62 protein-coding genes (1 of these 62 cut by a window edge) are annotated in these 54,452 nt (G+C 70.9%); 21 read left to right on the top strand and 41 right to left on the bottom strand.

Features of this window, described 5'->3' with window-relative positions; genetic code table 11:
* The first annotated feature begins 2,229 nt into the window (after positions 1-2,229).
* The 3 genes from ACH4PU_RS30800 (at position 2,230) to ACH4PU_RS30790 (ending at position 6,502) form a co-directional block, all read left to right on the top strand.
* Positions 2,230-4,671, top strand: a complete 2,442-nt coding sequence (locus tag ACH4PU_RS30800) for a Helicase associated domain protein (RefSeq protein WP_398279329.1) — start codon at positions 2,230-2,232, stop codon at positions 4,669-4,671.
* A gap of 136 nt (positions 4,672-4,807) precedes the next feature.
* Positions 4,808-5,230 (top strand): hypothetical protein, encoded by a 423-nt coding sequence (locus ACH4PU_RS30795; protein ID WP_398279326.1) that lies wholly within the window; start codon positions 4,808-4,810, stop codon positions 5,228-5,230.
* Between the two features lie 228 nt (positions 5,231-5,458).
* Positions 5,459-6,502: a hypothetical protein gene (locus ACH4PU_RS30790; protein ID WP_398279323.1), complete on the top strand. Its 1,044-nt coding sequence runs from the start codon at positions 5,459-5,461 to the stop codon at positions 6,500-6,502.
* On the opposite strand, the gene ACH4PU_RS30785 is transcribed toward ACH4PU_RS30790, so the two are convergent.
* The 4 genes from ACH4PU_RS30785 to ACH4PU_RS30770 all read right to left on the bottom strand — a co-directional run bounded on the left by ACH4PU_RS30785 (position 6,499) and on the right by ACH4PU_RS30770 (position 10,228).
* Complete coding sequence (locus ACH4PU_RS30785) at positions 6,499-7,488, bottom strand: hypothetical protein (protein ID WP_398279319.1); 990 nt, start codon at positions 7,486-7,488, stop codon at positions 6,499-6,501. The genes ACH4PU_RS30790 and ACH4PU_RS30785 overlap by 4 nt on opposite strands.
* Before the next feature lie 256 nt (positions 7,489-7,744).
* On the bottom strand, positions 7,745-8,671 hold the full coding sequence (locus ACH4PU_RS30780; protein ID WP_398279316.1) for a hypothetical protein: 927 nt from the start codon (positions 8,669-8,671) through the stop codon (positions 7,745-7,747).
* Positions 8,672-8,874: 203 nt separating this feature from the next.
* Complete coding sequence (locus ACH4PU_RS30775; RefSeq protein WP_398279313.1) at positions 8,875-9,774, bottom strand: hypothetical protein; 900 nt, start codon at positions 9,772-9,774, stop codon at positions 8,875-8,877.
* Positions 9,775-10,024: 250 nt separating this feature from the next.
* A complete protein-coding gene (locus ACH4PU_RS30770; RefSeq protein ID WP_398279310.1) occupies positions 10,025-10,228 on the bottom strand; it encodes a hypothetical protein in 204 nt (67 codons plus the stop codon).
* Between the two features lie 203 nt (positions 10,229-10,431).
* On the opposite strand from ACH4PU_RS30770, the gene ACH4PU_RS30765 reads away from it, so the two are divergent.
* Positions 10,432-10,830, top strand: a complete 399-nt coding sequence (locus ACH4PU_RS30765) for a hypothetical protein (protein ID WP_398279307.1) — start codon at positions 10,432-10,434, stop codon at positions 10,828-10,830.
* Here ACH4PU_RS30765 and ACH4PU_RS30760 read toward each other — a convergent pair.
* Positions 10,825-11,550, bottom strand: coding sequence for a prepilin peptidase (locus ACH4PU_RS30760; RefSeq protein WP_398279304.1), 726 nt, complete (start codon positions 11,548-11,550; stop codon positions 10,825-10,827). The genes ACH4PU_RS30765 and ACH4PU_RS30760 overlap by 6 nt on opposite strands.
* Before the next feature lie 43 nt (positions 11,551-11,593).
* The gene (locus ACH4PU_RS30755) at positions 11,594-12,370 is read right to left on the bottom strand and encodes a Ku protein (protein WP_398279301.1); all 777 of its coding nucleotides are present in this window, start codon (positions 12,368-12,370) and stop codon (positions 11,594-11,596) included.
* 226 nt (positions 12,371-12,596) lie between these two features.
* On the opposite strand from ACH4PU_RS30755, the gene ACH4PU_RS30750 reads away from it, so the two are divergent.
* The gene (locus tag ACH4PU_RS30750) at positions 12,597-12,839 is read left to right on the top strand and encodes a hypothetical protein (RefSeq protein WP_398279298.1); all 243 of its coding nucleotides are present in this window, start codon (positions 12,597-12,599) and stop codon (positions 12,837-12,839) included.
* Entirely contained in the window at positions 12,836-13,054 is a 219-nt protein-coding gene (locus tag ACH4PU_RS30745) for a LexA family protein (protein WP_398279295.1), read from the top strand. Before ACH4PU_RS30750 ends, ACH4PU_RS30745 begins: the two co-directional genes overlap by 4 nt.
* Before the next feature lie 43 nt (positions 13,055-13,097).
* On the opposite strand, the gene ACH4PU_RS30740 is transcribed toward ACH4PU_RS30745, so the two are convergent.
* From ACH4PU_RS30740 to ACH4PU_RS30700, 9 genes are all read right to left on the bottom strand, one after another.
* Positions 13,098-14,090, bottom strand: coding sequence for a hypothetical protein (locus ACH4PU_RS30740; RefSeq protein ID WP_398279292.1), 993 nt, complete (start codon positions 14,088-14,090; stop codon positions 13,098-13,100).
* 304 nt (positions 14,091-14,394) lie between these two features.
* Positions 14,395-15,009: a hypothetical protein gene (locus ACH4PU_RS30735; protein WP_398279289.1), complete on the bottom strand. Its 615-nt coding sequence runs from the start codon at positions 15,007-15,009 to the stop codon at positions 14,395-14,397.
* Complete coding sequence (locus ACH4PU_RS30730) at positions 15,006-15,845, bottom strand: HIT domain-containing protein (protein WP_398279286.1); 840 nt, start codon at positions 15,843-15,845, stop codon at positions 15,006-15,008. Before ACH4PU_RS30730 ends, ACH4PU_RS30735 begins: the two co-directional genes overlap by 4 nt.
* Positions 15,846-15,945: 100 nt before the next feature.
* Positions 15,946-16,362 (bottom strand): hypothetical protein, encoded by a 417-nt coding sequence (locus tag ACH4PU_RS30725; RefSeq protein WP_398279283.1) that lies wholly within the window; start codon positions 16,360-16,362, stop codon positions 15,946-15,948.
* A 107-nt stretch (positions 16,363-16,469) separates the two neighbouring features.
* Positions 16,470-16,952, bottom strand: coding sequence for a hypothetical protein (locus ACH4PU_RS30720; protein ID WP_398279280.1), 483 nt, complete (start codon positions 16,950-16,952; stop codon positions 16,470-16,472).
* A gap of 25 nt (positions 16,953-16,977) precedes the next feature.
* Positions 16,978-17,454 (bottom strand): DUF3307 domain-containing protein, encoded by a 477-nt coding sequence (locus ACH4PU_RS30715; RefSeq protein WP_398279277.1) that lies wholly within the window; start codon positions 17,452-17,454, stop codon positions 16,978-16,980.
* A 92-nt stretch (positions 17,455-17,546) separates the two neighbouring features.
* Positions 17,547-17,795, bottom strand: a complete 249-nt coding sequence (locus tag ACH4PU_RS30710; RefSeq protein ID WP_398279274.1) for a hypothetical protein — start codon at positions 17,793-17,795, stop codon at positions 17,547-17,549.
* 44 nt (positions 17,796-17,839) lie between these two features.
* Entirely contained in the window at positions 17,840-18,472 is a 633-nt protein-coding gene (locus tag ACH4PU_RS30705; RefSeq protein WP_398279271.1) for a hypothetical protein, read from the bottom strand.
* A gap of 369 nt (positions 18,473-18,841) precedes the next feature.
* Positions 18,842-20,182, bottom strand: coding sequence for a hypothetical protein (locus tag ACH4PU_RS30700; RefSeq protein ID WP_398279268.1), 1,341 nt, complete (start codon positions 20,180-20,182; stop codon positions 18,842-18,844).
* Between the two features lie 366 nt (positions 20,183-20,548).
* Here ACH4PU_RS30700 and ACH4PU_RS30695 point away from each other — a divergent pair, with 366 nt between their 5' ends.
* Entirely contained in the window at positions 20,549-21,763 is a 1,215-nt protein-coding gene (locus ACH4PU_RS30695) for a hypothetical protein (RefSeq protein WP_398279266.1), read from the top strand.
* Between the two features lie 55 nt (positions 21,764-21,818).
* Here the strand turns inward: ACH4PU_RS30695 and ACH4PU_RS30690 are convergent, their stop codons facing one another.
* The 25 genes from ACH4PU_RS30690 to ACH4PU_RS30570 form a co-directional block, all read right to left on the bottom strand.
* Positions 21,819-22,424, bottom strand: coding sequence for a hypothetical protein (locus ACH4PU_RS30690; protein ID WP_398279263.1), 606 nt, complete (start codon positions 22,422-22,424; stop codon positions 21,819-21,821).
* A 41-nt stretch (positions 22,425-22,465) separates the two neighbouring features.
* Positions 22,466-23,119 carry a hypothetical protein gene (locus ACH4PU_RS30685; RefSeq protein ID WP_398279260.1) on the bottom strand — a complete coding sequence of 218 codons (654 nt, stop codon included), beginning with the start codon at positions 23,117-23,119 and terminating at the stop codon, positions 22,466-22,468.
* Between the two features lie 150 nt (positions 23,120-23,269).
* The gene (locus tag ACH4PU_RS30680) at positions 23,270-23,671 is read right to left on the bottom strand and encodes a hypothetical protein (RefSeq protein WP_398279257.1); all 402 of its coding nucleotides are present in this window, start codon (positions 23,669-23,671) and stop codon (positions 23,270-23,272) included.
* 252 nt (positions 23,672-23,923) lie between these two features.
* Positions 23,924-24,268 (bottom strand): hypothetical protein, encoded by a 345-nt coding sequence (locus tag ACH4PU_RS30675; RefSeq protein WP_398279255.1) that lies wholly within the window; start codon positions 24,266-24,268, stop codon positions 23,924-23,926.
* A 57-nt stretch (positions 24,269-24,325) separates the two neighbouring features.
* Entirely contained in the window at positions 24,326-24,838 is a 513-nt protein-coding gene (locus ACH4PU_RS30670; protein ID WP_398279253.1) for a hypothetical protein, read from the bottom strand.
* 47 nt (positions 24,839-24,885) lie between these two features.
* Positions 24,886-25,311 carry an NUDIX domain-containing protein gene (locus tag ACH4PU_RS30665; protein ID WP_398279250.1) on the bottom strand — a complete coding sequence of 142 codons (426 nt, stop codon included), beginning with the start codon at positions 25,309-25,311 and terminating at the stop codon, positions 24,886-24,888.
* Between the two features lie 366 nt (positions 25,312-25,677).
* Entirely contained in the window at positions 25,678-26,355 is a 678-nt protein-coding gene (locus tag ACH4PU_RS30660; protein ID WP_398279247.1) for a hypothetical protein, read from the bottom strand.
* Positions 26,356-26,440: 85 nt separating this feature from the next.
* Positions 26,441-26,686 carry a hypothetical protein gene (locus tag ACH4PU_RS30655; protein WP_398279244.1) on the bottom strand — a complete coding sequence of 82 codons (246 nt, stop codon included), beginning with the start codon at positions 26,684-26,686 and terminating at the stop codon, positions 26,441-26,443.
* Complete coding sequence (locus tag ACH4PU_RS30650) at positions 26,686-27,300, bottom strand: histone-like nucleoid-structuring protein Lsr2 (RefSeq protein WP_398279241.1); 615 nt, start codon at positions 27,298-27,300, stop codon at positions 26,686-26,688. The genes ACH4PU_RS30655 and ACH4PU_RS30650 overlap by 1 nt, the downstream gene beginning before the upstream one ends.
* Positions 27,297-27,575 (bottom strand): WhiB family transcriptional regulator, encoded by a 279-nt coding sequence (locus ACH4PU_RS30645; RefSeq protein WP_398279238.1) that lies wholly within the window; start codon positions 27,573-27,575, stop codon positions 27,297-27,299. The genes ACH4PU_RS30650 and ACH4PU_RS30645 overlap by 4 nt, the downstream gene beginning before the upstream one ends.
* A complete protein-coding gene (locus ACH4PU_RS30640; RefSeq protein WP_398279235.1) occupies positions 27,572-28,042 on the bottom strand; it encodes a hypothetical protein in 471 nt (156 codons plus the stop codon). Before ACH4PU_RS30640 ends, ACH4PU_RS30645 begins: the two co-directional genes overlap by 4 nt.
* Positions 28,039-28,296, bottom strand: a complete 258-nt coding sequence (locus tag ACH4PU_RS30635) for a hypothetical protein (protein WP_398279232.1) — start codon at positions 28,294-28,296, stop codon at positions 28,039-28,041. Before ACH4PU_RS30635 ends, ACH4PU_RS30640 begins: the two co-directional genes overlap by 4 nt.
* Positions 28,297-28,388: 92 nt before the next feature.
* Positions 28,389-28,658, bottom strand: coding sequence for a hypothetical protein (locus ACH4PU_RS30630; RefSeq protein ID WP_398279229.1), 270 nt, complete (start codon positions 28,656-28,658; stop codon positions 28,389-28,391).
* On the bottom strand, positions 28,655-29,641 hold the full coding sequence (locus tag ACH4PU_RS30625) for a DUF6919 domain-containing protein (RefSeq protein ID WP_398279226.1): 987 nt from the start codon (positions 29,639-29,641) through the stop codon (positions 28,655-28,657). The genes ACH4PU_RS30630 and ACH4PU_RS30625 overlap by 4 nt, the downstream gene beginning before the upstream one ends.
* Before the next feature lie 21 nt (positions 29,642-29,662).
* Positions 29,663-30,202 carry a hypothetical protein gene (locus ACH4PU_RS30620; protein ID WP_398279223.1) on the bottom strand — a complete coding sequence of 180 codons (540 nt, stop codon included), beginning with the start codon at positions 30,200-30,202 and terminating at the stop codon, positions 29,663-29,665.
* A 39-nt stretch (positions 30,203-30,241) separates the two neighbouring features.
* Entirely contained in the window at positions 30,242-30,937 is a 696-nt protein-coding gene (locus ACH4PU_RS30615; RefSeq protein WP_398279220.1) for a hypothetical protein, read from the bottom strand.
* 104 nt (positions 30,938-31,041) lie between these two features.
* A complete protein-coding gene (locus ACH4PU_RS30610; protein ID WP_398279217.1) occupies positions 31,042-31,290 on the bottom strand; it encodes a hypothetical protein in 249 nt (82 codons plus the stop codon).
* On the bottom strand, positions 31,287-31,661 hold the full coding sequence (locus tag ACH4PU_RS30605) for a hypothetical protein (protein WP_398279214.1): 375 nt from the start codon (positions 31,659-31,661) through the stop codon (positions 31,287-31,289). The genes ACH4PU_RS30610 and ACH4PU_RS30605 overlap by 4 nt, the downstream gene beginning before the upstream one ends.
* A 124-nt stretch (positions 31,662-31,785) precedes the next feature.
* Positions 31,786-32,379: a hypothetical protein gene (locus tag ACH4PU_RS30600; protein ID WP_398279211.1), complete on the bottom strand. Its 594-nt coding sequence runs from the start codon at positions 32,377-32,379 to the stop codon at positions 31,786-31,788.
* 201 nt (positions 32,380-32,580) lie between these two features.
* Positions 32,581-33,390 (bottom strand): hypothetical protein, encoded by an 810-nt coding sequence (locus tag ACH4PU_RS30595; RefSeq protein WP_398279208.1) that lies wholly within the window; start codon positions 33,388-33,390, stop codon positions 32,581-32,583.
* Between the two features lie 192 nt (positions 33,391-33,582).
* Entirely contained in the window at positions 33,583-36,168 is a 2,586-nt protein-coding gene (locus ACH4PU_RS30590; RefSeq protein ID WP_398279205.1) for a DNA translocase FtsK, read from the bottom strand.
* A 112-nt stretch (positions 36,169-36,280) separates the two neighbouring features.
* Positions 36,281-36,658, bottom strand: a complete 378-nt coding sequence (locus ACH4PU_RS30585; protein WP_398279202.1) for an RRQRL motif-containing zinc-binding protein — start codon at positions 36,656-36,658, stop codon at positions 36,281-36,283.
* Positions 36,658-38,268 carry a hypothetical protein gene (locus ACH4PU_RS30580; protein ID WP_398279199.1) on the bottom strand — a complete coding sequence of 537 codons (1,611 nt, stop codon included), beginning with the start codon at positions 38,266-38,268 and terminating at the stop codon, positions 36,658-36,660. The genes ACH4PU_RS30585 and ACH4PU_RS30580 overlap by 1 nt, the downstream gene beginning before the upstream one ends.
* Positions 38,265-38,669, bottom strand: coding sequence for a hypothetical protein (locus tag ACH4PU_RS30575; RefSeq protein ID WP_398279196.1), 405 nt, complete (start codon positions 38,667-38,669; stop codon positions 38,265-38,267). The genes ACH4PU_RS30580 and ACH4PU_RS30575 overlap by 4 nt, the downstream gene beginning before the upstream one ends.
* Complete coding sequence (locus ACH4PU_RS30570; RefSeq protein WP_398279193.1) at positions 38,666-39,064, bottom strand: hypothetical protein; 399 nt, start codon at positions 39,062-39,064, stop codon at positions 38,666-38,668. The genes ACH4PU_RS30575 and ACH4PU_RS30570 overlap by 4 nt, the downstream gene beginning before the upstream one ends.
* 238 nt (positions 39,065-39,302) lie before the next feature.
* Between ACH4PU_RS30570 and ACH4PU_RS30565 the strand changes: the two genes are divergently transcribed.
* The 8 genes from ACH4PU_RS30565 to ACH4PU_RS30530 all read left to right on the top strand — a co-directional run bounded on the left by ACH4PU_RS30565 (position 39,303) and on the right by ACH4PU_RS30530 (position 47,527).
* Positions 39,303-40,073 (top strand): GntR family transcriptional regulator, encoded by a 771-nt coding sequence (locus ACH4PU_RS30565; RefSeq protein ID WP_398279190.1) that lies wholly within the window; start codon positions 39,303-39,305, stop codon positions 40,071-40,073.
* 482 nt (positions 40,074-40,555) lie between these two features.
* Positions 40,556-41,914, top strand: coding sequence for a hypothetical protein (locus ACH4PU_RS30560; protein WP_398279187.1), 1,359 nt, complete (start codon positions 40,556-40,558; stop codon positions 41,912-41,914).
* Positions 41,915-41,994: 80 nt separating this feature from the next.
* Complete coding sequence (dnaB, locus tag ACH4PU_RS30555; protein WP_398279184.1) at positions 41,995-43,377, top strand: replicative DNA helicase; 1,383 nt, start codon at positions 41,995-41,997, stop codon at positions 43,375-43,377.
* A 35-nt stretch (positions 43,378-43,412) separates the two neighbouring features.
* On the top strand, positions 43,413-45,704 hold the full coding sequence (locus tag ACH4PU_RS30550; protein ID WP_398279181.1) for a Mucin-19: 2,292 nt from the start codon (positions 43,413-43,415) through the stop codon (positions 45,702-45,704).
* Entirely contained in the window at positions 45,704-45,955 is a 252-nt protein-coding gene (locus ACH4PU_RS30545) for a DUF6213 family protein (protein ID WP_398279178.1), read from the top strand. Before ACH4PU_RS30550 ends, ACH4PU_RS30545 begins: the two co-directional genes overlap by 1 nt.
* On the top strand, positions 45,955-46,725 hold the full coding sequence (locus ACH4PU_RS30540) for a hypothetical protein (protein ID WP_398279175.1): 771 nt from the start codon (positions 45,955-45,957) through the stop codon (positions 46,723-46,725). Before ACH4PU_RS30545 ends, ACH4PU_RS30540 begins: the two co-directional genes overlap by 1 nt.
* A 140-nt stretch (positions 46,726-46,865) precedes the next feature.
* The gene (locus ACH4PU_RS30535; protein ID WP_398279172.1) at positions 46,866-47,153 is read left to right on the top strand and encodes a hypothetical protein; all 288 of its coding nucleotides are present in this window, start codon (positions 46,866-46,868) and stop codon (positions 47,151-47,153) included.
* The gene (locus ACH4PU_RS30530) at positions 47,150-47,527 is read left to right on the top strand and encodes a fic family toxin-antitoxin system, toxin component (protein WP_398279169.1); all 378 of its coding nucleotides are present in this window, start codon (positions 47,150-47,152) and stop codon (positions 47,525-47,527) included. The genes ACH4PU_RS30535 and ACH4PU_RS30530 overlap by 4 nt, the downstream gene beginning before the upstream one ends.
* 81 nt (positions 47,528-47,608) lie before the next feature.
* On the opposite strand, the gene ACH4PU_RS30525 is transcribed toward ACH4PU_RS30530, so the two are convergent.
* Positions 47,609-48,016: a hypothetical protein gene (locus ACH4PU_RS30525; RefSeq protein WP_398279166.1), complete on the bottom strand. Its 408-nt coding sequence runs from the start codon at positions 48,014-48,016 to the stop codon at positions 47,609-47,611.
* Between the two features lie 262 nt (positions 48,017-48,278).
* Here ACH4PU_RS30525 and ACH4PU_RS30520 point away from each other — a divergent pair, with 262 nt between their 5' ends.
* The 6 genes from ACH4PU_RS30520 to ACH4PU_RS30495 form a co-directional block, all read left to right on the top strand.
* Positions 48,279-49,430: a ParB/RepB/Spo0J family partition protein gene (locus ACH4PU_RS30520; RefSeq protein ID WP_398279163.1), complete on the top strand. Its 1,152-nt coding sequence runs from the start codon at positions 48,279-48,281 to the stop codon at positions 49,428-49,430.
* A gap of 14 nt (positions 49,431-49,444) precedes the next feature.
* Positions 49,445-50,305 carry a ParA family protein gene (locus ACH4PU_RS30515; protein WP_398279160.1) on the top strand — a complete coding sequence of 287 codons (861 nt, stop codon included), beginning with the start codon at positions 49,445-49,447 and terminating at the stop codon, positions 50,303-50,305.
* Positions 50,306-50,536: 231 nt separating this feature from the next.
* Entirely contained in the window at positions 50,537-52,045 is a 1,509-nt protein-coding gene (locus ACH4PU_RS30510) for a DUF2637 domain-containing protein (protein WP_398279157.1), read from the top strand.
* Positions 52,046-52,604: 559 nt separating this feature from the next.
* Positions 52,605-53,498: a hypothetical protein gene (locus tag ACH4PU_RS30505; protein WP_398279154.1), complete on the top strand. Its 894-nt coding sequence runs from the start codon at positions 52,605-52,607 to the stop codon at positions 53,496-53,498.
* Between the two features lie 57 nt (positions 53,499-53,555).
* Positions 53,556-53,828, top strand: coding sequence for a hypothetical protein (locus ACH4PU_RS30500; protein WP_398279151.1), 273 nt, complete (start codon positions 53,556-53,558; stop codon positions 53,826-53,828).
* Positions 53,825-54,452, top strand: partial view of a conjugal transfer protein gene (locus ACH4PU_RS30495; protein WP_398279148.1) — the 5' portion only. It continues 461 nt past the right edge of the window; 628 of the gene's 1,089 nt are visible here — the first part of the coding sequence; the start codon lies at positions 53,825-53,827; its stop codon lies off the right edge, out of view. The genes ACH4PU_RS30500 and ACH4PU_RS30495 overlap by 4 nt, the downstream gene beginning before the upstream one ends.

Raw genomic sequence — 54,452 nt, 5'->3', positions numbered from 1 at the left:
TTTTTTTGGGGGGGGTTTTGTTTTTGGTGGGGGGGGGGGGGGGTTTGCGGGGGGGGGGGGGGGGGTGTTGTGGGGGGGGGGGGGGGGGGTTGGGGGTTTTGGGGGGGGGGGTTTTTTTGGGGGGGGGGGGGGGCGGCCGGCCGCCCCCCCCCCCCCCCGGCGGTCTACAGCAGCGCCTATGTCGGCGTGCAGTGGGGCGGCAGGGTTCGTGGGGTCCGGCGAGGCATCCGTCGCAGCCTTCGGCGGCGGCCTCGAGCAGGGGCTGCAGGTGGGCGAGGACCGCTCCGGCGTGGGTGAGAGGCTCCGCCTTGGCAGCGGTGATGACGATCAGGGCGTGCGGGGCGAGCCCGCTGGTACGGATGCGGACGCCCGAGGCGTCCCCGGGGTAGGCGGCCAGGTCCGGCAGGTCGACGGCACAGCCGTCGCGCTCCACTCTCGCGCCGGCCTTTGCCAGCATGTCGGCGAGGATGTCGAGTTCGTGTACGGCGGCCGCGGGCGTGGCCGGCCAGTCCAGGCGAGCGCGGTGCCTGTCGGCGCGGGCGAGAGCGTCGGCGATGGTGGGCGCGGTGATCTCCCGGGTGCGGTCGGGGTCGAGTCGGAGGCGGTAGACGGGCATGCGGCCCTCCTGCTGTTCGTGCGTGCTTTCGGGTGTCGGCGCGCTGCCACCGCACACCGACGTAAAAAAGCTACCGCCCTTTCGTCACGACCGGCAAGAAGATGCACACTTCTCGGCGCGTCGGGCGGCTACACTCTGCCGCGTAGACCGCACGGCGGGCCTCTCGGCCGGGCGTGTGTGTTTTCGGTGGCCGGCGCCCTTGCCACCCGCTTCGGCGGATTGGGCGCCGGCCGTTTTGCTGCGCGGGCCGCGCCCAGCCCTGCACCGTCACGACAGCCGGGCACGCGGGATCCTTGCGGCCACCGCGCCGACCGCGCGGCCAAGACCGCTGGAGTTCGCACCGCTCGAACCCGGGGCGCTCCGGAGCAGGCCGGCGGGCGAAGGCCTGGGCGGGAAGCAGGACATGACGGGCTGAGCGAACCAGGCCGCGTCTGGCCGTAGATATCCCGGCCTCTTCTCTGGCTATCGCAGAGAAGAGGTGTCGCCTGGCTGCTCCGGCTTGCCCGAGGGGGCTGACCAGGGGTGATGAGGCGAGAGCTGCGGAGGGTCGACCAACTCTCGGTCCACCCTCCATCCACCGGTGGAGCACAGGGTCCGGCAAACGGTGCAGCCAAGGGTGGGGCCAACCAGCCGGGCAGTTCTCAAGAAGCCCAGCGGGGCAGGGCCCCGCGGTCGCGCGCGTCATCCTTTGCCACGCGGAGCTGAGCGGCGGCCCACTGGTCAGCTCCGCGCTCAACGTCACGCAGGTAGGTGGCGCGGGCCCCGGAGGCCGCAGGACCAGGCGAGTTGAGGCCGCAGCCCCAGCAGATGACCCGGTCGGCGCATGCGGGGCAGGCGGTGACGTGCCCGCAGCGGGAGCAGGTGTGCTGTGCATCGCGGTCCAGGACGTCGCTGGCGGCGATCCGTGAGCGTGTGCGGCAGGAACCGCAGCCCACGGTCATGGGCCGGGTCCAGTCGACGTGCCCGCGGTCAGGCGTCAGCATGTAGTCGGCTGAGTCCGGCTCGCTGGCGATCCCGCAGGCAGAGCACTGGAAATACGGGCATCGTTCCTCACGGGGCACGTCGGTCACTGGGCTCTCCTCCACTGGTCCCGACGGCATGGCCACGCCGTACGCACCCGAGATCCTAGGCACACGGGCAGGGTGACCACCGGCGAACCGGAGGTTCTCGCACAGCTAGTCAGCCTGCGTCAGGCCCCGGCCGGCTCGTTGCCGGGCACTGCTGCCGCCATGACGGCGTTGGGGGCATCCCCGGCGGCGATCGAGTGGAGTGCGCAACCGTCCACGCCCTCGCCGGGGTTAGTTTGGCGGCCATTTCCGGGCCGGGCGGCCCCAGGTGCCGTCTCAACGCTGGGACCTGTTGCCCTGGGCAAGCCCGGATTGCCCAGGGGGCACGGCTGGGCAAGCCCGGCAACGGCGCGGGCAAGCCCCCTTTAAATGCAGACTTCTGCAATGCATACTGTGGCAATGCACTGGGGGTGTCGTCGGGCTCTTTACGCCGTAAAGGCGGCCCCGGGCACCCGAGCCGAACGAGAGACTGCACCGGAACCCCGCAAGGGACAGCCGCATCGCGGCAGGACAGGCGTCACGCGCACAGCCAGGAGGGGCGTACAGATGGATGGACGATCGCTTCGCGAACATCAGGAGGAGGCCGTCGCCGCCGCGGTGAAAGCCCTGGAGCTGCCGGCGGGCGTGGCACTGCCCCCTGCCGGGCTCCGGACGCAGGTCATCATGGCCACCGGCAGCGGCAAGACGGATGTCGCGGTGGCCACCGCCCGGGAGCTCGCCGCGGACCGGGTCCTGGTGCTCGTGCCGTCGCTGGATCTGCTGACGCAGACCGCGGTGGGCTGGAAGGTGGGCGGCCGCAGCGGGCCGGTGGTCGGGGTGTCCTCGCTGCGCCAGGTCGGGTTCCCGAACACCACCGACGCCGCCGAACTGGTCACCCTGACCCGCGAGTCGGGCACCATGACGGTCTTCGCGACGTACGCCTCGCTCGGCACGATCGCGCACGCCCACACGGCCGGCCTTCCGGCCTGGGACCTGATCGTGGTGGACGAGGCGCACCGCACCAGCGGGCGCCTGGGCAAGCCCTGGGGGGTTGTCCACGACAACGGGCGCGTCCCGGCCACGGCGAGGCTGTACATGACCGCGACGCCCCGCCTGTGGCAGGCCGACAGCGCCGGCGACGACACGCAGGAGCAGTCCGGCGGCGCCCCGGGCGAGCTGGCGGCCTCGATGGAGGACGACCCGGACGGCATCTTCGGCGCCGTGGCCTACCGGTTGCCCTTGGAGGAGGCGCAGGACCGCGGCATCGTCGCGCCCTACCAGGTGGTGTGCGTGGAGGTGGCGGACCCGATGCTGCAGAGCGCGATGCTCACCGCCGCAGAGGAAGGGGAAGTGCGCGGGGCACGGCTGGCCGCTCTGCAGACCACGGCAATGAAGACGGCCGTGGAGGAGGAGCTGACCCGGGTGCTGACCTTCCATCAGCGGGTCGCCGAGGCCGAGGCCTTCGCCCAGGGGATGCCGGGTACCGCGGCGGCTCTGTGGCAGGCCGATCCGCAGACGTACCCGCGTCCGGAGGCGGTGCGGGCCGACTGGCTGTGCGGCGAGCACAAGCCGGTGTACCGGCGCAGCGTCCTGGGTGACTTCGGCGCGGGCCGCGGCCGTGACGGCGCCCCGGTGGAGAAGTGGTTCCTGTCGTCGGTGAAGGTCCTCGGTGAAGGCGTGGACACCCGTGAGTGCGATGCGGTGCTCTTCTGCGATGTCCGCGGGTCGATGCCCGATCTGGTGCAGGCTGTGGGCCGGGCGCTGCGGATGCATCCGGGCGAGGGCAAGGTCGCCAGCCTCGTGGTGCCGGTCTTTCTCGGGCCCGGTGAGTCGCCGGACGACATGCTCACCTCTCCGGCGTATCACGGCCTGGCGAAGCTGCTGACCGCTCTTCGGGCCCACGACTCGCGGATCGTCGAGGCACTGTCCGAGCCGAAGAGCACCAGCACCCCGGCCCCGGCCATAGTCCGCGACGACGAAGCCGGGGAAGGCGACTGCGGGGACAGCGCAGACGGAGCGGATGGTGAGCCGGTCAGCCGTCCGGCGCGGGAGCTGCTGAAGTTCTCCTCGCCGCGTGACGCCGGGCAGCTGGCGGCGTTCATCCGGTTGCGGGTCCTTAGCCCCGAGCGGGTGTACTGGCGGCGCGGGATCCAGGCCGCCGCGCGCTACGCCCAGGAGTTCACGGACCTGCAGGTGCCGTACAACTTCCGCACCCCGGGCGACTGGTCGCCGGCGGAGTTCCCGCTGGGTGTGTGGCTGGCCGACTGCCGGCGCTACTACAGCGTCGGCAGCCTGGAGGAGGGCCGGGTTGCCCAGCTGGAGAAACTCGGCATGGTCTGGTCGACGATGGACGCCGCTTTCGAGGAGGGCCTCGCGGCGGCCGCCGGCTGGGCAGCTGAGCACCGGGTCGGGCTCGCGGCGCCCGTGGACGCGGTCTTCCAGGGCTACCCCGTGGGCACGTGGTTGAGGAATCAGCGTGCGGCCGCGCGCCGGTCCCCCGAGCCCGGTGACGACCAGCCGCAGGTCAGTGCCGCGGCGTTGTCCGATGAGCGCCGGCAGGCACTGGAGGCCATCGACCCCGGCTGGTGCCCCGACTGGGCCGTCGACTGGCAGCGCTGCTTCCGGCTCGCCTGGGCCCACCTGCAGGAGGAAGGGACGTTGCCCGCCGGCACGGTGGACGGCGAGGCCCTCGGCACGTGGATCGCGGCGCAGCGCAAGGGCTTCACCAAGCTCGCCGCGACCCAGCAGTGGCTGCTGACCAGCGTGCTGGGCATCGAGCCGGCCGCGCCGAAGCGCACGCGGGCCGGTGCCTGGGCCCAGAACCTTGCCGCCGCGCGGCAGTTCGTCGAGCGGGAGCAGCACCTGGAGGTCCCCCGCAGCCACCGCGAAGTGGTCGAGGGCGTAGAGACCCGCCTAGGTGTATGGGTCAACAACCAGCGGAGCCGGGCCGCGACGCTATCCCCGGAGCAGGTGAAGCAGCTATCCGAGATCGGGATGCGGTGGTCGTGATGGGCATCGCCGTCACGGCGTCGCGCACCAGCTGGCGTGTGATGCGCGCCCTGGCCACCGAGACGCGGGCGCCGGCGCCCGTACGTGATCCGGGCTGGGGCGCCCACCGCACCCAGCCAGACGAGGGAGGCACACCATGAGCACCGAGCAGCACGACGCGGACGCGTACGGCGAGGAGCTGGCCCGCATCAGCCACCACCAGCACGAGGCCACGGCGGCGCGGTTCACCGTCTTCCAGGCCCTGGCCGCCGTCGGAGTCGGGCCCGAGCAGGCGGACGAGATGGTGTCACGGCTGGAGGCCGGGGCAGTGGCCGGGGCGCACACCTGGATCTCCGAGAGCAGCGCCCCGCACGGGTCCGAGCAGCGCTTCGAGGACGGCTGGTTCGCCGGTGTCCGCGATGTCGCCAGCTACCTGCTGCGCATCGCCGACACCACCGCCGCTCAACGCGGGCGCGCCGCCTCAAGCGCCCTGATGGTCGCCCACCTTCGGCAGCCAGCCGCCCCCGCCCCGCAGCCCCCGGCGCAGGAACCGGCGGCGACGCGGGATCTTGCTACTTGAGGTTGTCGTGGCGTGGTCGGCGAGCCATGAACCCCAAGGCGACAGAAGGGCACATAGTGGGGCCTTGGCCTCATGGGAGGCCTTCCCCTTGTCTCGCCGCCCGACCCGGCGGACCTCCGATGGGGAGAAGGAGCCAAGCCCCGCCCGAGCAGGATCCACGCAGCCCGCTGTCATCGTCTCGCCTGGGCGCGTCGGGGTCGGTGACGACGCGCAGCAAGGGGAATCGCGATGAGTCACGGCAGCACGCTCAGCCAGCAGGCCCGCTACCGAGCCCGGTGCACCGGGCTCGGGCACCAGGCTCAGCTCCAGTTCCTCAGCCGGACGCGTCCAGCAGTCCCCGTCCCGGCGGCCGGCAACGACCAGGCCCTGCTGGAGGCGGCACTGCTCGAGGGGATCGACGGTATCGTCGGCTGCTCCGCTCACCCAGCGGGGATCCAGTCGGTCCTCCCTCGCCCCGATCACCTCACTGCGCGTCTCGATCTCTATCTCGGCGGGCGCGAGCGCATGCTTCCAGCGCACAGTCTGGAGAGGCTCCTGCCCACCCACTACACCGGCCCGGATCCAGCCCCTGGCAGCGTCGGCGGTACCGCAGGAATCCGCCTGTTGCGCATCGATGAGGACGGGCTGCACCTGGGCCTGGTCGGCAGCAGCGCCTCGGCGACGCTCACCGGCCCGACATCGGCCCAGTGGCGCGCCTGCGTAGCCGACCATCGGTCCTGGTGCGCTGAGAATCAGCTGGAACCGTTGTGGGACAGCGCGGTTCTCACCGAACCGGAGATCGCCCTCCGGGCGGAACACCCGCTGTGGGAGCGGATGCTCACGGACAGCGCCTGGCTCGGCAGCGGCCTGCTGCGCCGTATCGGCCTCTTCCACACCGTGTGCTCCGCGTACTGGCTGCGCTACTGGTACGACGGCGAGGACTGGAAGATCGACCTCTCCTACGAGCACGGCGTTCCCGCCGACCACGACGCGCTCGTGGAGCACCTCGTCCACCCGGTGTGGGGCCTGCCACTCCGGGTCGATCACCGCCACTGCGAGTGTCGCCCGTGCGAGTGCGATGGCGGGCGCGAGCGTCAGTGCGCGATCGAGCTCGCGCCCGTGGGCAACCGCTGCGGCGGCGTCAGTTTCCGCTTCCGTTCCGCGCCACAGCACCGCGACCTCAGCACGCGGTACACGAGGTTGCTGGCCGCGGGCGCCGGGCAAGGCTGGCTCCAGCGGAGTCTTCCCCGGCATCACCGGCAGGCGGAAGCCTCAACCACCGCTTGCTGCTAGGCCGCCGGCGCAGCGTCGGCGGCTCCTGGAAGAACACGGTCGAGCCACTGCAGGTCAGCGCCAGCTGCGGCGAGGTGACCGCGTTCTTCGCCGAGGTCGTCAACCGCATCGGTCTTCAGCAGCCTCACCTGGAGTGTTCCTGGTCTCTGGCCCGTGGCGTCCGTCAGGTCCAGGGTGCACATGACCCCGGGGATGCGTCCGTTGCAGTGAGCGCCCTTCAGCCTCAGCCCGAATCCGTGGTCGGGATCGAGGAGGTGGTCCCGCAGCTGATCGTGATCGCACCAGCCGACGCCACGTCGTTCCAGGCGGACCACCCACTGCGTGGAGTGCTTCCGGCGTACGTGCACGCTGTATGCGTCAGTGGCGTTGTGCAGCATCGCAATCCGCCGCAAGAGTCCGCTGCCGATCCAGGCCGTTTCCTGAAGGCGGCCGAAGTGGACGCGATGGCCGTTGATGAAGTCGGCCTCCTGGGGCAGCCGGCGCCCCAAGGGACCTTGCCACAGAGCCTCGTCGTGGGGGACGCCCCACTCCTGGTGCCATTTCCGGGCAGTGGCGGCGAACTGATCGGGAGTGATGTTGTCGAGGTGGATGGCGGCGCCGGTACCGGCCTGGCGGAGGACAACATGCCCGTCAGCGGTGATGACGCGCAGTCCCGCGAGACCGTAGGTCTCGTCGTCGCTGGTGAGGAACGGCAGGACCTGTTCAACGAGCATGGTCGGGAAGGCAACGGGGTCAAGGCACAGGTGCAGGCCGTCGGCGGTGGAGTGTGCGGAGGCGATCCCCAGCGGGTGGGCGTACCAGTCGTAGGGTCCGCCGATAGCACTGAGGAACTCGGCTTCGAACACCTGCTGTTCCAAGGACGGCTCGGGGATGACCGGCGCGCTGGCGGGGACGCACTTCAGCAGGTCCAGGGACTGGGTGTGCTGAAGGCCTGTGCACAGGGTGAGAAGGCGGGCTCGGTCGGCGAGCCGGCTGCGGTCCGTCATGACGTGCTCCTCGGTCCGCCGACCCGGAGAAGAGGACGCGTCGTACTGCCACAGATCGCGCGAAAGGGAAAGGTTCGATGAGGCAGAGCCGCGCTCCGTCCGGCACATGCGCAGCGGGTCGGCGTGCGTACGGCCTGGGCTTCCTCCAGCCACCGGCCACCTCACCATGCCGGGCGGTGCGCGGCGCGGTGGCGCGCAGTGCCGCAGGACACCGGGTCGCCCGAACGGCCGCATGCTCGGCGGCGCGGCCCTTGTCTCAGAAGGAGAAGGCGGAGCGGTTGAGGGCGGCGATGTGGGCGCGGGTGCGGTCGTCGAGCTCCAGACGGCCCCAGCGCCGGTTCGCGAAGTAGACGCCCTGGGAGGGGTCGGTGGTCCGGAAGTAGATGTGGCAGCCGTCGTCGCCCTCGCCGCAGCGGCACCAGTGTTTGGTGACGGTCCAGCCCAGCCCGGTGGGGGGTTGCGTGAACAGGGGCAGCAGCTCGGAGCAGGAGGGCCCGTCAGTGGTCTCCACCGTCCATTGCCGGCCGCCGAGGGTGGTCTGCCACAGGTCGGTTCCGTTGAGGGAGCCGGGGCCGGTGGTGGCCAGGATCCTGCGCAGCAGCGCGGATCCGAAGAAGGGGTTCCAGTTCATGGCGTTGTGGGCGGCGTCGGCAGCATGCTCGGCGCGGCTCCAGGTGTCGCTGTGAGTGAAGACGGCGTCGGCGCCGTAGTAGCCGGCCAGTCCGTGGGCGATCCGGTGCCACCAGCGGGGGTTGAACCCCCGCAGGCGCACCTCGCCGGTCTTTCCGGGCCGGTACAGACGGACGTCGGTGGCGGTGGTGCGGAAGCGGAGGCCGAAGACGCCACGTGCGTGGTCACGGAGTTCGCCGGCGGTCGGGTCCGCTGTGGGCAGCAGCCTCTCCGCCCACGAGTGGATCACGTATGGCTCGTCCAGCAGGAAGAGGGTCAGGCGGTCTGGTTCGGGGTGTACCCGCTTGATGCCGATGGGATGACGTGAGAGTCCGCCGAGGCCGGCTGCGGCCAAGGCGACCGCGCTTTCGAGCTCGGCCTGGCCACGGTGGCGCGCCGCCGGGATTCCGCAACAGGTCGCGCTCGACGGGAGGGCGGTGGCCAGGATCTGCTGCCGGGTTTCTCCGGTGCACCGCACACGAGGGGGTACGGCGTCGGTCATCTGGTGTTTCATCGCACGGTTTCCGCGCCGCAGTGGCCCCTTGGACGGCGGCGCTGATGACTACTGCGACGACGCGATGTTGTCCTCCCCCGACGTGGAGGAGCGGAAGCTTCTGACCGGTGTGCCCGGCGACTGGCATGTTCCAGGGGCCTGCCCTTGTCGCGCGGCCGGGTGCTCCAACCCACTGCCATGAGAGCCGACCGTCCGCGCGGTGGTCAACGCGCCACACCGGGGTGGGGAACGCCGAGCAGCTTGGCGAGCTGCTCGAGGTCCTGTTCTTTCCGGACCAGCGTGATGGCGCCGTCACCGAGACGCAGCACGCCCTGGTCGCGCCCGCGGGCCTGGTAGGCGGCGCCGGGGATGCGGATCACGCTGGTGGTCAGGACGTCGGCGACGTCCTGGACTTCGGCCCCGCCGGTCCACACCAGGCGGGGGTTCGGCTGGCCCGGTGCGGCGTCCGCCCAGGCGGGCCAGCAGTCGAGTGGCCGGCGGTAGAAAGCCTCGGTGCGCGCCATCAAGGCGGCGCGCAGCGGCGTGCAGGCCGATGGTGCCCAGTGGTGGGCGTGGGCGGCTTCCGCGGTGGTGAGCTCGGGGAGCTGCCACAGGGGTTGGGTTCCGGGCTTGATGTGCCAGGAGGTCTCGAAATCCAGGATGGGGGTGAGGTCGGGGTGCGCCTTGGTTCCCTGCGTGTCGATGAGGTCGAGGCGCGCCCCGGTGGGCAGGTGCTTCAAGCGCAGCCGGCGGCGGCCGACACCGATCAGGCGCAGGCCGGGGATGCCGGAGATGTGGGTGCGGTGGTGGAGCAGGGGGAGCATCCGGGCGGCAATCCGGCAGGCGGTGTTGGTGTGGACGTCCAGGCGGTCGGGGTGGACCGCGATCCAGTTCAGATAGCCGGTGATGCTCGCCATGGCGGTCGCCCCGGGGCGCTCCCAGGGATGCGGATGGGCTTCGGTGCTCATCAAGCAGGTGACGAGCAGGGCCTGGAAGCGCTGCTGGGCGGGGCTGCCGGAGTCCAGGTGGATCTGGCCGGTGCGGGTCTGGGGGACGCTGCGGAGGGGGAAGCCCAGCAGATCCTGGCAGGCGCGCAGGTGTGCGCGGTTGCGGGTGTGCGGCATGGCGGGGTCCGTTCGCGGCACGCTGCCCGGGCACAGCGTCCCTGCTGGCGGGCCGCTCGGCATGAAGTACGTGATGGTGGTGCGGGACTGGGCATCGCACCCTTGGGGCCCTCCGCTGTTCACCCGGGCGAACCGCTGGCCTCCGGGCCGTCCCCCGGCCCTTGGCCTCACTGTAGGAGGCGGCGGTCCCGGCCCATGAAGTGACACACCGGTCCATGCGTTCCTCCGGGTGAACACCCAGATGCTGCGGCTACCGGCCGAACCCGTCCTCGCCGAGAAGGTCATCGGCTCGCTCGGAGAGGTCACTTCGTCCCGAGTGCCCCATGCCGAGCGACCGGGGCAGTACGGGTCCGAGGACTTCCCGCAGAGCGGCGACGGCCTCCTCCAGCTTCTCGGGAGGAAGACCGTTCACCAGCTCGTGGAGCTCTTCACGCTTCTCTTCGCTTGTCGCCACACGCCGAGCGTACGAACCGAACCATCGGTCCGCCGCCCGGCTCCTGCCGCGTGTGCTCTTCATGCTGCTCACCACGGCCTGGCACCGATTCGCCGTGAGAGGGCCAGCCGACTGGCCCAAAGCGGTCAAGTAGCCCGCCGGGGATCCGTCGACTGCCGCGTGGTCGCTCGGCACCGAGGACGCCGGCATCTATGCCAGTGCACATGGGAAACACAGATGGAGGCGGCGGCTGGTACCGCCGTGCGGTGACGGAGTTGCTGTGGGCAGAGTTCGGCGCGACCAAGGACTGGCCGGCCGGGCTGGGGACGGCTTCCAGGCTGCTGCTCGAGCTGGACTACCTGCTCCCCAAGGAGTTCACCAGCATCCTCGACGCCGCCGCCCGTCAGTCACAGCCCAAGGGCGGGAGCGTGGACGCGCAGTTGGGCCACGCGGTCATGGCTGAGGCACGCCGTCTCCTGGGCGACGAGACATTCGACAAGCTCATTGCCTGCGCCGCGCAGATCAACACCCCCACGCCGAGCGGTCCACCAGCCGGGCGTACTGCCACGCAGACCAGCAGGTTCGCCGCTGGGGCGCAGTCAGCGCGGACACTGGCTTCATAGCCCTGCCGCTGCGCCGGCCAGCACGCCCAGCAGCGCGCCGGTAAGCATCCAGGGCCCGAACGCGATCATGCTGCGGCGGTCCGCGCGCCGGGCCGCCAGCAACGCCAGCCCGTGCAAGGATCCCAGGGCCAGGCTGGCGAGGGCTCCGAGGTACACCACCGGCCACCCGTACCAGCCGAGGGCGCACCCGAGGCCGAGCGCCAGCTTCACATCGCCGAAGCCCATGCCGCTCGGCCGGACCAGGAGCAGCACGAAGTACCCGCCGCCGAGCGCCAGTCCGCCGAGCAGCGCGCCGGTCCACGATCCTCCCGCCCCCGGCGTCCATGCCGCCGCGCCCAGCAGGGCAACCAGAGCGAGCGCCAGCGGCAGGGTCAGCACGTCCGGCAGCCGGCGGACCGACCGGTCGACCTCGGCCAGCAGCACTCCGACCGGGGCCGCCAGGAGCCAGACCGCCAACTCCGGCCGGGGCCCCACCGCCGCCGCGAGCGCCGCGGCCGCCACCGCGGTCACCGCCACCGGCCACAGCGCCCCCTGCCCGTACCCTTCGCCGCACTCCCCGCAGCGGGGAAGCCCGAGCCAGCCGGTGACCGGGTGCCCGCAGGGTCCCGTCGACTGCCAAGGCTCCCCCGGCTCGACGCTCAGCCGGTACCGGGCGTGCGGCACGAGCAGTCCGGCGACGGCCCCGTAGGCCGCAGCGAAGAAGATCAGCACCACAGGCATGGCCCGAAGACTACGGACTCGCCGGGCCGTGCTCCCCCGGCGCCTACTGGCCGGGACGCTCGCGCCGTGCGGCCTGGATCGAGGCTTCCAGCGCAGCCATCAGGTCCACGGGCGGGGCCGGCTCTGCGGGGGGTTCGAGTTCCCCGCCGGCAGCCTTCGTTTCGACCAGGCGGTTCAGTGCGGTGGCGTATTCGTCGTGCTGCTCCGGCGGGGCAGGCTGCGCGAGGGCTTCGACCAGGACCTCGGCCATCGCCAGTTCGGGATCCGCCGGGCGCGCCACGGACCCGACCCGCTCGGGCGGCTCGACCCGCTCGTGCGGCCAGTACAAGGTGTGCAGCAGAAGACGGGTGCCGCCGTAGGGCCGCAGGATCGCGGGGCGCTCGCGCGTGCGGATGGCGACTTTGCCCGCACCCACGCGGTCCGCACGTGTCAGCGCTGTGGCGAGCAGGGTGTACGGCCGCTCGGCGCCGGGCCCGTGAGGTTCGACGTAGTAGGCCCGCGCGTACATCACGGGGTCCACGGTGTCCGTGGGGACGAAGCCGACGAGCTCCACGACTTTGCGGGTGGGCAGCGGAAGGCGGGCCAGGTCCTCGTCGCGGAGGACGATGGTTCCGGCCGCCGTCTCGACTCCCCGCGCGACCTGCTCGTAGGGGACCTCCTGGCCGTCGGATTCGCGGATCCTCCGGTGCCGGATTCTGGAGCCGTCCACGGCATCGACCTCATGGACCTGCCCCGCGTGCTCGGCACGCGTTGCGGGGTACAGCTGCACAGGCAGCACGATCAAGCCGACGCTCACCGTCCCGCTCCAGATCGGCCTCATGCCTGGCGGAGGTCAGCGCGGGGACGGGCGCAGGTGCGCGCTGGATGCCGTGTCCGTCCGTGCCCGCCAGTCGCGCGGGGACCAGTGCTCGCTCATAGCTCGAGCGTCCTCGCGGGCCGTGCCGCGCGCACGCCGGAAGCCTCCGGAGGAGGGCCGCGCTTTCAGGTCGCACCTTGCTGGTGTCTCGACGTGCGACGAAATTCGAACACGTGCTCTAATTCGATGCATGGCCACCTTCCCCCACGATTTGGTGCAGGCCCAGCGAGACTGGATCACCACCTACCAGGCGCTGGCCGCGACGCCGAGGTCGAACGCCACCACGGCGCTGCGGCGCCGCATGCTTCGCCTGTCCGTCCGGATCTTCTGCCACCCCTATTGGTCCGCCGGCCCGGGCCGCTCCTCGGCGGGCCAGGTGGAGCTGCGCCGCCAGGCCCGCTCCGCCGAGGCGCACCGGGCAGGTGAGGCATGACGACGCCGTGGGTGCTGTCCCATCGACAGGTAGCGATCTTGTGCACGATCCGGGAGTCGATCGCGGAGCACGGCGAGGCCCCGACCATCAGGGAGATCGCCGACCAGGTCGGCCTGTCCAGCACGGGGACCGTCGCCTACCACCTGGACCGGCTGGAGGAGCGCGGGCTGATCAGCCGTGAACGGCGCTGGCGTTCGGTCCGCCTCGGAAGCTGACGGCCATCGTGCAACGTCGCCAGCGAGAAGGGCCCACCGACGATCAGGTCCGGGACAGGACTGCGGCGACGCGCCTGCGGATACCCGCGTGCAAGTCGCGGTACCGGCCGTCGTACCGCGGGTCGTCGAACTTGTAGTCCATGGTGGTGAAGCGCAACTCGATCAAGCCCGTGGCCGCCTCGTCGTCCAGCCGCACCCAGTGCGCGGTCCGCGGATAGAGCTGGTCAAGGTGGTGTGCGCGGCGCACGGGCAGGCCGAGCTCGGTGTCGGTGAGCGCGGCGACCAGTTCTTCCTTGCGATGGGGGACGCCGGTGCGGTGGTCGATGTCGATGCACCAGCGCACCGGGCCCAGCCCTTCGTAGCCCCGGATCGACGGTGCTCCCTTGTGGCCGGTGACGAGGTCCGCGGCGACGACGTTGTGGAAGAGCGGCAGTCGTCGCAGGAGTCCACTGCCGAGCCATGCACCGGCCTCGAAGTTCTGCGCGTACCGGCCCGTGCGCCATTGCTGGGCGAAGGCCGCTTCCTCCGGGGACCTCCGCGCGGGGCCCTTCCACAGCGGGATCCAGCCCGACTCCCTGGTTCGCTCCAGGAGGGACCTCTCGGCACGGTCCCACGCGGACGGGGGCAGGCCGGTCAGCCATACCGACGTCTGCCGGCCCACTTCGCGCAGCTCGATCCCACGTTCGGTCCGCCGGTGGATGCGCAGGCCGAGCAGACCGTGGACGTCTCCATCAGGCTCGTAGACGGGCAGGAGCATGGGCAGGAGTTCCTTGGCCCGCCCTTCGCTCTCCACTTCCAGACTCACCCACCCGGCGTGCGGCCGGACGCGGCGGATCCCGAGGGCGAACTCGGTGAAGTCGTACCGGGAATGGAGCGCCGCGCCCAGGACGTAGGCCTCGAGCAGGCGCTGGTGGGCGGAAGCGGGCTCCGGGATCGCGGCCCTGCCGGGCTCCAGACCGCGCCGGGCCTGCTCATAGCTCTCCCCGGTGTAGCGCCTGCGGGCTTCGGCCCTCTTGCTGAACCGGTTGTGTCGCATCGGAAGACTCCCTTCGTCCCCGCACCGCGGCCCAGGTACAGCGAGGGGTGAACTTCCCGTGGTCAGATGCGTCCTGCGTCTGCGTGGCTTGAAGCCGGCCTCCTTCGCTCCCCGCTCCCGGCGCCCGTGGGGCCGCAACGCCTGGGGGAATCCGCAGCCTGCCACCGGCCGCAACGGCCACCACTATGGCGTCTTGAAGGACCGGCCCCGCCGGCCCGGTGCCTTGGCCTGTGCGGGGTTCACCCGGTTGGGGGCTGGTGATCGCCGGTATCGCCGATCCATGCGCGGCCCCTGCCCCCGCTCTTCACGCGTCCCTTGCGCCCAATGCTGTGGCGATCGACCGGGCGAGCGGGGGTGTGATGGGGAAGGCGGAGGTGTCGGTGCCGCGGCCGGCCGCGACGTCCAGGACGGTCATCAGCAGCGTCGCCCGGGTTCCTTCGCGGGTGCGGATTCCCACCCACCCGCCGAGGGCCTCGGCCGCGATATCGCTGGAGGGCAGCGCCCGGACCTGGAGGCCGTCGACGTCGGTGTCGATCCATCCGGCGTCGTCCCAGGCGAGGTCGACCGCGAGCATCCACTCGTCGATCGCGGTCGTCAGGCGGCCCTCGAGGGCCGCGATGGCGTGCTCCTGGTGCACGTACGCGCGCGGCACGCCCTCCCAGCGCGGGTCGTCGCTCGCAGGCCGCCCTCGCCCGGTCCCCTCGGCGCGGTCGAATGCCAGCAGGCGCAGGGCGGCCTCCACGGCCTGGTCCCGCGAGGCGCCGTCGTGCAAGGTCTGCGCGCAGCGGTCTGCGGCCGCGGCATGCCGGAGAAGGTATTCGCGGCGCAGCGCGGTGCTGGCCTCGGAGTCGCCGGAGAGGATCTGCAGGCGCTCGACGGCGCCGAGCTCGTGCAGCAGTGCTTGGTCTGGGCTGCTCATCGCTGCTCCTGGCCGGCCCGGAGCAGCGGGGCCAGGACCTCGAGCAGTGCGCAGGCGCCGTGTGGCCGGCTGGCTTCCTGTTGCGGGGTCCACGGCAGCGGCAGCCCATCGCCCTCCGCGCGCGGGAGGAGATGGATATGAAGGTGCGGGACGGTCTGTGTGGCCAGTGGCCCGACGCTGGTGATGAGGTTCAGGTCGCAGTCGAGTTCGGCGCCCAGCTCTGCGGCTCGTGCCATGGTCAGGGCGGTGATGGCGGGGTCGACGACGGCGTTGTCGACGTGGCGGCGCGGGATGACCAGGGTGTGCATGGCGTTGACGCCGCCGCGCGGCATGATGGCGAGCGCGTCGTCCCACTCCCGTACGACGGTGGCCGGCTCGGTGCCCGCGATGATGCGGCAGAAGACGCAAGTCTCGGCCACGGTGGAATCGCGGTGGACCAGCGGCCGGCCGATGTGCCGGTGTTCGGTGTGGACCGTGATGCCGCGTGTGGTGAGCCAGGTGCCGACGGCTTCGGCCACGGCCACGGCGCGGTGGCGGCCGTACCAGCAGTGGACGTACAGGTGTGCGGGGTTGTCGCCGGTGCGGCGCTCGGATAAGGCGAGGACTTCGCGGCCGGTGTCCGCGATGAGTTCGGTGGCGCCGGGCGCGGAGAGCACGTATGCGCGGACGGCGGCGTCGAGTCCGGTGAGCGGGACCAGGTCCTGGGTGGCAGCGCGCGCGGCGGGATCCCACAACCGGTTGGACACATCGAGCAGCAGGACGGGCGCCGCGTGGCGGGGCGGGTCGTTCCAGCGGGCGCCGTAGGAGGTGATGACGACCTGGGACGTTGCGGACACGAGTCCTCCGGAAGTGGGGTGGGCCCCGCCGTGGAGCGGGGCCCGAAGGGCTGGGCGTGCTGGGCGGATTGTCAGGGCCTACGGCGGGCCCGGCCGCGTTCTACTTCTGGGCTCCGGTGGCGAGGTGGTGGTGCTCCACCTCGGTCGGGATGCCGCGGGCGTTGAGGATCTCGGTCATGGCGTCGCCGATCGTCACGGCACGGGTGCGGCCGTCGTGGTCGCCGATCAGTACCCGGACGGTGAAGTTCTTCCGGGCGTTGAAGTCGAGCAGTGCCTTCGTCTGGCCCGCGATCTCCTCGAGCTTGGTGAAGGCCATGCGGGAGGCCATCACGTGCTCGATGACGTCCGCGTCCTTGCCGTCGCGGCCCTTGAGGTGTTCCTGCTGGTTGGGGTCGTCGAAGTCGACGCCGCGGAGGTCGACCAGGAGCGCGCCGACGACGGTCTCGGGCACGCCGTGGTCGAACCCGAACGTCTCGATGTGGACCCAGGGGAACGCGCTGTCGCTGTAGTCGCGCATGGCGGTGGTCTCCTCGTTCGTCGTGTGTGCGGTTCCACCATTCCGGCCGCGATGGGGCGGCGGCAGGGGGTTGGCGGTGTTTCCCGTTTCCCCTTTTGCGGCGCCGGTCAGCTCTCTTCGAAGCGGGCGGCGGCGCAGGAGTGGCAGATCGTCATCTGCTCGTGGTCGTCGCGCTCCGGGTACAGGGCTGCGGTGAACGGATCCGGCATGACCTGCACGTCCGGCCTCTCCTGACCGCACTCCTGGCAGACCAGGAGCGGTGCGATCTTCTCCAGGGCACGGTCGATGCGGTCGCCGGTGCGGTCCTGGGCATAGGCCTGGGCTTCGTCGAGCAGCTCGGCGGCGGACTCGATGTTGTCGTGGTCGACTTCGGTGAGGGAGACGGCGATCGTGCCGAGCACGTTGGCGAGGGCGGCGAGGACGCCCTGCTCCGGGTTGCGGTGGTCGTGCAGGGCCCGGAGGGCGGCTGCGTGCGGGGCGAGGTCGCTGGTGCGGGTCGCGGCGTCGCAGATGCGGTCGAGGCCGATGCGGACGATGGCGGCGGCCGCGGCGAGTTCTTCGTCGAGGGTCATGTTCTCGGTGCTGTTCACGGCGCGATGTCCTTCCGGAGCAGGGTCACAGGGCGGCGATGATCAGGGCTGCGAAGAAGAGGAACAGGACGTGGAACGACTGGTCCAGGGCGTAGGCGCCGGTGCCCAGGTGTTTGCCGGTGATGCCGTCGTCCTCGGTGGTGGTGTGCAGGGTGTCGGAGCCGAGCCGGTAGAACTCGGTCTGGCGGGTGACCTTGGCGAGCCAGGCGAGGGTGGTCCTGCGGTCCGCCCACCAGTGGCTTCCGGCGTCCAGGCCAAGGCCCAGGAGGAGGCCGGCGATGCTCAGGCGCAGGTCCAGGACGGCGGCGGCCAGGGCGAGCAGGAGGCCCTTGGTGAGGGTCAGGGTCAGGACGTGGCGGGTGTCGGCGAGGCGGCCGGTCCAGCCCTTCTTCCCCTTCGCCATGCTCTGGGCGGAGGTCTGCACCCAATGGTCACCGAAAAAATGTGCGACCCAGAGGGTGGCGAAAACGGCGGCGAACGTCGAAGCGGCGGTGTGCGGCATGATGACGGGTACCTCCTGGTGTCTTGAGTGGATGTCCGGAGGCCCGGGGCGGCCGACTCTGCTTGCCGGCGATGCGGCCGCCCTGGGGTGTTTCAGCGGCGCTTGTTCTTCTCGGCCTTCATGAAGGCCTCGAGCGCCTTGGCGGGGTCGCTGTGGCGGGTGTGGGTGGTGCCGTCCGCGTAGGTGGTCGTCTCGTTGCCGTCCTTGTCGACCACCGTCTTGACGGTCTGTCCGTTCTGGTGGGAGACGGTGGTGGTCGTGCCGTCCTGCTCGTGGATGTGGACGTGCTGCCCGCCGCGGACCTCGCCGTGGTTGACGAATCCCCTGAAGCGCTTGCTCATGAGCGTGACCCTTCCTGTGGAGTGTGCGGATGCGGGCGGTGTGATCAGTCGAGGGGGACGATGTCGTCGGCCGAGGTGAGGATCTCGCCCTCGCCGTCCCAGTCGATGAGCCATTGGCCGAGTGCGGTGCGTGCCGCGGTGCCGGTCTTGGTCTCGTCGTTGCGGTGGCGGACCCGGTCGCCGGCCTGGAGCTTGGCGACGGCGGCCTCGCGGGCCCGGTCTTCGCTGTCCCGGGCCTTGAGGCGGTCGGCCACGAGCTTCTTCGCTTCGGCGGGCGGGCCGGTCTGCAGGCCGTTCTCGTCGACCCAGTGGCCGTGCTCGGCGTATTGCTGGGCGACCTTCTGGTAACGGCTGCGGGCGGTGGAGCGGGACACCTCCAGCGAGTTGGCGATGGCGCCCCACGACATCTTGTACTGGTCGCGCAGGATCAGCAGCAGGAGCTCCAGGCGCCGGCCGGTGAGTTCGGCGAGCCAGTTCAGGCCGATGGCCAAGTGGTAGCCGTCCTCGGCGTTGGCCGGGTTGCCGCCCGTCTCGGGCGCGGGAAGGGCGCGCAGGAAGCTGTCGAGGTAGCCCTTGGCGACCCAGCCGTAGAGGACACCGGTGGGGTCGTCCTGCTTGTTCCAGCGGATCGTGAGCTCGAAGTCGCCGTCGTTGGTGGCCTTCAGGTTGTGCTCCACGGGGTGCCCCCTTCCACGCTGTGCGACTTTCGCACACCAAAGACTGTACGAGATCCGCACAGCACGGGGAAGGGCACTCTTCGGCCAACCCGCCTACGGAACCGGTCACTTCGACGACCGACAGACCAACACACGCCCTCCGCCTGCCGTTACCAGTCCGGCAGGGCAACGTGCGTCCAGCTGGCAGGCCGGTGTCCAGCGGTCTCCCGTTCGTCGGGGAGACCGGGCCACGCCCACCGGAAGCCCGTGGCCGACAGATCAGATCGATAGGCCTCGTAGCAGTAGGGCGGCTGGTCCACGCACGCCAGCCGGCCCGCACAGTAGCTGCCTTCGCCGCCGTAACCGATCTGGCGGCGAACGGAGGACAGCTCAGCGTTCGGATGCCGACGCGGACGAAGACGCCGTGCCGGGCGAGGGCTCGATCTCAAACGCCTTGGCGAGCGGCGTGCCGGGGAACAGGCGGGCCACCTGCTTGGTCAGCTGCAGCATCACGTTCACCAGCGGGATGCTGTCGCTGCGGATGGTCTTGAGCCACAAGAAGAGGGTCGCAGGCACGGTGAGCAGCAGCAGCCACGGCGTCCACCAGAACACGGTCGCCACGCTCAGCACCGCCGCGCCGGCCGAAGCTGAGCCCCAGGCCACGCGGAAGAGGCGGCTGTACATGCTGTTGAGGTTGACGCTCCAGCGGTACTCGCCCTTCTCGCGCCGTACCTTCGCTCGCAGTATCGGCCAGTAGTCGAAGTACAGGTCCCAGGGGTCGACCAGCAGCATCACGCCTATGAGGACGAGGCCGGATCCGAACCCGCTGTAGGTGCGGCCGAAGCTGGTGGTGAGGGCGTAGTCGAGCATTGCGCCGCCCATCATCAGCAGGCCGCCCAGGCCCCGGCCTGTGAGCAGCGCGATGTCCTGCCAGACCTGCAGTTGGCTGCGCTGTCCGGTGCCCTGGGGTTCGGGCAGGTCGTCCGCGATGCGCTCGCGGCGCTGGACGCCCTCCTTGAGGAAGCCTTCAGCCGTACGCAGCGCCCGGTCGACGTCGGCGAGGAAGTACTCCTCCTGCAGTTCTGGCGGCAGCGGGGCGTTGTGCACGCTGACTGCGACGTTGATGTCGGTGGGTGGCATCGCGGTGCGCAGCTGTGCGAGTTCCTCCTGGAGGGTGGTGGTCTGGGCCTGGGCCCGGCCGGCGAGGAGCTCAGCCTCCTGGCGGGCCTGGCGGGCCAGCTCCAGTTCCTGCCTGGCGATGCGCAGTTGCTCGGTGAGGGTGTCGATCTGCTCCTGGGCTGCGGCCGGCGCCGCAGTCAGCGCATCGAGATCCTCCTGGAGCCGGGCTACCAGGCGCAGCAGGAGCAGTGTCAGTTGGTGTGCGCCGAGGCGTTCTTGTTGCAGTTCCAGGGTTCGGTCGGTCATCACGGCGAGCCGGTCGTTGGTCTTCTCGATCACCGCGAGGGCGCCGCCGGGCGAGGCCGGGCTCTGCGGTGCGGCGGAGGGAGGCTTGTCGGCGGCCTGCCACAGGCGGTGCGCCCGCTCAAGGTCCAGGGCCCGCTTGCGCGGCTCGGTGACCACCGCCTTGACCACGGCGTCGACGAAGGCCTTCGGCGGCACTTTCCCGCTGAGGTTGTCGCTGATGGTCGACTTCCCGTACGGCACCGCTTCCTGCAGCTGACGCAGCGTGATGCCGTGCAGGTCGATCAGGTCGCGCAGGAACTGGGCCAACTCCGCGGCCTGCGGGGTCTGCGCGCGTAACGGAGCCCATGCCCGTCCCCGGCCCTTGCGGCCCGCCATCATGCCCCCCGGCTTTGTCCGGCCGTGTCCCGGACAAAGCCCTGCCTGTCCGGAGTTCACCTGGTCGAAGGGTACGGACAAAGTGCCGGACACACACCGGGGCGCCAGGCTCATGACCAGAACCGCTCGGTCCCCCAACCCGCCCAGTCCCCCAGGGAGCTGTCCCCCATGGCCCGCCCCACCACGTCCTTGCCCGCCCGCGCCCGTCGTACCCCGGCCTGCACCGCAGGTCCCGGGCAGCTGACGATCCCCGCAAAACGATCACGCTGCGGGCGTACGCGCAGCAAACTGCCCCGTATGAGTGAACTCGCCATCGACACCAGCGACGGCGGCCGGGTCATCGACCTGCGCCGGGAACCGGGCGCCGCCGACCGGCTGCCCCGGGGCAAGGCCGGTGGCCGCTACCGCTGCTGTGCCTGTGGAGGGAAGCTGATATTCACCGGCCCGGCCACCCCTGACTCCGGCTTCACGCCCCGCTTCCGCCACGACGGCAGCGGCCCCGGCACCGACCGGTGCGGCGCGCCCGCGCCTCACCAGGCCGACGTCCAGGCCGACCTCACCGTCATCCTCGATCTGCGCGACCAGTTGGTGCGCGCCCTGCCCAGCGCAACCGTCTGCCTCCAGATCGACCCCCAACTCGCCGGGCAGCACTGGGAACTGCCCCCGGCCCTCATCGTCCGCAGCACCGACGACGTGGTCATCATCGAACGGCCGCGCCGCCCGCTGATGCGCTCCACGGTCGATGCCCGCCTGCAGACCGTCCACACCCGGTACGGCGAGAGCGCGACGCACTGGTGGTTCTTCGACCGCGACGACGCCGTGCACTACCTGACGGCCGGCACCGTCAAGGTCCGCCCCAACGGCAAGCCGGACACCCACCACAAGGTGCGCCCCACCCCGGTCCAGCGGCAGATCACCAGCGCGGGCGGCGCGGTCTGCTGGATCGCCAAGGACACCGTCCTCATCCCCTACGGCGGGCATCCCGGCACCTACCCCGCCCACGAAGGCGAGGACTGGAGCGGCGAGATGGCGTCCTGGGCGAAGGACTGGAAGATCTCCCACCCCTACCCGGCCGACGGCGCCGCCTGGTGGGGCCTGATTCCCCTCCCCCTGATCACCCTCGGCCAGCACGCCGCATTCCGCCCCGCCCCCGCCTTCCGCCTGATGACCGCCCTCGAGAGCGCCCAGCACGGCCGCGAAGCCCACCGCCGCCGCCTCGCCCGGGAACACGCCCAGCGCCAGAAGGACGAGCTCCGCAGCACGCCGCCCGTCCCGCTCCCCGTCGAAGCACCGACCGACGACGCACCGGCAACACCCCCCGCACCGCCGACGCCCCCGGCGCTGCCACCCACCCACACGACCCCAGCGGCCACGGAGCACCCCCCGACGCCGCCGCGCCCCGCCCTGCCACCGACCGCTCCGCCACAGGCACCCGTTCCCCGCATCCCTGCCACACGCACGCGATTCAGCTGGCGCAGCCTGCTGCCACGCCGCTGGCGCCGACCCCGCTGAACAGGGGGGCGCCCGGTCCTCGCGGAACCGGGCGCCCCCCGCATGCTCACCGACGTTACTGCGACTCTCCGTCCTGGCTCTCCACGCCGAGCGCGTCGATCTCCGCCCCGTAGCAAGTCGCCTCGATCTCGGCGACCTGGTGGGCCAGGAGCAGCGCCTCCTCCCGAGTGTGGCGGAACGCGACGGCGCGCCCGATGTCGGTGACGTGACGCCAGCCTTCGCCGTCGACCCAGGCCCGCAGGCCGGTGTCGGCGCCGTCGGTCACCGCCCATCGGTCACCGGGACCGTCCTGCTGACGCTTGACCACGACTTCGCCGTACCCGCCGGCGCCCGCGTCGGGAAGCGGCACGCGGAACTCCGAGGCGAGCGACAGCTGCGCGCGCAGCGCGACCGCGGCCACGGTTCCGCGCACCGCGCGGGTGCCGATCGACACCCCGGTGGGCTGGCCGGCCTCGGTCAGCCGCCAGTCCTCTTCGCCTTCCTTCACCCAGGCCAGCTCGCCGTCCGCTTCGTCGTTCCCGTACAGGGCCTCGATGTACGCGCCGGCCGCGAACGCCTGCGCCTCGCCCAGGTCGGTGAACAGCTCCGTGCTGCCCTCCCACGTGGGGTTGTCGTCCCATCCCGGTTCGAACAGCCGGCTTCGGTCCTGCTCGCCCGGCACCGCGGCGGCTTCGTCTCCGTGTCCCTCGCGCCCGGTCACCATCACAGGGCCCGCCCGTCCGGGCCGTACAGCTCCCCGTCCGCGCCCCGGTGCGGCAGCATCTCGCGCCGGTCGGCCGCTTCCCGCTCCCAGTCGAGCCACTCCTTGTACTCCTGCCGGATGTACGCCCTCGGCCCGCCGTTGGTGTCCCACTGGGGCGCATCCGGTCCGTGCAGGCCGATCACGTGCACCTCGCCGTGCTCGCGGTCGAACGTCATGAACTCGGCCGCCGCGCGCTCCGCCGTCGTGCTCGCCCTGTTGACCTCGTCGTCGGTGTACCGGCCGCAGAACCAGCCCAGTTCCACCTCTCGCGCGCCGCGGTCCAGCCATGCGGCCTTCCGCAGCAGGACCAGGCGGTGGTCGCCGCTGTCGATCCGGGGGCCGTTGCCGGTGAGCGCGGCCTCGGCGCGGGCCTTGATGCCTTCGGCCAGCAGCACCAGGGCCAGCTCCTCCTCCATCAGGACGGGGGCGCCGGCGTAGGCGGTCGCGTAGTCGGGCGCGCCGAAGTGCGGCGTCTCGAAAGGTTCCCAGGTGTAGCGGCAGCGGTGGCAGGTGAAGCTGGTGACGTCCTTGCCGCCGCCGGAGTAGCGGACGAGCGACACCTCGAGGTCGGTGCGTGAGCACAGCGGGCAGCGGATCGACGGATTGGTCAGCATCGTGTTTCCTCCCCTGGCTGGAGCCGGGGATCGGCTCCGGGCCGTCGTGCGGTGGTCGGTGTCGGCGGGGTGAGGCCACGCCGCAGGGAATGGGCCCGGGGCGGGCGGCGTCCCGGTGTGGACGTCGCGCGCCCCGGGCTGGGGGCCGCGTTAGCCGATGTGCCGGCGGGCGAAGGCGACGGCGACGGCCAGAAGCCCTTGGGCCTCGTCGGTGGTGGCCGTCTCCGCCCACGCCTCGTAGCAGGCGGTCGGGGCTCCGGTGGCAGCCCTGATCAGCAGCTCCATGCTCATCACGGCTGCCCGGTAGGTGTCGCTGGTACCGATCTCGTCCGCGACGGCCTGGAGGGCGTCGCCGAGGTTGACGCCGGTGCCGTCGGCGCGCAGGTGCTGCGCGGTGGCGTACAGATGGCGGGCGACCTTGCGGCTGTCCAGCGGCCGGCCGCTCAGTCCGTACAGGAGGTCCTTGTGCTCCCGCGTAGCGATCTCCGCTGCGCGGTGCAGGAGTTCTGCCGCGGACGCGGCGAAGTCCTCCACGAGCACCATGTTGTTCATCGTGTTCCCCTCCGGGTTCTGCCTCGTCGTGGTTTTCCGTCTGGGCGGGGCCGGGCCTGCGCCCTGGGGTGGCATGTCGCCGGGTATCGGGCCCTGTTTGTCGGTGGCGAGCGGGTGCCGACCCTGCCGAGCACGGCGGCCGACACCGGCGCTAGGAGGGGCTCGCCGGATGCCGGGGCCTCTCCCCCGCAGCGCTGCCGCCCGGCCGTCGTGGCGCCCTCGCTCCTTCTGCGGGCCAGCGGGTGCCGTCAGTCACGCGGTGTCACTGAGGAGGTGGACCCCGGCGGCGACAACGTGATCACGTTCCTTGCGCCCGAGCATGGCCATCGCGCGGCCGAGAGTGAGGCTGTGGATGGTCGGGAAGTAGGGGTTCTGGTCGTCGCGGACGCGGGCGTCGCGAGGGACTCGGATCGTGATGGTGCCGCTCGGGTCAGAGAGCAGAAGGCGGCGCCCATCCCGTTTCGGCTGTGATTCGGTGATGAGTCCGGTGAGATGCACCAGGGCTCCTTCAGGTGCCGCGGCAAGCGCCTGCTTGTTCCCGCCTGGGCCGGGTCCGGCGGCAGTACGGCACAGCTCGAGGACGTTCTTCTCGGTCACGGCTTCCTCGTCTCCGGTTACTGTCAGGTGGCCTGTTGGTTCGTCTGGGACTCTCGGTCAGCCGCCGTCGGTGCTGTTCGACCAGCGGTGCCCTGCCGGGCACTCGAGCGTGTGGACGCTGAGCAGTTGGTACGGGCCGCGGTCGTCCCACCGATGCGTTCCGGCCGACGCCATCAGCCCGCACTCGTACGCAGGGCACTCCCAGTCCGGAATCTCGTACGGCTTCAGAGGCCTCGGCTCCGTCGACCTCGACACCACAGCGGCGACCGGTGCGGGAGCCGGGAGGACTGGGACAGGCCGTGGCGCCGCCGGCGCTCCGCTGCTGCGGGAGTTGCCCCAGGCTGCGACGGCGATCCAGCCCCGTCCCCACAGCCGCGGCGGGATCAGCTGGGCCAGTCCGAAGGCGGCCACCGCGACCGTCGCCGCCGTCAGGACGGCCAGCGCGAGTGGGAGCTCCAGTACCCGCCACGAGACCGCTCCGGCCGCGGCGGCGGCGATGCCCACGACGGTCAGGTCGCCGTGGTAGATGGCCTCCGACAGCGGCCTGGCGATCAGTTGCTTCCACTTCATCAAGGCCTCCCGGGCCGGATGCAGGGTCAAGGGTTCGTTGTGGTGTCTCAGGAGGCTGATCCCACGGCCTTGCTGAGGATGTCGGCGTGGTCGAACGCGAGCGGCGGCAGGTCGCTCAGGGGCCACCACTGGGCGTTGGTCGCATCGTCGCCAGCCTCGACGATCGTTCCGGGGATGACGGTCAGGTGGTAGGCGACGGTGACGTACCTGCCGCGCGGGTCGCGGTCGGGCTGGTCGAACGTGCCGATCTGGTCCAGCTCTTCTGGTGTTGCGTGGACGCCGGCCTCTTCGGCGAGTTCACGGGCAGCGGCGGCGCGGCTCGTCTCGCCTGGGTCGACGTGACCGCCGGGCAGTGCCCACTGGCCCTTGAACGGGTCCCAGCCGCGTTCGATGAGCAAGACGTATCCGTCGGTCGTGGTGACGACGACGTCGGCGGTGTAGCGGATGGTCTCGAAGGTCTCGTTCTCGGTCATGACACCTCTTAATTTGGACAGTTGGGTTGGTTTGATCGAATTTCGGTACTCGCCTCACGAGAGTTGGTGCCGACCGTCAGTGATCGCGGCCGTGGCACCAATCTCCTGCGACAGCACAGTCCGGGCCGGTCGTGGGTCCGGGCGCTCCCCCACTCTCAATAATGCAGACTCGGTGAATGCATTTCAAGAGTCTGCATTCACGAAGTCTGCCAATCTCGTCTTTACGGCGTAAAGACGAGATTGGCACCTGCCGCCGGAGCGCACCGTCGGCCTTCGTGCGCCGGCACCAGGGGGGCGCCCGGCAGTGCCATGTGGTGCGGTTCCCGCCTGTGATCCCGGCGGGGACCGCACCGATGTTGCGCCTGCTCAGAAGGGGTGGCCGGTCATGCCCCAGAGGTCAGGGCTGGCGACGGTGGCCTTCTCCGGGTCGGATTCGGCGCTGGAGGCCGGCTCGTACGCGTCGCAGCGCCAGTACTCGCGGACTCGGAGGTCGAAGACGCGGCCGGCACCGCGGCAGGCGCAGTCCGGGCCGTGCGGGTCGGCTTCCTCGCCCCGGAGGCAGTCGACGGGCTCGGCGTGGACCGCGACTCCGTCGTCCTGCCAGATCACCGGCTCGACGACGATGCCCGACCCGCGGCATCCGCCAGGGCAGTTGGGCAGGTGGCGGTCGTCGCCGTTCTCCCACTCCTCGTACTGGTCGCGCAGCCATGCGCGGGCGGCGTCGACGGGCAGGGTCATCTGCCAGTCCACGCGGCGTACTGCGTTGGCGGCGGCTGCGGCGTCCGCGGCGCGGCGGCGGTCGGCCGGTGCGTCGAGGGCGAACAGGTCGGTGATGACGGCGCGCAGCAGGAGGGCGGTGCGGCGTCGGCCGGCCAGGTAGGTGTCGTCGAAGTGCTCGGCGTCGCCGCGGGCCTGGGCGTAGCGGAGCCAGAACTCCTCGTGGACGATGTCGGTGATCAGGCGGGGGATGGAAGGGGCCGGTTCGTACGCGGGGTGGACAGCCGCCGCGGGCGCGGTGGCCGGCTGGTGCAGGGTCTCGGTCATGGACCGTGGCTCCTCTCTCGGTTGCGGTTGGGGCCCGGGGCGGCCGGCTGAGAGGTTGGCGACCTGGCGGCCGCCCCGGGGCAGTTCAGGCAGGGCGGTTGGGTGCGGGCGGGTTGAGGTGGGTGCGCAGGTGCTGGGCACGCTGGGTTTCCAGGACGGTCTTCTGGGTGTTGCGGCTGGTCCAGGTGCAGCCGTTTCCGCTGCACCGGGCGGTGTAGCCGTCGCGTCCCGTGCACTCGGCGGTGGTTGCTTTGCCGGTGGAGGTGCGCTTGTGGGTGCATTCGGTGCCGTCGGCGTGGACGGCCTTGATGGTGGCGGCGTACCGGGCCATCAGACGCGGGCCTCCTGGGCACGCGCGGGCGAGGCGGGGGCAGCGTTTCCGCCCGGGTTCTGGCCGCGGCTGTTGGGACTGGCCGCTGTGTCCCGGCGCTCCCAGGCCTCCATGACGTCCTTGGGGATCGTGCCGGCCTGGGCCACCGTCATGCCGTTGCTGCGCGCCCACTGCCGGATCGCGTTGCGCTTGGCCTTGTCCATTTCGTCTGCGGGGCTGGCGGTCAGCAGGCGCCGCAGCTTGGCCTCTGCGAGGTTGAGCTGCTCTTGGTGGGTGGCCACTACGGCGCGGGCTCGGGCGATCTCGGCCGCGTCCTTCTGCAGCCGCATCAGCTCGTTCAGCCCGTCCCGGGTCCGGGCGGCGAGTTTGCGGATGCGCGGCGTGTGGGTGTTCTCGCCCCAGGACAGCGCCGCGAGCGCGCTGGCGAGCTGCGGGTCGAGGTCCGGGGCGGGAGCGGAGTCCTTGCGGTTGGCGTGGGCCTTGGTCAGGCCTTCGACCTCGGCGACCGCTGCGATCTCCCCCGGGGTGACGTCGGGGATTGCCTTCTGGATGTCGAGCGGGTCACGTCCCTGCTTGAGCAGAGTGACGATGGCGGCGCGGTAGGCGTCGTTCACTTCGTCTCCTTGGCGTTGCGGGTGGTGACGGCGAACTCTCGGCGCAGCGCCTTGCGGCGGCTGTGCGTGGTGCCGGCCCAGATGGTGTCGCCGGCTTCCTGGGGGTGGTCGAGGGCCCAGGCCAGGCATGCCTCGCGGGTGGGGCAGCGCATGCAGTGGAGCTGGGCGGCGATCCGGTCTTGGGCGTTGTCGCCGCTCCACCAGTCGGGGTCGGCGTCGTCTCGTTGGCAGGGCTCGATGCCGGTGAGCGTGGGGAAGGGCGCGAGGCGGGTCATGGGGTGTCCGCCTTTGCTTCGGCTGGGGTGGGCAGCAGGGTCTCGACGGTGCGCCAGGACTCGAGTTCGTACAGGTCGAGGAAGTCGATGAGGAACTCGTCGCCCTTGCGCGCGTCGTGGAGTCCGACGGCGGAAGGGGGCACGTCTGCGCCGTCGTTGAGGTCGCTCCCGCTGTCGTTCACGTCGAGGTACGTGACGTAGACGGCGGCCGGTGCGGTGAGGCGCTCGTTGATGAACAGCCTGCGGATCGGGGCCTCTTCGGGGTCGGTGTCTGCGCGTCGTGTCCAGACCTGGCCGGGAGCGGCGATGATCAGGGGGTCTCCGGCGTCGGCCCGGTCGGTGACCCACTGGTAGGCCCGGTGCTCGGGCATGTGGTCGAGGTCCATGGCGGAGCGGACGGCGGCGGTGAGGAAGACACCGAGCGCCTGGCCGCCGATTTCACGCTCCAGGAAGGCCAGGTCGGTCATGACACGGCCTCCTGGCGGGGATGCAGGCTGGCGCCGACGTCGTCGAGCAGGCTCTGCAGCAGTGAGCGGTGGCGGTAGCTCCGGGAGGTGGCCGGCATGCCGCACTGCCGGCAGTCGGATTCCTCGCCGCGCCAGGTGATGTGGCAGCTCGTGCAAAGGAACCTGGAGCGCAGGAACGGGCGGTGGCTGGCGAGGAGTCTGCGGAGGGCGGGGGCGCCGGCCGTGGGGTTCAGCCGGATGGCGGGGGTGTGCATGATGGGGGTCTCTCCTTCTCGCGTGGTGCGGGGTCGAGGGGCCCGGGACGGCCGACGGTTTCTGAGGCCTTGGCGGCCGTCCCGGGGCGGATCTAGAAGCTGTGGAACGGCAGCTTGGTGGCGTGGGTCCAGTCCAGGTCCCAGTCGGCGCGCAGGCCTCGGGCGGTCCAGTCCCCGAAGCGGTGCCCCGCGGGGATGTCGTGGCCGGCGGCCTGGTGGAGCAGGGCGATCTCGTAGGCGCGGCGGGCCGCGGACAGCGCTTTCTCGCCGTTGTCGGCGGTGCCGGTGAACACGTGCCAGCCGGTGAGGGGCTTGCTCCGGTGCCGTGCGGGGACCTCGACCGTCCAGATGCGGCCGGTCATCGCGCTTCCCCTTCTTCTTCGTGGGCGTGGGTGGGGAGCAGGATCAGCGGGGTGACGACGTACCCGGTGGCGTCCTCGTCCTCGGTGCCGGGGCCGAAGACGGACAGTTCCTCGGCGGCCGTCGGGCTGCCGTCGTCGGGGATCCAGTCGACCGAGGTGGTGGCGGACGGCGTGGTGCCCTCGCGGTAGACCAGGCGCTCGCCGTGGTCGCGGGCGGCGTGCCGGTTGGTGTAGAGGCCCAGGCGACGGCCGTCGTGGGAGGCCTCGTAGACGAGGAGGTGCGTGGTCTCACCCGGCGTGAGGTGGGTGATGCCGGGGAAGAGCGCCTCCGCGGCGTTGAGCCGCCGGGTGAGCTCGTCGAGGCGGGCGAGCAGGCACGGCGCATCGTGGTCGCGGACGGTGACGACCTGGTGCAGGGTCTTCCACAGCTGGTCGTCGGGCCCGTAGGCGGGTTCGATGAGGGTCAGCTGTGTTGCCTGGGTGACCTCCGAGAACGCCGACCGACTGATGTCGGGCCAGATGGTCTTCAGGTCCGTGCGGCTGAGGTGGCCGCCGAAGCCGGTGATGGGTTCGCCGTCGCAGGTGGTGACGATGACACTGTGCCGGTGTGCCCCGGGCCGGATGCCGTGCAGGATGGTGATCAGTCCGGCCTGTTCGGCTGCTTGGACGAGGTCGGTCAGCAGCGCGGTGTCGGTGATGAGCCCGCTGACGGCGGCGCGCTGCTGCCAGCGGCGGCCGTCCACGGTCTCGTCGCAGCCGGGCTGCGAGCAGTCGGTGACGAACCCGGCCCTGTTGGCTGCGGCCAGCACGGGGATGAGCTCGGTGGTCTCCTCGTCCGGGCCGTAGCCGGGCTGGTAGCCGGTCTGCGAGGTGATGGTGCCCTCCAGCCACAGGGCGACCAGCTGGCCGAGGTCGTCGAGGGTTCGGGCGGACCGCCAGTGGGCACGGTCCGCGCGGCTCATCCAGGGGAGTCGGATACGCATGGCGTCTTTCCCTTCAGGTGGTCAGAGGCCGATCTGAGAGGCCAGCGCCTCGGCCTTGCGGGCCTGGGTCTCACGGCGGTCGATGAGCGCCTCGTACGCGCGCACGTCGCGGCGCGGCAGTTTGCCGACGCCGAGTTCGTGGCGCAGGTAGGCCATGTGCTGCTCTCGGGCGGCGGGGCTGTTGAGCTGGTGGGTGTGGACCAGCTCGTGGACGGTGGTGACGGTGATGTCGTCGGCGGTCCGGGCCATGCGGGTGTTGATGACGACCAGGGCGCCGGAGCCGGCCAGCACGGTCACGCCGGAGGCGTCGCGGGCGTTGCGGCGGGTGCGGCGCTCCTCCTGGAACTTGTCGACCGCGTGGACGCCGGTGACGAGGTCGAACTCGGCCTGGCAGGCGAGCTGGGCCATCCGCCGGGGCTCTGCGGTGAGGATGAGGCAGACGTGGGGCAGGGCGCCGAAGCGGGAGTTCACCAGGGCGGCGGCCTGGGGCGCGATGGTCTGCGCGTGCGTCACCAGATGGCGGTCGGTCGTACGGATGCTGTCGGCGGAGACGGTGATCACAGCGGTTTGTCCTTCCTCTTGGGGAGCGGGTGGCAGGGGTCAGCGGCTGTCGCGGGCGCGGGCTGCGGCGGCCAGGAGGGCTGCGTGGACCTGCTCTTCGGTGCGGCTGAGCTGGTCGTTCCAGGCGGAGACGCTGCGTGCGCCGGTGACCGCGAGCAGGTAGGCGTTGGCTGCGGCGGCGGTCTTGCGGGTGCCGGTGCCGGAGCGGATCAGCGATTTTTCGGCGCCGAGGATGCATTCGCCGTGCTCGGTGCGCAGGAAGTGCTGGGTCCAGCCGTGTTCTTGGATGTGTGTCGAGGTCGCTTCGAGGAACTCGGCCGGCGCGACGCGGCGGCCCGGGGGCAGGAGGGCCGGGGCGGGAGGCTGCGCCGGGGGCTGGACGGCGATGTGCCAGACCACCCGTACGGTCTGCACGAGCAGGACTCCGGTGAGGAGGGCAGCGTTCTTCAGCAGCCACCAGGTGGCGCGTCCGGCAAGGCTTCCTCCCACGCGCAGGAGCTGTCCGGTGCGTGAAGGGGTGCGGGGATCGGGCGGGCAGGGCCCGAGGGCGATGCCGGCCTGGGCGATCAGGGTGTCGGTGTCGGGCAGCAGGATCGGGGCCGGGGTGGTGCCGCGGAGTGCGGTGGCGAGTTCTTCGGCGAGCGCCTCGGCGAAGGCTTCGTCGACGGCGGCCGCGAGGGCAGTGGCCGACCAGAAGGTCCGTGGGAGGAGGTCGGTGTTCGCGGCTGGGGTCATGGCGAGGCCTGCCTGTCCTGCTCGGATCGGGAGGTGGAGCCCAGGGGCGGACGGCTGGGAGGGCGACCTGGCGTCCGCTCCCCCGGGTTCGGTTAAGCGGAAGGTCAGTTGTCGGTGTCGTCCTCCGGCCACCAGCCGACCTTCGGGACGGGACCCAAGCCGAGCGGCACGTTGCGCGGAAGGCCGTCCTTGGCGTGAGCGGCGGTACGGGCCAGGTAGGCGTAGACGGCGGCCATGCTGATGGCGGCGTTCGCGCGGCCCAGGTTGTAGTCGGTGGGCTTGTCCTCGTTGAGGATCATCCGCGCGGATTCAAGGATCTGTTCGGCCTGGTCGGTGTAGCGGCGGTAGCTCATCGCGTTGTCCGTTCGGGGCTGTTGGGGTCCTGGGACATGGGTACCGAGCGGGGCTTGCCCATCGGCTTGCCCTGCGGGGGCGAAGGGTGAAGGCGGGGCTTGCCCGTCTTGCCGACCGGGGCGTTGGCCCTGGCGGCGTGCTTCTTGATCTGCTTGGCGATGTGATCGCGGCTGTAGGTGGTGTCGGCGGCGATGTCGGCCTGAGCGCCGTGGTAGGCGGTCTTGAGGCGGGCGAGGGACTGCCAGAACGCGCTCTCGGCTTCCGACTTGATCTGCTCGGCGAGGGCGAGCCGGGCGTCGCGCTCGGCTATCGCGGCTTTGAGGTCGGCGCGCAGTTTCTGGCGGGAGGCGTCGTCGGGTCGGGCGGGCATGGGCGTGCTCCTGGCGGTGATGAGGGAGGATGGCCCCGGCCCTCTGCTCCGGTGGAGCGGATTGGGAGGCCCGGGGGCGGCGGGCTGAGTTTGGCGACCTGGCCGCCGCCCCCGGGGGCATTCCCTACGGCCGGGAGATGCGGTACTCGCCGCCCGCTTCGAGAGCGTCGAGCTCGCTGGGGTAGTTGAGGTACGTGGCGGCCTTGCGCAGGTGCAGGTCGGCAGCCCTCAGGTTCTGGATCTCCGCCTCGTCGTCCGAGTCCTCGGCGTAGGCGTGGGAGAGAGCGGAGACGGTGTCGCTCAGTTCGTTGACCGCGTTGCCGCGACGGAGGTCGTCGAGCAGGTCTTCCAGGGCGGCGCCGTTCTCGATGTCCGCGCGCAGGTCGGCGATGCCCTGGATGTCAGTCACGACGTTGTGGTCGCAGGCTGGGGTGATGAGCCCGGTGAGGACGCCCGTGACCGTCTGGACGAGGTGGAAGACGCCGAGGGTGGCGAAGCCGACGAGCAGGAGGGTTCCGTCGCTCATGTCGGCGATCCAGGCCGGTCCGGTGTGCGTGGCCTGGAGACCGATCGTCACGCCGAAGAGTGCGGCGAGGACGGGGTCGCTGTACCGCGCGATGCGGTCCAGGACGCGCACGGCGAGACGGCGGGCGGCGAGGGCGCGGGAGGCGGCGGGTACCGGCGACGCGGTGCGGGGGGCGGGGATGGGCTGGCTCATGGCTGCTCCTTCGCTGGTCGGTCAAAGCGGGTGGAAGGGCCCCGGGGTGGCCGACTGTGTGGTTGGCGACCTGGCGGCCACCCCGGGGGGCTTGTTCTGCGGGTCCGGCGGGCCGGACCGACACCTCCATAATGCAGACTCAGAGAATGCATTTCAAGAGTATGCATTATTCGAAAATTCGCGCGCCTGACCGGCACCCGGCTAGGACCGCCGCGGGCCCTTGCCGGCACGGGCCCGCTCGGCGCGGCGCTCGGCGGCGGCGAGGGCCTCGGTGGCCGGGCGGCATTCGGTGCAGGGGATGCTGACGCCGGGGGCCGTGATGCGGCCGGTGTCCCGGCAGACCAGGCACCGCGGCCCCTTCGCGGGCGCCGGGATGCCGTACGCCTTGCGGTACTTGGCGTACGACGGGACCTTGGGCCCCTTCTCCGCCGCCTTCTTGCCCCGGCGCCTTCCCGGCGCCTTCGGCTCGGTGTCCGCCACTCCCCCGGCCTGCTGCGCCCAGGCTCCGCGCAGCGCGGCGGCGACGGGGGTGAAGGCGAGGTTGAGGGCCTTCTTCTTCGCGCGCCGGACCGGCCGGCGGATGGCGCCCTTGATGCGGGCCTTGGTGCGGCGCCGGACGTCTTTGGCCGCGGCGGCGAGGTCGGCGGCGTAGTCGACGGGCGGCGGCGGTTCCTGGCCGAAGCCTTCGTCGATGATCCAGAGCATGTCCGGGTGGGGGTCGAGCCAGTACTCGAGACGCGAGTAGGTGGTGAAGTGGCCGGTGTCGACGAGCGGTTCGGGCCAGGCGTGGCCCTGCGGGCACAGCACGTGGACCATCTGGTCCACGCCCTGCTCGTAGGTGAGGGTCAGGCCGGTGTCGGTGGCGCAGACCGGGCAGGTGACGGGCAGGGCCTGCCAGGTGACGCGCACGGTGTGCTCGGGGTCCTGCTGGAGGTAGCGGAAGCGGCGCTCGGAGGTGATCCGGTGGTAGCCGGCGGCCGGTTCGGGCGGCCGGAGGGGGTCGGTGCTCATCTCGGACTCCTTGCGGCATCTCGGGCGGGAATCGGGGTGGAACCCGGAGGAACCCGCAGGTCAGGGGCCTGGAACCGGGCCGGAACCGGGGCCCAGGGCTGGAACCGGTTCCGGCGCCGTGGGGCGGTTCCAGCCGGGTTCCGGGCTGGTTCCAGGCCCCTGACCTGCGGTTCCGTGCTGGTTCCGGCCTGTTCAGGGGGCCTTGGGCATCTCCCCCGTGATCGTCTTCAGGTCGCGCAGGCGGTACCCGCGCGGCCCGTTCTTGGCGACCTTCTCCAACTTCCAGCTCTGGCCGGCCGGGGCGAGGACGGCGTCGATCGCGACGGCCAGGGCGTTGACGCGGGCCTCGGTGCGCGCCTGGTCGTCGTCGCCCTCGAACCGGCCGAGCTCCCAGTTCTCATCGACGCGGCCGAGGGCTTCGGCGAGCTGTTCGCGGGTCATGCCGGCGGGGTCGCCGCAGGACTTGAAGACGTCGCGGATCAGGCCGATCAGCGTCGGGGCTCCGGTGGCGCGGCGCCGGGGCGCCATCTCGGCGGCCCGGGCCATCAGCTGGGCCAGGGTGGTGGAGGCGAATTCCTCGGACTCCGCGTCCATCACGGTGAGGTCCTGGCCGCGCTCGTCGCCGCGGCGTGCGTACTCCTCGTCGGGGACGATGCAGGCCCGGTAGGGGATGGGCTCGCTGTGTGCGCCACCGGCGAGCACGTAGGCCACGCCTGCGTCGTTGATTTCGTCGCCCATGGCGGGCAGCAGCCGGTTGGGGCGCCAGCCCTCGTCCATCGCCCCGGCGGGCAGCACCAGTTTGATGTCGTCGACATCGCAGGCCGCCATGACCTGGACCGGGAGCTCGTTGAGCCAGGTGTTGTTCTTGATCAGTGCCTTGGTCATGCCCTGCCCGGCAATGCCGAGGGTGACGTCGCCCTTGGCGCAGGTCACGAAGATCTCCTGCAGTTTCCCGTCCAGGTCAAGCGGGATTTTCTTGCCGTCCTCGTCCTCCCTCGGGTACTTGTCGGAGGCTTTGACCAGGGCCGGGAACTCGTCGACGATGAGCTTCACTCCGGGCCGCTTACGGGAGGTCACCCAGTTCTGGCCCATGCCGAGTTCGTCGAAGAGGGCCGGACGCCCCTGGCCGACCGCCAGCGCCCAGTCCAGGACATCCGCAGCGAGATACGGGTCGGTGACGACCATGTGCATCCCCCGGCGCAGCCCGCCGAATCCGCTGCCTGCCGACCCGAGATCGATTCCGATCACGATCTGGTCATCCGTCGCGGTGAGCACATCGACGATGGCCCGCAGCAGAGTGGACTTCCCGCTGCGCGACTTCCCGACGACGTTGAAGCTCGTGCGGCACATGGGCAGGCCCAGCGGGTCGCCCCCCATGCTGGCCGCCACCTGCGCAGTGGCCAGGTCCCGCGTGGCCAACGACTTCGGCGCTCGGTAGGGCAGTTCGGGGACCGCCTTCCACGGGTCGGAGCCCGGGACGACGAGGATGCAGTGGTTGCGGCTCTTGGCCGACTGTCGCAGCAGGACGGAGGAGGTCCGCACGCCCGGCATGCACGACTCCAGCAGATCGAGCTGGTCCGCGATCTTCTTCGGCGTCATGCGGTCCAGCCAGACGTAGGCCTCGAAGCCGAATTCGTGCGGGCGTACCTGCAGGCCGGACAGGTTCACGCCGAGGTCTTCGGTCAGGGCCTGGCGCAGCATCGCCTCGAACATCCGGGGCGTCATGGCGTACTGGAATTCCTGGCGGTTGCCGGCCTCGATCGCCTCGAGCTTCTCCAGCTGCTCCTCGGTGGGCACCACATCGCGCCCTGCCCAGGAGACGACGGCGAGGTTGAGCAGCAGGGCGCCGGCGAATCCCCAGGTGTCGGCGCAGCCGTAGGCGGCGACGTCCCCGGCGGCCATCGGGCCGTAGGCCAGGCAAAACCGGGTCATCACGATCTTCTTGGCGGACGCCTTGGTCGCTTTGGCGACCAGCACGCTCTTGCCGGCCTCCTGTTGCAGCCGCTCGGCGGCCGCGCGCTTGGTCTTGCGGTCCAGGACCGCGAAGGTGGCCCGCCGAGCGGCGGCGTCGGACTCCTTGACCGTGGCCTGGGCGAGCCGGCGGTCGGCTGCGGCCTTGGCGCCTTCGACACCGATCGCCCAGGCGCGGATCCGCCGCTCGCCGCGCAGGACGCGGGGGACGACGCCGTGCACGGTGCGCTGGCGCTTGCTCCACCGGCGCATCCGGCGGCGGGCCTGGCGGCCGAGGTACTTCGCGAAGGCCTTGCGGCCCTCCGGGGTGCGCAGCACCGGGTTGAACCAGGGCGCATCACCCTCGGGGTCCTCGGGCAGCGCCCAGGTGCCCGCGGGGATGACCGTGCCCTCCACGACCGGCCCCGGGGCCGGCCCGTCGGGTCGGGCGGCGGCCTTGGTGAGGTTGACGGGTACTTCGTTCGGGTCGTCCTGCGGGGGTGCGACAGTGCGGGCGACGGGGAGGTCGATCACGGTGGCGGGCGGGTGCTCGGCGCCGTACAGGACCTCGTAGACCCGCTCCAGGTCCTCGACAAGCCGGATGCGGACCGCGCGGCGTTCGGTGCCCTGGTCCGGGCCGACGACGTCCAGGTCCTCGAGCGCCTCCAGGACGTGGGCCGTCTCGTCCCAGGTGATGCGGAGCTTGCGCTGCAGCATGGACCGGGAGGCGTACTGGGTCCGGACGACGAGGTCGGCGGCGTCCCACACCAGGCGCCGGTCCAGGCCGCCGACGGCGGCGATTTCGCTGTGGACGTGGGTCTCGGTCATGCTGGCCATGCCTCCGCTCTGGGGGTGGCGCGGGACGGGGGGCCGGGGTTTCTGCTTGGCGGTAGAGGCCGGCTGCCCCGTCTCGCGTCGTTCGGTGGTGCGAGTGGCGGTCTTACGGCGACCGCGCCACCGGGGCGCAGTCGTTGCAGGTCCCTAATCGCCTAGGGATCTCGTACGGCTTCTCGGTCTTGCAGTCGGGGCAGATCCGGCGGGCCCGTAAGGCTGCACGTATCGCCTTCCAGCGGGCCGGGGTCATCGGCCGGACCGGCTGCGCCAGGCCGACGCGGTAGAGGAAGGCGAAACGGTCGCCGCGCCGGGTGCGCCATCCGAGCTGGCCGGCCACCGGCTGCCCGCCGGGCCGCAGACCCCGTTCACGTAGCTGCCGGTAGGTGGCCATCACCGCCGGGTCCGGGCCGCATGTCCAGGGCCAGGTCGGTAAGTTGAACCGCTGGCCGTCCGGGTCGTTGAAGCGTTCGTTCGGTCTGGGCATCACGCGCTCCGCAGTTCAGGGTCGGGCGGACGGGCAGCGGGCTTCTTCGCCGCGGCGATCCGGTCGTAGCACCAGGTCTTGCCCGGCTCGGGCGCCGTCTTCTTGGAGTTGCCGAGGACCTCCTGGCGGCGCCGCTGGGTCTCCGCGCCGACGTCCTTGGCCTTGGGCTCGCGGCCCTGCTGGAGCTGTCCGCGGATCCACTGCTCGATGTCCGCGTTCTCGTCCGCGCTGGCCGTCCGCGCGGTGGCCGCTGCGGCCTTCCTCGCACCCGGCGAGAGCCTGCGAACTCCCTTGACTGCACCGGGCTTTCGCGTGCCGGCGGAACCCTTCTTGTCCTTCCGCGCAGGCCCGACATCGTTCGTACGTACGGGCGGGGGGACGGACGGGTTGATCTGCGGAGATACCCTCCGGAACAGGGGCCTTCCGGAAGCGTCCAGCAAGCCCGTCGCGACCTCTTGCGGAACCTGCGTGGAGGGGGTTGCGGGCGCCCCCGCGGAACCATTCGCGGACTCACCGGGAGCCGTCCCCGGCGCATCGGCGGAGCCCTGGCCGGATGCCGCCAGGCGCCACGCCCGAGCCTCCGTCAGCTCCTCCCAGACGACCGCCAGACGCTCCTCGGCACGCACCCGCAGGCCGAGCATGTCGGCCGACAGCAGCCGCAGCAGATCATCCGACAGCACCTCCCCCGCGCCCTCGTGGACGCCGTAGGCGGCCTGCCAGGCATCCTCCTCGGACAGCTGGTCGTGCCCGGCGATCGCGCGGAGCCGGACCGCCGTCTCCCAGACCTCCTTCAGATGCCTCTGCCGCTCTTCCCGCGTCGTCTGCACGTCCTTGCGGGTCTGGCGCGCCTCCTTCATCGCCTGCCGGTACTCGCGGTGCCGGCCGAGCTGGACCAGCTGCCAGACCATGACCGGGATGACCGACGACGCCCCCAGGACCGAGCCGAGCACCATCCCGTGCTGGTCGCCGCCGACGTTGTGCCCGTTGGAGTAGTTGATCGCGGCGGCCAGCCCGGCAAACCCGTAGATCGCGACCCGGTACGGCCACGGGTTGCGCTGCTGCTTCATCGCCTTCGCCTCGCCGGCCGTGGCCGCCCAGGCGCTGCACTCGAGCATGACCGGCAGCAGGAAGACCAGCAGCCAGCCCGTCCAGCCCTCGGCCATCAGCCCCGTACCCGACAGGGACGACGCCTGCGAGAGCAGCGCGGGCACGATGCTGCACGCCATCACCGCGAGGGCGGCCGCGAGGTCCAGGTGCTGCGCGAGCCAGCTAGGAGCGGCGTTCATGCGCGCCATCCAGCGCTGCCGCTTCTCCTTCGCCTGCCGCTCCTTCTCTCGCTGGCGGTCCTTCTTCTCCTTCGACTTGCGGGCGGCCTCCGCCTCCTCGCGCTGCAGCCGGGCGGCGGCCTCCTGGTCCTTGTCCTTCCGCCGGCGCTCGGCCTCGGCGTCCTTCTCCTCCTGGTCCAGCTGCTTAATGCGCAGCTGCTCGTCGAAGGCGGCCTTCTGCTGCTTCAGGACCAGTTCGGCGTCCAGCTCCCGGTCCCTGCGGCTCTGCTCCGCGGCGGCCGCTTCGTCCTCGCGGCGGGCCTGCCGGAATTCGGTGATGCTCACGTGTCACCTCCTGCGGGGACGGCGGTGTGCAGGGCGTAGTGGTAGAGGGCGGCGACCAGGGAGATCACCACGGCGATGACGATGCGGTGGACGGCGGTGGCCGTCAGGCCCAGTTGCCAGGCCCCGCCGGCCACGGCAAGGGGGACCTGGGCGCCGCCCAGGTCGCGCAGCGCGCTGGCCAGCGCCAGGCGGACCTCGGTCACGGCGTCGGTGCCGTGGCAGTCCGCCGCGGCCAGAGCGGCGACCGGCAGTGCGAGCAGCACGCGCTGCCACCACTGGGCCTGAAGACCCAGGACCCAGGCGATCCCGAAGGCGACCAGGCCCGCTATGGCCCACGTGATGACGGGGATCCGGAGGTCGGAGGCACCAGTCGCGGTGCCCGGTGCGGTCTCGGTGGTCATGACGCGCCGACCCCCGCCAGCACGCGCGCGTCGGGCACGGAGGAAGCGTCCGGGGACGGCAGCTGGCCCGCGACCATGCGCTTCACGATGGGCTGGGCCGCCTCGGCGTCGGGGCCGAACACCTTGTCGTTGGCGAGCGGCTGACGACGCTTCGGGGCGAGGACCTGGCAGTGCAGTCGAGCGACGTGGCGCCCCTTCTCCATGTCGCCCTCGGCCACGCCGAGCATCACGTCGGCCAGGAACTCCAGGCGCTGCGCCCGGTCGTCCGCCGATTCGTTCTCCGGGATCAGCCACTCCCCCGGCTTCACACCGGTCAGCTTGTGCAACTCGACCAGCACATCGGTCAGCCCAGAGCCCTGCGCGACCGGGGGACTACCTGCGAAGATGCCGTTCACGGGTCGTTCTCCACTTCACTCGGACGGCCTGTTCGACGGCTCCCGGGATTCCGCCCCGGGGGCCGTTTTGGGCATGAAGGTGCCCTCACAGCGAGCATGAGAAGATTCGGCACACTCCGTCGATGGACGGTGACGCCCAGTTATAGCTATCGGTATTCATGACACCATGTCGGAGGTGACTCGTCAATATGGCTAGCTATATGCTGGGCGTGTCGACAGCTCCTGAAAGGCGGCCCTGATGCCTGTCTCGTACCGTGACATCGCCGCTGACCTGCGCATGCAGATCAGCGAAGGCCGGTATGCCCCGGGCGACAAGCTGCCGCTGCTGACAGAGCTTCAAAAGACGTACGGAGCCAGCTACCAGACCGTGCGCAGCGCCATCGACCTGCTGAAGCAAGAGGGCATGGTCGAAGCCATCCGACGGAGGGGGACGATCGTGCGCGAGCGTCCAGACAAGCGACGGATCACCAGGTCACGGCAGGTCTTCCGAGACGAAATCGGCTACTACTTCGACCAGGCCGCCCAGTCGTGGGTGCCCGTCAAGCCCCCGACTGTCGCGTGGGGAACGGTGCCCATCGACCTCGCTGGCGCCATGGACCTCAGCGTCGGCTCCGAAGTCCTCATACGGGACCGCGTGATGGGCGACCCGGACACCCGGGAACCCCTGCAGATATCCACCAGCTACCTCCCCGCAGAGCTCGCTCGAGGCACCCGGCTCGCCGAGCCGGACACCGGGCCGGGCGGGATCTACGACCGGCTGGAGGAGATGGGCCACCTCCCGCTGAGCTGGTCCGAGTCCGTCTCCTCCCGAATGCCGACGCCGGACGAGTCCCAAACCCTCAAGCTGTCGAAGGGTGTACCCGTGCTGCGGATCACCCGGACGACGACGTCACCGTCTGGTCAGGTCGTGGAAGTCAACGACTCCAGGGTGTCCGCTGAACTGTTCGAAGTGGGGTACGACGTGCCCCGCGCCCCCAGCGCCCAGGCGCCCACGCCGATCAAAGCCTGATCTCCAGGCGCGTCCCGGCGTGTGTAGCCCCAACCGAGGAAGAATGCAGCCCATGACCTTTGATCTTCCCCCGTAAAGGGTGACGGCCGCCCCTGTCCTACCAGGAACGGCCGTCGAAGCGACTCCCCCAGCCTGCAAGCACGTGGAGTCGTGGTCAGCGCGGTGACCGCGCTGGGTGCCTGGACCACCAGGGCCCGTCGGTCACCTACCCAACAGAATAGACAAGGATCGCTAGCGAGCTCCAGCACGGGGCCTGGCCAGGTGGTCCGCGTCACGTTCATCAGCTGATCCACGGCTCCCTACATTTAGGGACCGTAAGTGCCAAACCTGCACAATCGCATCGCTCCCCCGAACAGCCATACTCCGTCAGATCCTGTCTGCGCTACAGCAGTTCGACGGATCACCCCACGCCCATCGCGCTCGGGCATCACGCCCGCCGAAGGGCCTGCTCCGGCCGCCCGCCTCATCCCGGGGGGCTGCTGATGGGGACCACGCAGGCCGACGTCCGCGGTGCCGACGTCGACGAGAACGCCACGATCGTCCGGGGCCCGGAGCCGGCCCCCGCCACCACCGTGCTGCGCCACATGGTCTACGGCTCGGGCCTGACGCACAGTCTCGACTACGTGGTGCTCCTCCACGCGCTCTTCCGGCTGGAGGAGGGGCGCCCCTTCACCCCGCTGGACCTCTGGAAGGACCTGCAGGCGGAGGGCGTCCGCTCGGCGAAGAACGCCAACGAGCTCGTGGGCAAGAACGCCGTCTACGAGTCGATCAACCGGCTGCGCGAGGCGAAGTTCATCCACCGCGTGGTCACCGGCGGTACGCCCGGCCGGTTCGGGAAGGTCCGCTACGAGGTCTACCGGCAGCCGGCCTACCACCCCGAGTTCCTCCAGTCCTGTGAGCCGTGGGAGCCCCGGGAGGACCCCCACTTCCCCCACGCTGAGACCCCTTCCTCACCGCTTCCCGGAACAGCGGATCGGGACGAATCGGGCATCGACAAAACCGCAGGTCAGACCGCTTCCCGGAACGCCGGATCCGGGGTTCGGGGATCCGGCGTTCCGGGAAGCGGGAAGCGACGCGTTCCCGCAGGTCAGACCGCTTCCCCGGTTCCGGGAAGCGGTAAGTCGTCACCCCCCACACCCCCCAAGGAGGAGGTGGATACCTCCTCCCCCTCTTCCCCCTCAAACCCGACCGGGTCGCTTCCGGCCCAGAGGGAGGGGGAGGCGGACGCTGCGCCTCGGGAGCTCGACCCCGCGGCGGTCGAGGCCGCCCGCGACTTCCTGTCCGACCTGCCGGGCCCGTGGCAGTGCGGGCGCAAGAGCTCCAAGGACATCGCTCCGCTGCTGGCCGAGGTCATCGCTGACCAGGGCTGGTCCCTCGGCAAGGAGCTCGTCGAGCAGCTGACCCGCAACCCCGGCGGCATCAAGTACAGCTACACGGGCACCCTGCGGTCCCGGATCGAGGACCTGCCGCGCTACCGTCGCGCTGCTCACGGGCAGTCCTCGGGTGCCGTCGTGGATCCCTGCCCGGTCCATCCGGCCCGCGAGGCCGCCACCTGCGTGCCCTGCAAGTCGGTGCCCCCCCTGGACGACGCCGGTGAGCACCGTAACGACGGGACAGCACCTTCGGGGCCCTGCCCCGCGACGGAGGCCGCCCTGGCGACGATCCGGCGCAGCATCGTCGGGGGCGTCCCCGGTGGGCAGCGGGGACGCAAGCAGGCCCGGACGAAGGCCAGACGAGCTGCTGCTCAGCACGCTGCCGACGTCGAGTTCGAGGAGAAGCGCGCGGAGGCCCTGAACCAGCTTCAGGCTCTGCAGCGCGGTGATGCCGGTGCGGAGGCGTGATGCATCGGAAACGCGGCGCGGGTCGCCCCTGAGAGGGGCGACCCGCCGATCCCCGATCCCACGCCTGGAAATGGAGACCGATGAGCACCACCGTACCCAGCCCGTCCGCACCACCGGGTCACGACGATGACGGTCTGCCCGAGACCTTCCGGCGCGTTCCGCCGCAGGACCGGGACGCCGAGCAGTGTGTCCTCGGCAGCATGCTGCTGAGCAAGGACAAGATCGGCGACGTCGTCGAGATCCTTTCGGTCGACGATCTGTACCTGCCCGCTCACCAGCTGGTCTTCGGTGCGATCCTCGACCTGTACGGCCAGGGTGAGCCGGCCGACCCGATCACGGTCGCGGCCGGGCTGACCAAGCGCGGTGAGATCAACCGCGTGGGCGGCGCGGCGTACCTGCACACCCTCGTGCAGGCCGTGCCCACCGCCGCGAACGCCGAGCATTACGCGCAGATCGTCGCCGACCGGGCCAAGCTGCGCCGCCTGGTGGAGGCCGGCACCCGGATCGTGGAGATGGGCTATGCCGGCGACGGCGACGCGGACGAGATCTGCGACGCCGCCGGAGCCGAGCTCCACCACGCTCTCCAGATGCGCGAGGAATCCGCCACCGTGCGGGTGGGCGACCGGTACGCCGACTACATCGATCGCCTGGAGTACCTGCAGAAGCACGGGGCCGCCAAGGGCGTACCGACCGGGCTGAGCGACCTCGACGCCCTCACCAACGGCCTGCACCCGGGCCAGATGATCGTCGTCGCTGCCAGACCTGCGATGGGCAAGTCCGTGCTCGCGCTGGACTTTGCCCGTGCCTGCGCCATCAAGCACGGCCGTCCGGCTGCGCTCTTCTCCCTGGAGATGGGCGAGGCGGAGATCATGAACCGGCTGACCGCGGCCGAGGCCCGGGTCGGGCTGCACCACCTGACCAGCGGCGACCCCAGCCCGGAGGACTGGCAGCGCATCGCCAGGGCGGTGCCGCGCGTCGCCGATGCCCCGCTGTACCTGGACGTCACGCCCAACACGACGGCCCTGGAGATCAAGGCCAAGTGTCGGCGCCTGCAGCAGCGCGGCGGCCTGGACCTCGTGGTCATCGACTACCTTCAGCTGATGACCAGCGGCCGCAAAGCCGAGAACCGGCAGGTCGAGGTCTCCGAGATGTCGCGCTCGCTCAAGCTCATGGCCAAGGAACTGGGGCTCCCGGTGGTGGTGCTCTCGCAGCTCAACCGCGGTCCGGAGCAGCGCGCGGACAAGAAGCCGATGATCGCCGATCTTCGAGAGAGCGGCAGCATCGAGCAGGACGCGGACCTGGTCATCCTGCTGCACCGCGAGGACGCCTACGACAAGGAATCACCGCGGAGCGGCGAGGCCGACCTGATCATCGCCAAACATCGCAACGGGCCAGTGACGACGATCACGGCCGCCGCGCTTTTGCACTATTCGATGTTCGCCGACATGGCCAGTACGTCGTGACCAGCGCACCGACGCGATCAGAAGGGAAGGCCACCATGGACGCCAAGGCCTACAACGCCGCCCTCGGCGAGCTGCGCCAGGTGCGGGACAAGATCAAGAAGGATGAGGCCGCGCTCAGGAAGCTGCAGGCCGCGCTGGCCAAGCAGACGGCGGACCGGGACAGCAAGATCCAGACGCTCGGCGCGTACGCCAAGGCGACCGCCGCGAAGATCGCCCCGGCCGCCGGGGTGAGCGTCGCCGACGTCGTCGCCCTGGTCCCCGAGCTCGGGCCGCAGCAGCCGACCGCCGCTCAGCCCGAGCCGGGGGTACAGTCCCCGGCCGCTATCGCGGCAGAGGTGGACGAGACCGCCATTCCCGTGCCCCGCCAGGACTCGGAGCGGCCCCTCACGCGCCCTGGAACGCAGAACCTGGCCAACTCCGCGGTCGGTGACCGGAAAGCGCCGCAGACGGCCAGTGAGGCTGTTCCCGCTGCCCCGCTCCTCGAGCAGCCTGCTGAGCCTGCCCCGCCCGTCGGCGCAGAGCAGCCGACGGAGCCCGTTGCCGACCACGACGAAGGCGTCGTCCCCTCCCCCGCCGCCGCTCCCCTGCCCCAGGCCGAGGAGACGGAGCGTCAGCTGCCGTCCATCCCAGCCGGGCCGGACGGCGACCGCTGGTTCGCTGTGACGCCGAACCTGCTGTCCACCCGGCCGAACTTCACGCAGCAGGCCCGGCAGATGGCCTTCCTCGACGCGGCAACCGGCGTGCTGGTCTACCGCAACGAGTCGGTGAGGCTGGACCTCGGGCAGGCGAGCGTCGCGGAGATCCTCACCGCGGTCTACGCCACCGTCCCCGAGGGCGTCGAGCGGATCTACATCACCGCCGGCGACCCGTGGCACTGCAACGCCGACCGGCACCCCTTCCTCCGGGACGCGGTCGCGGAGTGGCTGACCGGCCCGCTGCCGGACGGCTGGAAGGTCGAATCCTCCCGCGGCCGCGACCGCCTGGCCGGCCACCTCATCCACGAGCGCAACCCCGTTGGCCGGTGGCAGCGCGGACGGGACCAGCACGTCGAAATCCGTTCCGTCGGCGAATGGTTCGACACCGACGGCGCCGACCCGGCCACCGTCCGGGACGCCTTCGTCCTGCTGTGGAAAGCGCTCCGGCAGCACTGGAACGACGTCGTCATCATGGGCTCCCCCTCGCAGACCGGCCGCGACCTGTGGTCGCGCACCATCCCCGCTAAGGCCGGGTCCCGCTGGGCGGACGGCTACCCCGTGATGAGCGAGGAGATCCGGGGCCTGCTGCACGCCACCGCCGGCCAGGGCCGCACCGAGCTCATCGCCCCGCCCCGCATCGCCGAGGAACTGCCGCGGTGGACCGAGCTCGACCGCACTTTTGCGTACGCCAAGCACACGTGGCAGTCGGGTGTCGGCGCGCCGCAGCGCATCACCGGGCAGCGGTTCGCAGCCATGTCGCAGAAGGAGCAGGCCGACGCGCTGTTCGCGCCGTCCCACTGGCAGGTGCGCGTGACCGTCCCCACCGGGTGGGAGCATGTCGGCCTGCTGCCAGCGCCCGACTCGGGCGAGCGCTCCTGGCACTACCCGAATGAGGGGGGCCGCACTTTTGTCACCTGGGCCGGCGGCCCGGAGGTCAATCTCGCGCTGCGCAACCCCGTCGCGCCCTGGACGATCGAGATCCTCGACGGCCTGCTGTGGCAGAAGGGCGACCCGCTCAAGGGCTGGGCGAACAAGCTCAAGGAGGCCTGGGCCAACCTGCGGGCTCTGTCCGCCCACCACGGTGAGGAGCAGCAGCGCACTGCGGCCCGCCTGGCCTCCCGCGCGGTCCGCGCGATCCTGCTGTACGGGATCGGAACGTTCGCCCAGCGGCCGAAGCCCACCACGGGATCGGTCGAGCTGGACCGCAGCGGGCAGGTCCCCGACGGGGCGGTCCCCGAGGGCGCCCGGATCACCGGCCTCAGCGATACCCACGTCCACTGGCAGCGCAACGCGGGCTTCTCCCGCGACCCGTTCGCGCACCCGGAGTGGTCGGCCGGGGTGTGGTCCATGGCCCGGGCCGCACTGCTGTCCGCCCCCATCAGCGCCACCGACCCGGCCACCGGCAAGGCTCAGATGGCCGGTGCCCTGCACCTGCCGGCCGGGAGCATCGTGGGCTTCCGCACGGACTCCATCGCCACCACCGCCGACGTGAACTGGCCCTACGGCGGTCAGCCCGGTGACTGGCTGGTCAAGGGCCGCCTGCCCTGGCCCCAGAAGGCGCCCACCGCCTGGGAGGAGTACTACGACCTCCAGCGGCTGGGCCGCCAGGCCCTCGAAGCGGGAGAGAGCTGATGGACGAAGGCGACGAGCAGCACCTGCCGCTGATCCGGCACGGCGGCCAGCTGTACGTTCCCACCACCGCGGTCACCGCGCTGCTGCGCAGCATCGGTGACCAGTGGCAGGAGTGGACCCGTACCGGCAGGGCCCAGCTCGATACCGCAACCGTCGAGGCCGTGCGCCACGCGCTGCGCGACCTGGCGGACCGGCTGGATGTCGGGTGTATCGCCAAGAGCACTGACCACCAGGTGAAGGGGCGGAGTTGATGGCTCCCCGTAAGCGCAGGCAACAGCGAGGCGAGGCGGCGCGCCTGACCGATGTCCTGATCGGCGAGGGCTTCTCCAGGGCCCAGGTGGCCGACATCCTCGGCCGCAACTCCTCGATCGTCAGCCGGTTCTTCACCCGCGGCCCCGGGCAAGGCAAGGCGTACACCGAAGCGCTCACCATGGTGGTGCAGGAGGTCCAGGCCGGCGGTCCGCGTGACGTCGCCAGCCTCAAGGCCCTGGCCGGACAGTACGTGAAGCCGCGGACGACCAAGGAGGGAAAGCGGGTCCGGGTCCGCAGGCGCGACGTCGTGCGGGCCGAGAAGACCGTGACCGTGGACCACGAGCGCAGGAAGGTGTGGACGTCCTCGCGTGCTGTGGCCGGCAAGCAGCACATCGCGAGCGGGGCCTCGCGCCTGCGGCCAGTGGTGGAAGAGGCGGCCGCCAACGGCGGCAAGATCGGTTTCACCGCGCGATGCCGCAAGCGGGACTTCATCCACGACGCCGGCCTGCTGGCCGACTCCCCCGGTGTCCGCCGCAACGTGGTCCAACGGCGCGACGGCACCGAGGAACGCGCCTACGGCGACAACGTCGGCGGCCCGGGCAGCGGGGAAGAAGGCTTCGACGCCCGGGAGTTCAAAACCTGGGTCGACGCCGCCGGCGGCGACGTCACCGCCGCGGTACGGACCTGGCTCGTCGAGAACGGACGCATCCACCCCGACGCGGTGATCACCCACCTCGAAATCCGTGCCTGGATGCCCAGAGAACACTGACCGCGCCCAAAAGTCCCAACGGTCGTTATCTGTATGGCCGGGACGACAATCCCGGCCATACAGCCCCGAACACCTACCACGGCACGATCAGCACCCCGGCAAAAGCCCCACGCCCGAAGCACCACTGCTACCGTCGGACCATGGACCAGAACGAGGACCTTGCGATCGGCTTCGGGCCGCAGGAACGCGAGCAACTGCTGCGCGCCGCGGAGGCCGCCGGCAAGAGCCCGGCCGAGTTCGTCCGCGATGCCGCCCTGGACGCCGCCGAGGACCCGTTCCCCCGCGCCCTGGCCAACGCCCGTCACTCCGCAACGGAACTGGCGAGCGCCTTCGCACACATCGACCGCGCCACCCACACGGTGACCCCGGGGCCGGACTCCCCCATGAGCAGCCGCGACCTGCGCGCCGCGAGCCGCCGCGCAGCATGACGACGCGCCACCTCACCTTCGAAGAGCTTCTCCAAATCGCCGAAACGCTCCCCGGCGACCCCCAGTGCTGGGACATCGGAGCGCTCGACGCCGCGGTCGCACGCACCCAGGCGCACCGCCTGGGACGCGACGTCTATGGGTCGCATTGGCTCCAGGCCGGCGCCCTGCTTCAGATCCTGGCCCTGCTCGAACCGCTCGAGCACAGCAACATGAACTTCGCCTGGGCCGCCGCACGGGCCTTCCTCGAGGTCAACGGCCGGACCGTGGACGCCAAACCCGCCGACATCGTGGACCTCGTCACCACGGCAAGCCGCAAGGAAATCGACGTCCAGGCCATCGCCGCCCGGCTGCGCTCGTGGGCCACCGGCACCTGACCCGGGAAGGCACCCACCGCACGAGCACGGCCCGGTGCGACGCCGTCTTTACGGCGTAAAGATCGACCCCATTCCCACGGGCTACGCCGTGGGGGCCGCCGGGAGCGGCTCGTCCGCGGCGTCCGCGACGCTGCGCAGGAAGAAGTCCACGAACTCCTCGCCGCTCGCGTGCAGCGTCTGGCAGGCCACCTGAACGATGAGGAACGCCCATGACACCTCGTCATCGAGCTCCTCGCCGAATGTGCTCCGCAAGGAGCCGGCAAGGTAGGCGTCGTACCCGAGGGGCCACGAGGTGTGTTGCTGGCGGCGGCGGCACCCTTCGACCGCGCACCGCATGAAGAGCGCGAAGTCCCGCTCGCCCAGGTCTTGCCACATGCAGCGCACCAGCGCAATCGCCCGGTGGATGTCCCGGGCCTCGGTGTCATCCGCGTCGCGCAGACGGTCCTGCAGTTTCCGCGCCAGAGCCATCTCGAAGTCAACCTGTGTCACGGTCCATCAGTAGCCGATGCCAAGCCCCACGGCGTCTGACGGCTCGCCACAGTGTCCCCTGTTCGGGCGCAAATGCGCAGGTCACCAGCGGGGACCCCTTCCCGTGCACGGCACCGCCGGTTGACCCTCCACCACATACGCGCGACAGCAGACGGATCGCCCATCTTTACGGCGTAAAGACCAGGGGGTGCGGATGAGGGCGACCAGGGCTCGTTAAGCTCCATGTCGACACTCGATCACCAGCATGTCTCGGGAGCGGCGAATGCCCGGTGCACAGAACGACGGTAACGACATTGCGGCGCGGCGACGCCGGCAGGAGGAGGAGCGCGCTCGGAAGGCCGGAGCGATGGGCGGCTCCGAGGTCAGTCTCGGCGAGCTCTCGCTGAACCCCCGCAATGCCCGTCATGAGCTCGAAGGGCTCGAAGGGCTGGCGGAGACCTACGCCACGTCAGGTGTGCTGCAGAGCGTCGCCGTGATTCCGGCCGAGACCTTCCGTGCCGCCTTCCCGGAGTGTGCTGAGCGCGTAGGCGACGTCCGCTTCGTCGTCATCGGCGGAAACCGGCGGCTCGCGGCAGCCCGCAAGGCCGGCCTGGAGAAGCTGCCGGTCCTGGTGAACACCCGGGCCACGACCCGCAAGGACATCATCGTCGCCGCGGCGACGGAGAACCTGCAGCGCGAGCCGCTCAAGCCCTTCGAAGAGCTCGAGACCATCGAGGAGCTCAAGCAGGAGCTGGACACCTACGACGCCGTCGCCAAGCAGCTGGGCCGGTCTCCGGCCTGGGTTTCCCTCCGGCGCCGTCTGCGCAACCTCCACCCCGACATCCGCCAGGCACTCGAAGACGGCGTCGAGGGCATGACGATCGAGCTCGCCCGGGACCTCGGCAAGAGCGACGACCACGAGCGCCAGCTGAAGGAGTGGAAGGCCGTCCAGGCGCTGGTCCAAGAGCGAGCCAAGGACCCCAAGGCGAAGAAGAAGGCCAGCAAGAAGAAGGCCAAGAACAAGGTTCCGAAGCAGGGCGGGGCCAATTCGTCCCCGTCGAATGCCGAGGAGGGCCAGCGCCGCAGCGCCTGCGCATTGGCCGTCGAAGCCGCCGACGCCGACCCGAGCCTGATCCTGCTCGCGGCGATGCAGGAACCGGCCGACCCGGATGAAGCGATGGCCCTGGCGTCGCACTGGCTGACCGAAGCCGGAGTGGGCGCGTCGGCGCTGCACCTGGAATCGCTGGACTCTGCTGACGACAATGACCGTCAGCGGAAGGCTGCACTCGCCCTGGCGCTGGCGCACTGCGAGCTCCACATGACACTCAACGGCGAGGACGACCTCCAGCACGCACAGACCTACCTGGAATGGCTGACCGCCCACGCCGGCTATCAGCCGACCAGCGAAGCCGAAGAGCCCGCCCTCACGGCGTAACCCGGAGATTTCTCGTGACCCGATCCACCGCCCCCTCTGCCGCGCTCCCGCCGGACACCGGGCTGAAGACCCGTGTCCTGACCGTGGCCAATGGCTCCGCAGGCTCCGGGAAGTCCACCTTCGCCGCCGCCGTCGCTTACGCAGCGGCCATGCGGGGCAAAAAGGTGTGCGTCATCGGCCTGGACAAGCAGCGCGACATGTCGCACGTGCTCGGCTACGACGACCCGGACAGCAACCCGGCTCTGCCGACGCTCTACGACGTCCTGGACGAGCTCTGCACGCTGGCGGAGGCGGTGGTCCCGGCACTCAACAGCAAGACCGGCGACCCCATCCCGAACCTCTGGATCGTCCCCGAATCCGAGAAGCTCGACAAACTCGAGTTCATGCTGGCCGGAACGACCGCCCGGGAGCTGTGGCTGTACAAGATCATCGGCCAGCTCCGCGGCCGGTTCGACGCAGTCCTCCTGGACTGCCCCGGTGACGTGAAGCTGGCGACGATAGGAGCGCTGATCGCCGGGGACGAGATCGTCGGGTGCGTGAAGTCGCAGGAGAAGGAAGCGCGCGGACTCACCCAGCTCGAGGACAAGCTCTACGAGGTGCACCAGGCCTACGCCCACACCGGTATGCGCGACAAGGTCGACTGGGTGGTCATCGGCGACGGCGTGTCCAACAAGAAGCAGGGCAAGGTGTACTGGGATGTCGAGCAGCAGATCCGGAAGGCGTACGGCGACAGCGTCCTCAAGTTCACCGTCCGCGACGACGTGAAGGTCCCGGAGGCCTACACGGCAGGGCAGCCGGTCACCCTCTATGCCCCAAAGAGCGCGGCCGCCGAGGCGTACACGAAGAACGGGCGGCAGATGAAGCTCTACCGCTGACGCATCTTTACGCCGTAAAGACGCGGAGGAAGTCAGGCCCTGGACCACGACGGTCCAGGGCCTGAATCTTTACGCCGTAAATTCCGGACCCGGTCTCGGGCCGGTCGTACCTGCCGCGCACGGCCTTCGCTGATCACTTTTAGCTGACGATCGTCAGTGGGCATGACGTGAAGGTGAGTGAACAGGGACTGAGGCGTGAGAGTGTGATTGCCGATCAGTTCGAAGGCTCTGATGCAGGAGAGGCAGCAGCACGTGACCGCGGGGCAGCAGGTACCAACACTCACCCGGGCACACCGCGTTCTCATCGCGGTGGTCGTTCTCGGGGTGATCGTCATCTCTGCGATCGGCTTCGCCGGGTCCTACAGCGCCGTACGGCAGCTCGCACAGGAACACGGCTTCGGACGCTTCTCCGCGATCTTCCCGATCGGCATCGACGCCGGCATCTGCGTTCTGCTGTCACTCGACCTGCTGCTGACCTGGCTCCGCATCCCGCTCCCCCTGCTGAGGCAGGTCGCCTGGCTGCTGACCGTGGCCACGATCGTCTTCAACGCGGCGGCCTCGTGGGGCGATCCGCTCGGCGTGGCGATGCACGCGGCAATCCCGCTCCTCTTCGTAGGCCCCATCGAGGCCGGCAGACACGCCATCGGGCGGATCGCCGACATCACCGCCGACCGCCACATGGAGGGGGTCCGCCGCTCCCGCTGGATGCTGTCGCCTCTGCCCACGTTCAAGCTGTGGCGGTCCATGAAGCTCTGGGAGATCCGCTCCTACAAGGACGCCGTCCGGCTGGAGCAGCACCGCCTGGTCTACGAGGCGATGCTGCATCGCGACTACGGGGACGACTGGCGCAAGACGGCGCCCGTGGACATGCTGCTGCCTCTCCGACTGGCCCGCTACGGGATCCCCCTCTCCGAGACCGCGCCGGAGGTGCTCCTGGCGGCCGGGCTCGAACTCGGGCAACCCGGCGCCCCCTCCGAGTCCGGACGGCCGACCGACGAGCGGTCCGAGAGGAGCCGACAGGACACGGGTGCTGACGCCATGACGGAAGCCACGGACGCACCCGATGCTGAACATGCGCGGCCGGGGGAGTGGCCGACTGATGCGCCGGCCATGACCGATCCGGTGGCCGACCCGGTGGCCGACGATCCCGTGGCCGAAGTGACCGGCCACGTAGCGATGACCGATCCCGTCGAGTCGCCATCCGGTGCGGCCATGACCGATCCGGCAGTGCCCATCGGCCATGAAGGCTTCCCTCGGCCGACGGCTCCCCTCTCCGACTGGCTGGCCGAACCGGTCACCCCTCCGCAGCCGCACAGCGGCCCGGCCACGGTGCCCGCCGGATCGGCCACCGGTCACGATGCGCGTGACCGGTGGCCGGAGCAGCCGATGGCCGACGTGTCGCCGTCGCCGGAGTCGGTCACGGCCAGGGCACCAGAGGCGCCGCCGGGGGAGTGGCCGGCCTCCGTCACCGACACGGGGGCGGCGACGGCCCGCGTTCCCGAGCAGCAGACCCAGGAGGCCGACGCCGACCCCGAGAAGGAGCGGATCGTCATGGTGGCGGGCTGGGTGGCCGAGGCCGAGGACGCCGGGGAGAAGCTGACCGGTGCAGAGGTCGCCCGCCGACTCGATGTCTCTCCGCGGACCGGCCAACGGGTACTGACGCGAGCGAAGGAACTCCGGGACGAAGAACAGCGGCAGCAGCCGCGCCCCCGGCTGCGCTCCGTCGGCGACCGCTCCTGACCGGACACTGCACCACGTGGCCGATGCCTCCAGAGGCATCGGCCACCGTCATGTTGGGCGCGCCGGTCACGCCCGGCGAGCAGCCCTGGCCGATGGCCGATACGGATGGCCGGTGACCGATGACCGATCGGGCACCGTGACCGATGACCGGTGGCCGATGACCGGTCGGCCAGGGTGACCGGTCATCGATCCGATGGTGGCCGGTGGCCGATAGCCCCCCGATCGGCCACCGGCCACGGCCGATTCGTCGGCCATCGGCCACCGGTCACGACGAGAGGCGGCTTGCCCGGCCCGCTATCGGCCACCCACCGCGCAGCGTCAGGGGCTTGCCCACCCCTCTGTACGGGCTTGCCCACCTCTTGCCCACCCCTCTGTACGGGCTTGCCCACCTCTTGCCCACCCAAATGGCGGGCTTGCCCAGCGCCCAGGGCGGCTTGCCCGCCAGCCCCATACAGAAATGGGCAAGCCTGTGGCCTGCTCCTTTCGCGCTGAGGGCAAGCCTTTGGGCATGCCCTCGTGAGGAGAGTTCACGGCACGAGATCCGAGAGGAGCCTGTGCCGTGCTCAACCTGTCACGACCCGCCCGCGCCGCCGCCGGGATCTTCGGCCACCTGGATGCCGACTGGGCGGCGCTGTGCTCGGACACCCGCGTACGGGCCGCCGTGGCCGACTGGCTGATGGCCGATCACCTGGCCGACGACATCGCAGCCGTGACCGATTCCTGGGTCAGCGCCCTCGGCCCCGAGCAGCTCCTCGCCGCCCTGCGCCCGGCCAGTGACCGACGGTCCGACGCGTTGGCCGACGCGGTCCTTCGCGCTCTGCTCGTCCGCGCCGCCGGCCATGACCGATCGGCCACCCTCGCCGCACGCATCGTCGTGCAGGCGATGATCCCGGCCGCCGTGCGCATGACCCGCGGTCAGGTCCGGCCCTTCGGCGGCCGCACCTTCGAAGCGGTCGGCCACCTCGTCATCGCCGCGCTGTACGAGACCGCGCGCTCCGGCCGCATCCACCACCGGCCCGGCCGGCCCGCCGCCAACCTGGCGCTGGACACCCTGAGCCGGGTGTGCCGAGACCTGGCCGCCGACCACGAGCCGGCCGGCGAGGACCTGGCGGCCGCCGACCACCTGGCCGACCCGGCACCCGGTCCCGCCACGCTGGCCCACGCCCGCGAGGTGCGCGCCGCCGCGGCCGCCGCCGGCCTGGACGAGGCCGACGCGCTGGACGAGGTGACCGCATCCGCCGCGCGCCTCGAACTCCTCGAGCTCGTCCTGACCGCCATGGAGGAGGGCGAGCTGAGCATCGCCGACGGGCGGGCCATCGCCTGGCACTACCGCACCTGTCCCCTCCCGGACTCCGACGCGGCCGCCCGCGCCGGCACGACCGCCGGGGCGTGGCAGCGCCGCCGCAGCCGCGCCGTCAGCCGGCTCCGCACCGCCCTGCGCCCGGCGTCCTGACCCCGCGTTCCCACCGCACGACCGTCATTGCCCCGGATGCGAATCGAGGAGAGATCCTTGCCCACCACCACGTCGGCCCGGCTGGACCGGGACGAGGAGCGCGTCACCAGCGCGCAGCGGCTGCTGGTCGCCCTCGGCGCCGCGCTGGTCGCCACGCCCTTCGACCGCGGCGTCCACGACCAGCTGCGCCGCTTCCTGGCCAACGACGCCGAGGGCGTCCTGGCCTCCCTGCGGGTGCTCGAGCAGCGGCCTGAGGAGGACCTGCGCACGCGCATCGCCGAGCTGGCCGGCCACTCCCTGCGCCCGGCGCCGCTCGGGGGTGCGTCATGAAGGGGCTGATCAAGCGGCGCACCGCTGCCAAGACTCCTGGGACAGAGCATGCCGTGGAGGAGTGGGCGGTCGACAGCGCGGCAAACGAGGACGTCGGGATCGGGGGCTGGTCGACCGGGGCCCGCGCCAACACCACCGTGCTGATGCGCTGGACCGCCTGGGGCCTGCTGATCGCCGGTCCTCTCCTGGGGCTGGCCGCGTACGTATCCGTCCCGTCGACTGCCGGCTCTGTCCGTCCGCAGACGGCCCCGGCCGCCCCGGCCACGACGGGCAGCCAGGGCGCGGCCGGGTTCGCCACCCTCTTCGTCGCCGCGTTCGTCGAAGCGGGGGAGGGGGACCAGGACAAGCTGGCCGCCTACTACCCGGCCGCCACCGACGTCCGTCTGGAAGGGGAGCCGGGTCGGCAGAAGGCCGCGCAGCTGACGGTGGTGCGGCTGCGGCAGACCGAGGCTGACGTGTGGTCGGTGACGGTGGCGGCCCGCCTCACGCCCAACGGCCCTGCCCCGACGCCGACGTCGACCGCACGCCCCGCGAACGGCCAGCAGGCGAAGAAGGAGTCGGTCCGGTACTTCCAGGTCCCGGTCGCCGCTGCCGCGCAGACGGGCGGAGCGACCGGATACGTCG

Source organism: Streptomyces sp. NPDC021100 (genome assembly GCF_044333095.1).
Lineage (GTDB): Bacteria > Actinomycetota > Actinomycetes > Streptomycetales > Streptomycetaceae > Streptomyces.
Note: the sequence above shows the minus strand (reverse complement) of the source record. Positions and strands in the feature narration are given on the sequence as shown.

Bases quoted from the DNA above. Each gene is read 5' to 3' on its own strand.
- ACH4PU_RS30800 (WP_398279329.1), top strand. From the start codon at position 2,230: ATGGATGGACGATCGCTTCGCGAACATCAGGAGGAGGCCGTCGCCGCC.
- ACH4PU_RS30795 (WP_398279326.1), top strand. From the start codon at position 4,808: ATGAGCACCGAGCAGCACGACGCGGACGCGTACGGCGAGGAGCTGGCC.
- ACH4PU_RS30790 (WP_398279323.1), top strand. From the start codon at position 5,459: ATGAGTCACGGCAGCACGCTCAGCCAGCAGGCCCGCTACCGAGCCCGG.
- ACH4PU_RS30785 (WP_398279319.1), bottom strand. From the start codon at position 7,488: ATGACGGACCGCAGCCGGCTCGCCGACCGAGCCCGCCTTCTCACCCTG.
- ACH4PU_RS30780 (WP_398279316.1), bottom strand. From the start codon at position 8,671: ATGAAACACCAGATGACCGACGCCGTACCCCCTCGTGTGCGGTGCACC.
- ACH4PU_RS30775 (WP_398279313.1), bottom strand. From the start codon at position 9,774: ATGCCGCACACCCGCAACCGCGCACACCTGCGCGCCTGCCAGGATCTG.
- ACH4PU_RS30765 (WP_398279307.1), top strand. From the start codon at position 10,432: ATGGGAAACACAGATGGAGGCGGCGGCTGGTACCGCCGTGCGGTGACG.
- ACH4PU_RS30760 (WP_398279304.1), bottom strand. From the start codon at position 11,550: ATGCCTGTGGTGCTGATCTTCTTCGCTGCGGCCTACGGGGCCGTCGCC.
- ACH4PU_RS30755 (WP_398279301.1), bottom strand. From the start codon at position 12,370: ATGAGGCCGATCTGGAGCGGGACGGTGAGCGTCGGCTTGATCGTGCTG.
- ACH4PU_RS30750 (WP_398279298.1), top strand. From the start codon at position 12,597: ATGGCCACCTTCCCCCACGATTTGGTGCAGGCCCAGCGAGACTGGATC.
- ACH4PU_RS30745 (WP_398279295.1), top strand. From the start codon at position 12,836: ATGACGACGCCGTGGGTGCTGTCCCATCGACAGGTAGCGATCTTGTGC.
- ACH4PU_RS30740 (WP_398279292.1), bottom strand. From the start codon at position 14,090: ATGCGACACAACCGGTTCAGCAAGAGGGCCGAAGCCCGCAGGCGCTAC.
- ACH4PU_RS30735 (WP_398279289.1), bottom strand. From the start codon at position 15,009: ATGAGCAGCCCAGACCAAGCACTGCTGCACGAGCTCGGCGCCGTCGAG.
- ACH4PU_RS30725 (WP_398279283.1), bottom strand. From the start codon at position 16,362: ATGCGCGACTACAGCGACAGCGCGTTCCCCTGGGTCCACATCGAGACG.
- ACH4PU_RS30715 (WP_398279277.1), bottom strand. From the start codon at position 17,454: ATGCCGCACACCGCCGCTTCGACGTTCGCCGCCGTTTTCGCCACCCTC.
- ACH4PU_RS30710 (WP_398279274.1), bottom strand. From the start codon at position 17,795: ATGAGCAAGCGCTTCAGGGGATTCGTCAACCACGGCGAGGTCCGCGGC.
- ACH4PU_RS30695 (WP_398279266.1), top strand. From the start codon at position 20,549: ATGAGTGAACTCGCCATCGACACCAGCGACGGCGGCCGGGTCATCGAC.
- ACH4PU_RS30685 (WP_398279260.1), bottom strand. From the start codon at position 23,119: ATGCTGACCAATCCGTCGATCCGCTGCCCGCTGTGCTCACGCACCGAC.
- ACH4PU_RS30680 (WP_398279257.1), bottom strand. From the start codon at position 23,671: ATGAACAACATGGTGCTCGTGGAGGACTTCGCCGCGTCCGCGGCAGAA.
- ACH4PU_RS30670 (WP_398279253.1), bottom strand. From the start codon at position 24,838: ATGAAGTGGAAGCAACTGATCGCCAGGCCGCTGTCGGAGGCCATCTAC.
- ACH4PU_RS30665 (WP_398279250.1), bottom strand. From the start codon at position 25,311: ATGACCGAGAACGAGACCTTCGAGACCATCCGCTACACCGCCGACGTC.
- ACH4PU_RS30660 (WP_398279247.1), bottom strand. From the start codon at position 26,355: ATGACCGAGACCCTGCACCAGCCGGCCACCGCGCCCGCGGCGGCTGTC.
- ACH4PU_RS30655 (WP_398279244.1), bottom strand. From the start codon at position 26,686: ATGGCCCGGTACGCCGCCACCATCAAGGCCGTCCACGCCGACGGCACC.
- ACH4PU_RS30645 (WP_398279238.1), bottom strand. From the start codon at position 27,575: ATGACCCGCCTCGCGCCCTTCCCCACGCTCACCGGCATCGAGCCCTGC.
- ACH4PU_RS30640 (WP_398279235.1), bottom strand. From the start codon at position 28,042: ATGACCGACCTGGCCTTCCTGGAGCGTGAAATCGGCGGCCAGGCGCTC.
- ACH4PU_RS30635 (WP_398279232.1), bottom strand. From the start codon at position 28,296: ATGCACACCCCCGCCATCCGGCTGAACCCCACGGCCGGCGCCCCCGCC.
- ACH4PU_RS30630 (WP_398279229.1), bottom strand. From the start codon at position 28,658: ATGACCGGCCGCATCTGGACGGTCGAGGTCCCCGCACGGCACCGGAGC.
- ACH4PU_RS30625 (WP_398279226.1), bottom strand. From the start codon at position 29,641: ATGCGTATCCGACTCCCCTGGATGAGCCGCGCGGACCGTGCCCACTGG.
- ACH4PU_RS30615 (WP_398279220.1), bottom strand. From the start codon at position 30,937: ATGACCCCAGCCGCGAACACCGACCTCCTCCCACGGACCTTCTGGTCG.
- ACH4PU_RS30610 (WP_398279217.1), bottom strand. From the start codon at position 31,290: ATGAGCTACCGCCGCTACACCGACCAGGCCGAACAGATCCTTGAATCC.
- ACH4PU_RS30605 (WP_398279214.1), bottom strand. From the start codon at position 31,661: ATGCCCGCCCGACCCGACGACGCCTCCCGCCAGAAACTGCGCGCCGAC.
- ACH4PU_RS30600 (WP_398279211.1), bottom strand. From the start codon at position 32,379: ATGAGCCAGCCCATCCCCGCCCCCCGCACCGCGTCGCCGGTACCCGCC.
- ACH4PU_RS30595 (WP_398279208.1), bottom strand. From the start codon at position 33,390: ATGAGCACCGACCCCCTCCGGCCGCCCGAACCGGCCGCCGGCTACCAC.
- ACH4PU_RS30590 (WP_398279205.1), bottom strand. From the start codon at position 36,168: ATGACCGAGACCCACGTCCACAGCGAAATCGCCGCCGTCGGCGGCCTG.
- ACH4PU_RS30585 (WP_398279202.1), bottom strand. From the start codon at position 36,658: ATGCCCAGACCGAACGAACGCTTCAACGACCCGGACGGCCAGCGGTTC.
- ACH4PU_RS30575 (WP_398279196.1), bottom strand. From the start codon at position 38,669: ATGACCACCGAGACCGCACCGGGCACCGCGACTGGTGCCTCCGACCTC.
- ACH4PU_RS30565 (WP_398279190.1), top strand. From the start codon at position 39,303: ATGCCTGTCTCGTACCGTGACATCGCCGCTGACCTGCGCATGCAGATC.
- ACH4PU_RS30560 (WP_398279187.1), top strand. From the start codon at position 40,556: ATGGGGACCACGCAGGCCGACGTCCGCGGTGCCGACGTCGACGAGAAC.
- dnaB (WP_398279184.1), top strand. From the start codon at position 41,995: ATGAGCACCACCGTACCCAGCCCGTCCGCACCACCGGGTCACGACGAT.
- ACH4PU_RS30550 (WP_398279181.1), top strand. From the start codon at position 43,413: ATGGACGCCAAGGCCTACAACGCCGCCCTCGGCGAGCTGCGCCAGGTG.
- ACH4PU_RS30545 (WP_398279178.1), top strand. From the start codon at position 45,704: ATGGACGAAGGCGACGAGCAGCACCTGCCGCTGATCCGGCACGGCGGC.
- ACH4PU_RS30540 (WP_398279175.1), top strand. From the start codon at position 45,955: ATGGCTCCCCGTAAGCGCAGGCAACAGCGAGGCGAGGCGGCGCGCCTG.
- ACH4PU_RS30535 (WP_398279172.1), top strand. From the start codon at position 46,866: ATGGACCAGAACGAGGACCTTGCGATCGGCTTCGGGCCGCAGGAACGC.
- ACH4PU_RS30530 (WP_398279169.1), top strand. From the start codon at position 47,150: ATGACGACGCGCCACCTCACCTTCGAAGAGCTTCTCCAAATCGCCGAA.
- ACH4PU_RS30520 (WP_398279163.1), top strand. From the start codon at position 48,279: ATGCCCGGTGCACAGAACGACGGTAACGACATTGCGGCGCGGCGACGC.
- ACH4PU_RS30510 (WP_398279157.1), top strand. From the start codon at position 50,537: ATGCAGGAGAGGCAGCAGCACGTGACCGCGGGGCAGCAGGTACCAACA.